Below are 56,184 nucleotides of genomic sequence, written 5' to 3' on the forward strand. Positions count from 1 at the left end.
GTCCAGCGGTGCCGCTGGCAGATCAATCACGCCTTTAGTAAGCGCGTCGGGTTAGCCCGGTTTTGTGCATGATGGTGGTGGCCAGCTCTTCAATCGACATGCGAGTGGTGTTTAGGTACGGCACGCCAACTTGCCGCATCAGCGCTTCGGCTTCAGCAACTTCAAACTGGCAGGTTTCCAGCTGGCAATAGCGGCTATCGGGTTTGCGCTCTTGGCGAATCTGGCGCAGCCGCTCCGGGTCGATTGTTAGGCCGAATAGTTTATTGCGATAAGGCAGCAGCAAGCGTGGCAAGGTGTGCTGGCCAAAGTCTTCGGGGGTGAGCGGATAATTGGCGGCTTTTATGCCAAATTGTAACGCCATATAGAGGCAGGTTGGTGTCTTGCCCGAGCGCGAAACCCCGACCAGAATCAGGTCGGCCTCGGCCAAGTCGCGCGGCATCACGCCATCATCGTGATTGAGCGAGAAATTGACCGCATTGATGCGGTTGTTGTACTCCTCAAAATTGCTGATTTCGTGCGAGCGGCCAATGGTGTGCGAAGACTGCACGCCCAGCTCTTCTTCCAGCGGACCAATAAACTGGGCAAAGAAATCAAAAGATTGTGCGTCAGGCACTTGAATCTTGGCGCGAATTTCCAGATTGGCAATGGTGCTAAATACCAGAGGCCTGCAACCATCGATCAGCGCCTGACGTCTGATTTGCAAGGCGACTTCTTCGGCTTTTTCGAGCGTATCGACAAAGGGCAGCACAATCCGGTTAAACGAGACATCTTCAAATTGTGACAGCAATGAATGGCCTAAAATTTCTACCGTAATACCTGTACGGCCAGAGACAAAAAACGCAGTACGACGCATGATTTTTTCCTTTTTTTGCAGCATAAACTGACAGTCAGGGGAAAACCAGTAGATACAATTACTTACTTTGCCGAAAAAAAATCTATGGTTAACTTAAGTTGCGTGCGTTGCAGTGCAGCAACTGCATTTTAAATCCAGATAGAAAGGGTCGGCCGATGACAGAAAATTATGTGATTGACTTCGCGCATCTGCGGATGAGCGACGTGGAAAAAGTGGGCGGCAAAAACGCCTCTTTGGGGGAAATGATTTCCCAGCTGACCGAAAAGGGCGTTCGCGTACCGGGCGGCTTTGCGACCACGGCTGAAGCGTATCGCGTATTTCTGGCGCATGAAGGTCTGGCCGAGCGTATTGATCGTGCGCTGGCGACACTGGACGTGGATGATGTCAAAGCGCTGGCCGAAACTGGCAAGCAAATCCGCGACTGGATTATGGCCACCCCGTTGCCACCGCAACTGGAAGCCGAAATGGCTGAGCACTATGCCCGGCTGGGTGACAATGTGACGGTTGCAGTGCGCTCTTCTGCCACAGCAGAAGATTTGCCGGACGCGTCCTTTGCTGGTCAGCAAGAAACCTTCCTCAATATTGTTGGCTACCAGAATGTGGTTGATGCGATGAAGCATGTTTTTGCGTCGCTATATAACGACCGCGCCATTGCCTACCGCGTTCACAAGGGTTTTGATCACAAAATCGTCGCATTGTCGGCTGGGATTCAGCGCATGGTGCGCTCGGATAAGGGCGCAGCGGGTGTCTTGTTTACAATTGATACCGAGTCAGGTTTCGATCAGGTGGTTTTTGTGACCGCTTCGTATGGTCTGGGTGAAACCGTGGTGCAGGGCGCGGTGAATCCGGATGAGTTTTTCGTGCACAAACCAACGCTACGTGCTGGTCGTCCCGCAATTGTGCGTCGCCACCTCGGTGGTAAAGCGTTGAAAATGGAGTTTGATACCCAGTCGGTTGCTGGTAAATCAGTGCGTACGATCGAGGTGCCGCTGGAAGATCGTCGCCAGTTTTCGATTTCCGACGATGAAGTGCAAGAATTGGCGCAATACGCGCTGATTATTGAAGAACATTATGGCCGCCCCATGGATGTGGAATGGGGTCGTGACGGGATTGATGGCAAGCTCTACATTCTGCAAGCCCGTCCGGAAACTGTGAAGTCACAGGAAACAGGCTCGGATAAACTGACCAAATTCCGCATGCTGGAAACCGGTGAGGTGCTGACAGAAGGCCGTGCTATTGGCCAGAAAATTGGCCAAGGCCGCGTGCGCATTATTCGCGATGTATTAGAAATGGATCGCGTGCAAGCCGGCGATGTGTTGGTATCTGACATGACCGACCCGGATTGGGAGCCAGTGATGAAGCGCGCCGCAGCGATTGTCACCAACCGCGGTGGCCGTACCTGTCACGCAGCGATTATTGCCCGTGAGCTGGGTATTCCGGCCGTGGTGGGCTGTGGCGACGCGACCAAAGCGCTGCGCGAAGGCGATGAAGTGACCGTATCATGCGCCGAAGGCGACACTGGCAATGTTTATGCTGGCTTGCTCAAATTCGAGCGAATGGATGTCTCTTTAGCGACTTTGCCTAAAGCACCCGTTAAATTAATGATGAATGTGGGTAACCCCGAGCTGGCGTTTGAATTTGCCCAATTGCCAAATGAAGGCGTGGGTCTGGCTAGGCTTGAATTTATTATCAACCGCATGATCGGCATTCACCCCAAGGCCTTGCTGGCGTATCCGAATGTGTCGGCCACTTTGAAAGTGCAGATTGACGAGCGGATTGCAGGCTATCGCTCTGCTGTTGATTTTTACGTCGATAAAATCGCTGAAGGTATCGCCACCTTGGGTGCGGCGTTCTACCCGAAAAAAGTGATTGTGCGTTTGTCCGATTTCAAGTCGAACGAATACGCCAACTTGCTCGGCGGCCCCGAGTACGAACCACACGAAGAAAACCCGATGATTGGTTTTCGTGGCGCAGCGCGTTATGTCGATAAATCATTCCGTGATTGCTTCGAGCTCGAATGCCGCGCGGTGAAAAAAGTGCGCGACGTGATGGGGCTAACCAATGTTGAAGTGATGATCCCGTTTGTGCGTACGGTCAAAGAAGCTGAATGTGTGATTGAATTGCTGGCGCGCAATGGCCTCAAGCGTGGCGAGAATGACCTGCGCATTATCATGATGTGTGAAATCCCGGCCAATGCTGTGCTGGCTGAGCAATTCCTGCAGTATTTTGATGGCTTCTCTATTGGCTCGAACGACATGACGCAGCTCACGCTGGGGATCGATCGCGACTCTGGTGGACCTGTTTCGGCGTCATTCGATGAGCGCAACGAAGCCGTGAAAGCCATGCTCAGCATGTCGATTAAAGCCTGCCGCAAGCTGGGCAAGTATGTTGGCATCTGCGGCCAGGGTCCATCGGATCACCCCGACTTTGCCCAGTGGCTGGTCGAAGAGGGAATTGAAACGATTTCACTCAATCCGGATACCGTGATCGAAACCTGGCTGTTTCTTGCCAATGGCGGTAAAAAATAGCCTTGCTACTTTTTAGTCGCAATACTCGTTAAAAAGCCCCTTTGCATCTGCAGAGGGGCTTTTGATTGAGCGAGAGTATGATGAGCTTGTTCAGGCATCAAGCCCCTGTGTGGCCAACTCTGCTGCGCGCAGTACCGCACGGGCTTTGTTCAGCGTTTCCTGCCATTCACTTTGCGGTACCGAGTCGGCAACGATGCCGGCACCCGCTTGCATATAGAGGGTTTGGTTTTTGATCACGGCGGTACGCAGCGCGATGGCGACGTCCATATCGCCGTTAAAGCCTAAGTAACCCACTGCGCCCGAATACACACCACGTTTCGTTGGTTCGAGCTCGTCGATGATCTCCATTGCGCGCACTTTCGGCGCGCCCGAAACGGTGCCGGCTGGGAAGGTCGCTTTGAGCACGTCGATAGCGGTTTGCTTAGGCTTGAGTTTGCCCTCTACGCTGGAAACGATGTGCATTACGTGCGAATAGCGCTCAACGACCATTTTATCGACCAATTTCACCGAGCCCGTTTGCGCGACGCGACCCGCATCGTTGCGGCCCAAGTCGATCAGCATCACGTGCTCGGCAATTTCTTTTTCATCCGCGAGTAGCTCGGTTTCCAGTGCCAAATCTTCGGCGCGATCTTTGCCGCGTGGGCGCGTGCCGGCAATGGGGCGTACGGTGACGGTATCATCTTCAAGGCGCACCAAAATTTCCGGTGAAGCGCCGACAATATGCATATCGCCAAAGTCGTAATAGAACATATATGGCGACGGGTTAATGCTGCGCAGCGAGCGATACAGCGACATCGGCGAGGCGGCAAATGGCGCGCTCATGCGTTGTGCGAGCACGACCTGCATCACGTCGCCGTCTTTGATGTATTCCTTGGCTTTCAGTACGGCGTCTTTAAATGGCTGCTCACCAAACTCGGACACCGGCGTGCCATGGGCCGCTACAGGTAGCGAGAACGGAATTTGCGCTGGTTCACGCAATTTCATCCGAAGTTCAAGTAAGCGTGCTTCAGCGATGTCAAACGCATTGTCATTGCTTGGGTCGGCATACACGACGAGATACAGCTTGCCCGATAGATTGTCGACGACAACGATTTCTTCAGAGAGCAAAAGCTGAATATCGGGTGCGCCAATCGGGTCTGGCTTATTGCATTCGGCCAGTTTGCGTTCGATATAACGTATCGTTTCATAGCCGAAATAGCCAACCAGTCCACCCATAAAGCGTGGCAGGCCTTTGGTGGGCGGCGCTTTAAAGCGGGCTTGATACGCTTCGATGTAATCAAGCGGGTTGCCGTCAAAAGTTTCGATCACTTGATCGTCGTGGATTAGCTCAGTGAGAGTGCCGCAAACTTTGATGCGGGTGCGGGCAGGCAAACCAATAAATGAGTAGCGACCAAAGCGCTCGCCTCCCACAACTGATTCAAGCAGGTAAGAGTAAGGGCGATTGGCGAGCTTCAGATATACCGACAGCGGCGTATCAAGGTCAGCAAACAGCTCGGAAATCAAAGGAATGCGGTTGTAGCCTTGTCGTGCAAGGTCTGCAAATTCGGTGCGGGAAATCATGGTGACAACTCCGGTGTTGGGTAATGGAAGGGCGGTTAAGCGCGATTTTTCAGCGACGCCATCGCCATTCAAGCCAGATTTCAGTGGAGAGCAATGCCATGATTGTGGGTCTACAGATTGGTTTGCAATAACAGCTGCGATTGTGCTGCAAGCGGCTGGGAGCGTCAAATAATCTCGGGTTTTCCTGTATTTTGCGTCGCAGGGCGCACTTTAGTTGCAGTGCGGCTTGACAGCTTTGGTAGAATCTCATTTTTAGTGCAAACAATGTGAACTCACGATGCTGACATTGCATAACTCTCTCGCCCGCGAAAAGCAGGAATTCAAACCAATCACTCCAGGTCATGTGAACATGTACGTCTGCGGCATGACCGTATACGACTACTGTCATATCGGCCACGCACGGATGGTGGTGGTGTTTGACGTGGTGGCACGCTGGTTGCGCGAGAGTGGCTATCGCGTCAATTACGTGCGCAATATCACTGATATCGACGACAAAATTATCAAACGTGCAGTGGAAAACGGCGAGTCGATTCAAAGCCTGACTTCGCGTTTTATTGACGCAATGAATGAAGATTTTGCCGCGTTGGGCATTATTCGCCCCGATCACGAGCCGCGTGCGACCGATCACGTTGGCGGTATGCAGGCGATTATCAGCAAGCTATTTGAGAAAGGCTTGGCCTATCACGCACCCAATGGTGATGTGTATTACTCGGTGAAGGACTTTGACGGCTACGGCAAATTGTCGCGCAAAGATTTTGACGAGCAACGCGCCGGTGAGCGCGTTGAAGTTGATCCGAATAAACGCGATCCACGTGACTTCGTATTGTGGAAAGCGGCCAAAGATGATGAACCGAGCGATGTGAAATGGGATTCGCCGTGGGGTAAAGGTCGCCCGGGTTGGCATATCGAATGCTCGGCGATGTCTTGCCATCATTTGGGCGAGCATTTTGATATTCACGGTGGTGGTGAAGATTTGCAATTCCCGCACCACGAAAATGAAATCGCCCAGTCCGAAGGCGCGCACGGCCAGCAGTATGTGAACTACTGGCTGCACAACGGCTTTATCAATGTCGACAACGAAAAAATGTCGAAAAGCCTGGGTAACTTCTTCATTATTCGTGAAGTGCTACAGAAATTTGACGCCGAAGTACTGCGTTTCTTTATTTTGCGCGCGCACTATCGCAGTCCGCTGAACTACAGCGATGTACATCTGAATGACGCTAAAAACGCGCTGACTCGTTTATATACCGCGCTGAAAACAGTTGCACCTGCAGAAGTGGCGATTGATTGGAATGATTCACTGGCTGCGCGTTTCAAGGTTGCGATGGATGATGACTTTGCCACGACTGAAGCGGTGGCCGTGTTGTTTGAATTGGCCGCCGAAGCCAATAAGCACGCCGGTACTGAGCTAGGGGCGCAAAAAGCCGGTTTGCTCAAAGCTTTGGGTGGTGTGCTGGGCTTGCTACAACGCGATCCGCAATCATTTCTGCAGGCCGATATTGGTGCAGACGGTCATGAAGGAGCGTGGACTGCCGATAAAATTGAAGCGGCGATTGTCTCGCGCCGTGAAGCGCGTGCAGCCAAAAACTGGGCCGAAGGCGATCGCATTCGCGACGAGTTGGCTGCGGCAGGTATCGTGCTGGAAGACAAGGCGGGTGAGACAACTTGGCGTCGCAGCTAAACAGACTTGCGGTTTTGTGTGCTGATGTGCGCACAAATTGATCTGTACACAGCAACAACAGCAGCCAACGTAAATGTTTTACTCGGCCACATCGCCATCAACATAAAACCAGCGCCCATCCTCGCGGACAAAGCGGCTGTGCTCTGCCAGACGGTAGGCACGGCCGCCCACTTTGTAGCGTGCCACAAAAGACACCACGCCACGGTCGCCGTCGCTTTCGGCGTGGTTCACGCTCAGGCCCAGCCATTTCGCTTTGGGCTCTTCATCCAGATCCAGCTGTTCAGGCCGGGTACTCGAATGCCAAGTGCCCAGCAAATACGCTTCCAGCCCCAATACATAGGCGCTATAGCGCGAGCGCATTAATTGCTCTGGGCTTGGAGGCAAGTCGCCCAGATGAAAAGGCTGGCAACATTGCTGGTATTGCGCGCCGCCGCAGGGGCAGAGGTCGGCGTGAAGGCGAGAAGGAGCGGGCATCGGGTCTCAAGTTTCGATTAACTACGGTTAAGTGCGAGCAAAAGCGTCCACGCATCGTTGCTTCGCCTTGCCGTACTTTCTGTACTGTCTACGGCTTTGCGCCTTGCGTGAAAACTTTTAATCAGTTACTTATTGTTTTCCAAAACCCAAGACTAAGCAAATGTCCCCGAGCAAACACCCTGCAATTGCCGCCGCCATTTTTGATATGGACGGCCTTTTACTCGATACCGAACGCATGGCGCTCACTTGCTGGCACGATGCGGCACGCCAGCTGGGCCATGAGATTGACGAAGCCATTCCGCTGGGCATGGTGGGTATGCATTCTTCCAAAACGCTGGCGTATCTGGATGAGCAACTCGGGGCTGATTTTCCAACGCAGGCGCTGCGCGAGCTGACGCATGAAATTTATCTGCAGCGCAGCCACGATGCCATCGCGCTGCGCCCTGGCGTGATCGAGCTATTTGACTGGCTTGAGCAGCAAGGCATTCGCAAAGCCGTGGCCACGTCCACCCGCCGCAGCATTGCCGAACATCATCTGCAGCTGGCCAACCTATGGCCGCGTATCAAGTTTGCCGTCTGCGGCGATGAAGTACAGCACCCCAAACCTGCACCCGAAATTTATCTGCAAGCCATCACCCGGCTGGGTGTGGCGGCGGCGCAGTGCGTGGTGTTCGAAGATTCCAATTTCGGCGTACAGGCCGGGCATGCCGCTGGCTGCCGCGTCATAATGGTGCCCGATTTGCGTCCGCCGTTGCCCACCGTACAGGACTTGGAAATCACGATTGTTAGCTCGCTGCACGAAGCGCGCCAGCTACTGGCTGAACAGCGCTAATGCAAGAATGAGTAATCAAGGGGTATATCGCCGCAGCTATTTATTATCAATATCTACAGCAACATACCCATTCATGAATAGCCATGAATTATTTGCTCAGAATGAGTTTCATCCTCAGGCGTGGGCGAGCGGCTGATTTCTGCTTTGCAGCGTGGCAAGGCCAATCCTCATCGCCCACCGCTGGAGCTTGCGCAGAGGCTGGCTACGCGTTACGAGAGCCGAAATTATTTCTTTTTGATGAAATTTTCTTTTCATTTTCTTGATTTAAAGCGACAAAGCGCAGTGAAACTGCCTCGGCTTTCTGCGATAATCCGCCCCATCTTCATTTCCTCACGAGCATTGTATGCTTGATCTGTTTACCGGCATGGCCACCTGGCCGGCCGTTATGTTGGCGCTCGCGCTGTTTTTTGTGCTGGCTTACGAATTTATCAATGGTTTTCACGACACGGCCAACGCGGTTGCCACGGTGATTTACACCAAGGCCATGCCTGCCCATCTGGCGGTGATCGGCTCGGGTATTTTCAATTTCCTCGGCGTTATTCTGGGTGGGTTGGGCGTGGCGTATGCCATCGTTCACCTATTGCCGGTTGATCTATTGCTCAACGTAGGCGTCGGTCATGGCCTGTATATGGTGTATGCCTTGCTGGCGGCGGCGATTATCTGGAATCTGGGCACCTGGTACTTCGGCATTCCGGCATCCAGCTCGCACACACTGATCGGCTCGATTATGGGCGTGGGTATTGTCAATGCGATGATGAATAATCAGTACTGGCTATCGGGCATCAACGTTAAAAAAGCGATTGATATTCTGCTCTCGCTGCTGATCTCGCCGACGATTGGTCTGGTACTGGCCGGCTTGTTTCTGCTGGCACTGAAAAAATGGCGTCCCGAGTCGCGCATGCACATGACGCCAGATGAGCGTAAAGCCATCGACGGCAAAAAACACCCGCCATTCTGGACTCGGACCACGCTGATTGCTTCGGCAATGGGCATGAGTTTCGCGCATGGCTCGAACGACGGCCAGAAAGGGATTGGTTTGCTGATGTTGGTGCTGATCGGTCTGGCGCCGACGCAATTTGCCGTCAATATGGACAGCACGGCATTGCAAATCCAGCAAACGCGCGATTCAGCCATGCATATACGCGATTTTTATCTGGGCAATCAAGCCCGTTTTGCGCAGATTGACTTGGGCAGCAACACGGGCAAGCCACTGCCAGCCTTGTTCAAATGTGAAGCAGCCACCACGCTGCCAGCGCTTGAATCAGTCATTGGCACGTTGAGCGGCGTGAAAAACTACGCGCAACTGAGCAGCGAAGACCGCCGCAAAGTCCGCCGCATTTTGCTGTGTCTGGACGATACCGCCAAGAAAATCAGCAAATTGCCAAGCCTGTCATCACAGGACAAAGCGGATCTGAACGAAATGCGTAAAGGTCTGAACACCACCACCGAATATGCCCCGCGCTGGGTGATTGTGGCCGTTGCCTTGGCGCTGGGTCTGGGCACCATGGTCGGCTGGAAGCGGATTGTGTATACCGTGGGCGAGAAAATCGGCAATAAAGGCATGACTTACGCACAAGGCAACGCCGCGCAAATCACTGCCGCCAGCGCCATCGGCATCGCCAGCTGGACCGGCATGCCCGTTTCGACGACGCACATCCTGTCATCTGCGGTTGCCGGCACCATGGTGGCGAACAAGAGCGGGTTGCAAGGCGGTACAGTCAAAAGCATCGCGATTGCCTGGGTACTGACTCTGCCGGTCACCATTTTGCTCTCGGGCGGTATTTTCTGGGCCGCCAGCGTGCTGTTTGCCTAAAAATTGCTGAGTATTTCTAAAGTTAAAAAACCCGCGCATGTCGCGGGTTTTTTTTGCTGCAAGCATGGTTATGTTTGATGAGTCTGACTATGGCAAGCACTTTAATCTCGTTTGCTTAAACGCTGGCTGAGTGCGTTGACAATAAAGTCAATAAAGACCCTGTATTTCCTTGGAATGCTCGATCTATATGGATATACGAGATATACCGGGGTAGGGTTTGCGTGCCATTCGCTTAAAACTGCTTGCAGTAATCCCAGCTTGCAATAAGTTTCTCCCACAAACTGTGGCAATAGCGCAATGCCATGTCCATTGATGGCGCTCACGGCCAGCGTTGGATTGGTGTCGCTGCATAAAACAGGTTGCAATGCGGCTCTGACTTCATCCTGATTATTAAAAAGATGCCATTGCCGTGAATGCTGGTAATCATCGTTGATCAGCGTGGCATGGTGGATAAGATCTGCCGGATGGTGTAACGGCGGTGCATCAGCCAGATAGCCAGGGGCTGCATAGAGCCGGTCTTGTGCAAATCCTAGCTCTTTTGCCACCAGACGTTCGTCGCCAACCCGCCCAACCCGAATGCAAAAATCGACACCATCAGCACCCGGTGAAATTAGTCGGTTGTTCGAATCGACACGGATGCGCAGCCCCGGATGCTGGCGAGCCAGCTCGGCCATCAGCGGGCCTACGGCGTATTGCGACAAAGAGGGTGTTGTGCTGATCCAGAGCTCGCCTTCAATGTGCTGCTGTGTGTCTTCAATATCAAGCCTGACCTGACCTAGCAATTCCCGCAAGGCAACAGCGTGTGGCAGTAGTTTTTGTCCGGCTTCGGTCAGCGACATGCTACGCGTGCTGCGCAAGACCAGTTGGGTGCCCAACTCTTTTTCCAGATTGCGGATCAGTTGACTAACGTGACTTTTGGCGCAGCCGCGCTCCTGTGCTGCCGCAGTAAAGCTACCGAGTCGCGACAGAGATTCGAAAGCTAAAAGTGAATCTGGATCTAGTATTGTTTTCATTTGAGAACGGTGTATTCCATTTATAGCCCTTATCAGCGTATGTTTACCCAATTATGATAATAGTGTCTACTGATTTGAGAACAAAGAGGAAGCATCATGAATCAATTGCTAACACGTTTTATGGGATGCTTACGCAGTTTGTGCGCCGGAATGAGCTACGATGCTTTTTCTCGCTCCCCCCGCTACTTGCACAGCCAATGGCCAAGCGCTCACCGTTGCACACCCATGTCGTGCGAAGAAGAAACACTGGAGCAGCTGCGTGATCGCTGGCGTGTTTGATTTAAGGAATGGGATATTGGTAGCGCTGAGTGCCGCGTATTCCATTTTTCCTCATTTTGCCTAGGCGGCTTGTATCAAATTCAATTCACTAACTTCAATTGCCAGGCAGCTGGGTGCCTTTTGGCCATAGTAGCCATAGCCTGCCTTCCTGCTTCATTTTTCCCGCCAGCTCGCCTGCCGCATCGCCCGTTCCCCAGAAGAAATCAGCGCGAACTGTGCCGCGGATTGCGCCGCCGGTATCTTGTGCGGCGACGAGGCGGTGGATGCCGCCATCGTTATCGGGGCGCGTTGTTGCGATAAAGGCAAGGCTGCCGAGCGGTACGGTATTGGGGTCAATCGCGATGCTGTAGCCAGCGGTCAGCGGTACGCCCAAAGAACCCAAGGGACCATCGGTCCCGTTCAAACCTGTCCGTCCGTCCTGACTTTCCGGCAAGGTGCGGAAAAATACATAGCTCGGGTTGCTGTTCAGTAGCTCGTCGATCCGATTTGGATTGGCTTTGGCCCAGGTTTTGATGCTCTGCATCGAGACTTCGCTGGCGGGCAGAATGCCTTGCTCGACCAGCCAACGGCCGACTGGTTTGTACGGGCGACCATTTTGGTCGGCATAGCCCAGACGCAGTTGCTTGCCATCAGGTAATTGCACGCGTCCCGAGCCTTGAATTTGCAAAAACTGTACGTCCATTGGGTCTTGCAACCAGGCCAGAATCGGCGCATCGACGCCTTTGGCGACAATGTCACCGCGATCTGGATAAGCCACCAGTTTATTGCCGACCACACGGCCGCGCAGGCGTTTGCCTTTGAGTTCGGGGTAAACGTCGTCGAGCGCGACGGTGATCATGTCTTTGGGCGGCGCGTAAACGGGTTGATTGGCTTTGGTCGTGCGCGTCAGGCTGCCGGGATAAATCGGCTCGTAATAGCCGGTAATCAGACCGGTTTCATTGCCATCGGGGTTGGTGAGCTGGTAGGGCGTCAGGTTTTTTTCCAGAAACTGGCGAATGCTGGCGGTGTCGATGGCGACGGATTTGGCGTCGCTGCACAGCTTAACCCACGTAGCACGTGGTTTGGCGCAGCCTTTGAGCCACGCTTGCCAGCCATTGACGAGCTGATCCTGATTCCAGTTGGGAACTTGCTGCCAGCTACGTTCGGTGTAACGAGGCGCAGCGGGTGAGGGTATTGGTGTAGAGGTTATGCCAGGTGTCGGCTTCGGGCTGATACCACTAGGGGTAGTTGAGCAAGCTGACAAAAAAACAGCCAGTAAACTGGCTGTTATGAATAATGGACTACGAAGTTTCATTTACGGGTTTTCCGAAGATTTGGGGTCCAGACTCTGCTTGAAAGCGGCAAGGCCGGCTTTTTGCATTTCCAGTGTTTTGACCGTCATTTGCAGCATGCCCACTTGCAGGCTGAGCCATTGCTCGACGGTGCGGCATTCGGCAATTTTGCGGTCGATTTCTTCTTCAGACAAGGGCGGCATAAAAGGGTTGCTGCCCGGCTTCATCATTTGATTAAAAAAAGCAAAGGGGTCGGCGGGATTAAAATCACTCATTTTGCTCTCCGGTGTGTTGCGTTGCAGCTTCAACCGCGGCCAGCGCAGCCATATTAATAATGCGGCGCACCGAGGCTGTTGGCGTCAGAATATGCGCCGGTTTGGCCAAGCCCATCAGGATAGGCCCGATGGTCACGCCATCAACAGACGTCGTTTTGAGCAGGTTAAACGAAATATTGGCCGCGTCCAGATTGGGCATCACCAGAATATTGGCTTCGCCTTTCAGGCGCGAATTCGGGAACACCTGCTGGCGTATGGTGTGTGATAACGCGGCATCGCCATGCATTTCACCATCGATTTCCAGCTCCGGCGCTCGCTCGGTCACCAGTTGCAGCGTTTGCTGCATTTTGCGTGCCGACGGGCTATCAAAGCTGCCAAAACTCGAATGGCTGAGCAGCGCAACTTTGGGAACGATACCAAATTTGCGCACTGCTTCAGACGCCATCAAGGTAATGTCGGCGAGCTGCTCGGCGCTAGGATCCTGATTGACGTAGGTATCGCAGATAAATACATTACCGGTTTGCAGCAGCAGAATATTCATCGCCGCACTCACCGTCGTTCCCGCTTTCTGACCCAACACATTCATCAGGTGGTGATGGTGGTTGTGATACAGGCCGTAGGTACCACAAATCATTGCGTCTGCTTCACCACGTTTGACCATCAGCGCGCCGATCAGCGTGGTTTTGCGCCGCACTTCAGCTTTGGCGAGGTTTTCAGATACGCCCTTGCGCTGCATGATCTGGTAATACAGCTGCCAGTATTCACGATAGCGCGGATCGTTTTCGGGGTTACACACTTCAAAATCAATGCCGGGGCGAATCCGCAGACCCAGTTTGTCGATACGAGCCTGCAGCACGCTAGGGCGGCCAACCAGTATTGGCTGGCAGAGCTTCATATCGATGATTTCCTGCACCGCATGCAACACGCGCTCGTCTTCGCCTTCACAGAAGACAACGCGTTTTTGCGCTTTTTTGGCGGCAGCAAACACCGGGCGCATAAACAGATTGGTTTTATAAACAAACTGCGTCAGCTCGTCGATATAGGCGTGGAAATCTTCAATCGGCCGCGTCGCAACGCCGCTGTCCATCGCTGCTTTGGCCACGGCAGGAGCGATTTTGATAATCAGGCGTGGATCGAATGGTTTGGGAATCAGATATTCGGGGCCAAACGAGAGCTCCTGACCGCCATACGCATCTGCGACGACGTCTGATTGCTCGGCGTGTGCCAGCTCGGCAATCGCATTCACCGCCGCGTGTTTCATCGCTTCATTGATTGACGTTGCGCCAACGTCGAGCGCACCACGGAAAATGAAGGGGAAGCACAGCACATTATTGACCTGATTCGGGTAGTCCGAACGGCCAGTGCAGATAATTGCGTCGCTACGCGCTGCTTGCGCTTCGGGTGGCGTAATTTCGGGGTTGGGGTTGGCCAGCGCCAGAATCAGCGGATTGGCCGCCATCGTTTTAAGCATCTCGCCAGTCACGAGGCCTTGACCTGACAGACCGAGGAAAATATCGGCACCGACGAGCGCTTCAGTGAGCGTGCGCAATGCGGTGTCGCGTGCGTAGCGCTGTTTGGTTTCGTCCAGCGGGCCACGCTCGGTATGGATGACGCCTTTGGAGTCGCAGACCATGATATTGCTGCGCTGAACGCCCAATGAAACAAGCAAATCCAGACAGGCAATCGCCGCTGCGCCTGCGCCGGAAGCCACGAGTTTGACCTGATCGAGCTGCTTGCCGATCAGGGACAAAGCATTTTTAACTGCAGCGCCAACAATAATCGCCGTACCGTGTTGATCGTCATGAAAAACGGGGATTTTCATCCGTTCACGCAATTTGCGCTCGACATAAAAACACTCGGGCGCTTTGATGTCTTCCAGGTTGATACCGCCAAAAGTGGGCTCTAGCGCGGCAATGATTTCGATCAGTTTGTCAGGGTCTTTTTGTTCGATTTCGATGTCAAAAACATCAATGCCAGCGAATTTTTTGAACAAGACGCCTTTGCCTTCCATCACCGGTTTACTGGCCAAGGGGCCGATGTCGCCCAGACCCAGCACAGCCGTGCCGTTGGTGACGACCGCAACCAGATTGCCACGAGAAGTCAGATTGCGCGCCTCAGAGGGGTCTTCAACAATCGCATCACACGCAGCAGCGACACCGGGTGAATAAGCCAGTGCCAGATCACGCTGGCTGGCTAGGCCCTTGGTAGGGACGACCTGTATTTTGCCCGGCTTGGGAAAACGGTGATATTCCAGTGCTTTTTTGCGTAACTCTTCGTCCATACTGCACCCGCAATCTGATTGAATGACGCTTTATTCTAGACCCTGAGCCTGCCTTGGGTATTGCCGAAAGGCTTTATATCGCAGTGCAGCAATTTTTTTGTTGTGAAATCGCCAATTTCTCCTATCTGAGCGTCAATCTATTACCTTGGTCATTGCTGCGGCTCACGAGCCAGATGCAGAAATCCAGTCAGAATATCGGGCGGGATTTTCGCTGGGCTCTCGTGAATCACCCGGCCGATTTGCCCACGGTGATAACTGCCATGGGTAATCAGATGCATCAGGATTTCTGCCACACTCATGCGCCCCGGTTTACCGTCGGTAAAGACAAAGTCGATAACATCATCAAAACGCTCCGCTGAGAAGCTGCCCGTCAGCGCAATGAGATGCTGATCTGTCTGTGCGGTGCGGGTTTGCAACTCCAGCAGCTCGGGTGTTTCGGGCGTATTGGTGGCGGTGTAGCCGTGACTTTGGCCGCTCAGATGGGCGATAAAAATCTGATCAACGATATTGAGGTGATTCATCAGCCGCGTGGCCAGCCGCCAGCTTTTGCTTTCCTCGTGATGCGCAATTAGCTGGGCAAGCAGTGCCTGATTCGCCCAGGCTTTGTGTTCAAAGAGTGTTTGAAAGAGTTTGGCTGACATGAACTTATCCTTATGGTGTAGATCAGCGTTCGCCGATCAGAATCTACAGTACGGGCAGTGGCTGGCTTTTGCCTGTCTGCTTAGAAGTAGTACATCCCCATCGCCGTTTTGACTTTATGCAGCGTTAGTACGGCAGTCTGGCGCGCTTTGGCCGAGCCGCAGAGCAGCATCGACAATACCGCATCGGGGTCTTGCGCAAATTGGGCGCGGCGCTCGCGGATTGGCGCGATCAAGGCTTGTAAGACATCATTCAAACGCGCTTTGATCACGCTATCACCCAAGCCGCCATGCTGGTATTGCGCTTTCAATTCGGCCACTTTCGCCACGTCGCTGTCAAAGGCATCCAGAAAACTGAATACCACATTGCCTTCAACCTGGCCGGGGCTGCCTACGGTGAGGTGATTGGCGTCGGTGTACATTTTGTGGACTGCTGCAGAAATTTCATCGCTGCTGGCCGAAAGCGAGAGGTGATTGCCTGCGGCGCGGCTCATTTTGCTTTTACCGTCGATGCCAGGCAGGCGCGTGGTGTTCGAGAGCAGCGCCTGACATTCGTGCAGGATATTGTCACCGACCATGCGGTTAAAGCGGCGAACGATTTCATTGGTTTGCTCGATCATCGGCAATTGATCGGCACCGACCGGAATCAAGGTGCCGCGCAGCGCCGTGATGTCGGCTGCCTGACTCACCGGGTAGGTCAGAAATCCTGCCGCAACTTCGCGCTCCTGTCCTTCGTAGCCTTTGCCGCGCAGTTCGGATTTGACCGTCGGGTTGCGCTCCAGCCGTGCAACCGAGACCAGATTCATCATGTAGAACGATAATTCGGCCAGCTCGGGCACCATAGACTGAATCAGAATCGTCGATTTTTTTGGGTCAATCCCGACGGCCAGGTAGTCGAGCGCGACGTCGATCACCGATTGGCGCACTTTGCTGTAATCGCCCTGATGATCGGCTAGCGCTTGCGTGTCGGCGAGCAGAATGAATTGTTCGTGCCGGTTTTGCAGCTGTAAACGCGTTTGCAGTGAACCGGCAAAATGGCCGAGATGAAGGGGGCCGGTGGTGCGATCACCCGTTACCACGATGGTTTGGGGTGCTGCGATGGTTTGGTTGTTTGGGTGGGACATGGTGCTGCTCCTGGATACTGAGAGAATCTTGGGAGCCGCCGGAAATGGGGGAGGGGAAATAAAAAAACCTGTCACCGTTTCCGGCGGCAGGTTTTGTTTCGAACGAACAAACCCAGTGCCGCCTAGAGGCGCCACCAGTAATAATACGCAACAGAATGGGTTTGGAGGTTCGGGTTCATGGCCACATAGTCGCAGCTGCGCGCGCGCCGCGTCAAGCAAAAACGAGCTAGGGATAACCCTAGGTCTGTTGAGATTGCTGGGCGTGAATTGTCTTGGTTAATGATTTGATATGGGGTATTGCCTTGTGGGTCAATATTTTATTGACTTATCGACATATACCTGTTCGGTTGCTGTGGATTATGAATCGGCCTGCATCCGCTGGTAGTGAACGAAGGCAAATTCGATACCGTTGGCCGAGCAGTGCGCTTCGCGGCTGATTTGCTGCCACGCTGTGCGGTCAAACTCGGGGAAAATGGCATCACCTGCCGGCTGCAGATTGACTTCGGTCAGATACAGGGTGTCGGCCAGTGGCAGAGCCTGACGATAGATTTCGCCGCCACCAATGACAAATGCGCTTTCTTCTGTGCTGCACGCGGCAATTGCTGCGGTGAGGCTGGGAAAGACTTCGGCCCCCGCTGCTTGCCAATCCGGGTTACGGCTGATGACCAGATGGCGTCGTCCTGGCAGCAGGCCGGGCAAGGATTCGAACGTTTTGCGACCCATCAGCATGGGGCGTCCCATTGTCAGGCGTTTGAAGTGTTGCAAATCTTCGGGCAGGCGCCACGGAAGGCGATTTTCAATGCCGATAACGCCGTTGGCCCCCACGGCACTGATGATGGCGAGTTGCATAGGTGGTTTTTCCTAGTTTGCTAGTCTTTGCGCTCTATTATCCGGCAGAGCATGGTAAAACACGATACTTTTGGTGTGAGCTAGCGGTTCTTTTATGGCAAAAGAGTGCCTGATCGCCGGTTTTGTGTGCATTTCACACGACAAGACCCAATCAGGTCTTGAGCTTGGGGGAAATTGGCCGATAGTGGTATATACCCTTGCACACTCTGTGGCTTATGTCTGAAGAACTTTCGCAAGCGCATGTCCTGGTGGCCGATGATGCCCCCACAGTGCGCCAATCCATCCGCATGACGCTGGCACAATCGGGCATTAACCGTGCCGACACGGCCAGCAGCATTGGCGAGACGCGTCGTCGTCTGCGCAATGGGCAGTTCGACGTGGTGCTGTGCGATTATCATTTTGGCGAAGGCATGAATGGGCAGGAGCTGCTGGAAGAGTTGCGCCATAGCGGCGAGCTGCCGCTCTATACCATCTGGATCATGATTACTGCCGAAGCGTCCTATGAAAAAGTGGTGGCCGTGGCAGAAATTGGCCCGGATGATTACCTGATCAAGCCATTTACCAGCAAACAGCTAACGCAGCGTCTGTCGCTAGCCTGGAGCCGCAAACGCTTTCTCAAGCCCATCTACGACAAAATCAATGAAGGCGATACGCTGGGCGCAATCGCTGAAGCCAAGGCGCTGGTGCCCAAGGCCGCAGGCTTTAGCAATGACCTGATGCGTCTTCTGTCTTCGCTCTTGCTCGAAGCGGGCAAGCTCGAAGAGGCCGCCAAGCTTTACGCCGATATTCTCAGCCAGCGCATCGTGCCCTGGGCCAAACTGGGGCTGGCCAAAACATTGAGCCGACAAGGGAAAAAAACCCAAGCGGAAAGTACGCTGCAGGCGGCGATTGTCGAACACGGGCAGTATGTGGATGCCTACGAAGAACTCGCCTCGATGTATATGGCCGAAGGCCGCCTGAATGAAGCGATGGCGGTGTTTGAAAAATGCCTGGCGCTCACGCCCAATAATGTCAGTCGACTGCAAAAAGCCGGCAATCTGGCCAATATGCTGGGTGATTCGGGCAAGGCCAAGCAGTTTCTGGAGCGTGCGGTCACCTGTGGCGGCAATTCATCTTTGCTCAGTGGCGACACCGTGTTGCAGCTGGCGCTGGCAGCACGGCGCGAGAATAATAGTTCGGATACCGATAAATACCTGCGCATGGTCAGGGAAATCGCCCGCCGCGAAGACTCTACGGTGAACCGCATTATCGACTTGCTGGCCACGGCTGTTTACGAGGGCAAGCCGCAGCTGCTGGAGCAGATCGAGAGTTATATGTCCAATCCGGAGTTTATTCTGGAGATTGCCGTCAGCTTTATTATGACGGCCGATCTGATCTGCCCGGCCACCGTCGAGGGCGAACAGGCCAGCGGCAGCACGGCACCGTATAAATGGCTGTTACATATTGCGCAGCGCTTTATTACCACGCGGCATATTTCCGGCATGCTGGAAAGTTCAGCCAATATGCGCCCGGCGTGGCAGAGCTTTATCCAGCAGGCGGGGGTAGAGATCAATGATCTGAATAATGAAGGCGTACAACTGATGCTCAAATCCCAGTTTGCCGATGCGATTGCCATCTTGCTGCCCGCCGCGCAAAGCACGTATAACCAGCGCCTGATGCTATCGAGCTCGCACGCCATTATTAAATACCTGAAAAGTGATGCCCAAGTTGAGCGTAAAGAGCGCGAAGCATTGCTCAAGCAGGCTTACCAGTTTATCGGCCGCCTGGAAGGCATGATTGATGTCGCCACCTTCCATAGCCTCAATACCGAATTGCAAGGGTTGCTGGGTGGCGAATAGGCGCTATGAATAGCTTAGGTATGTGGCTGTAGATTAGGTATGGATTGATCTAGGTGGCAATACCCTACTTAGTCTGTTGCAATATCCACCAGAATGGCATTCAGGCTACTTTTGACATCCGCCGGATTCATCCCGAGTAAAAACCCGCGTTTTCCTCCGTTCAGATAAATCTTTTCCAGCGCCAGAATGCTGCCTTGCATGTACACGGGCATGGCCTTTTTGGTGCCAAATGGCGACGTGCCGCCAACCATATACCCGCTATGCTTATTGGCGATTTCCGGTTTGCACGGCGTGATGGTTTTGCAGCCGATCAGGCGTGCCAGATTTTTGGTACTCACTTCCTTGTCGCCGTGCATGAGCACTAGCAAAGGCTGTTTTTTCTCGTCTTCCATCACCAGCGTTTTCACCACGCAATGCTCGTCCACGCCCAGCTCGCGCGCCGAGACGGCGGTGCCGCCTTTTTCTTCGTAGGTGTATAGATGCTCGGTATAGGCAAGCTGCTTTAGCCGCAAAAAGCGGATCGCCGTGGTAACAGGCGTTTTTTCACTCATACAGTTCTCACACATCAAAAAAGTGCGCCCGAAGTCTCGCATCAATTGAGCCGGTCAACAAGACTGGAATGCGCCTGTGGACTGATTTGCGCAGCAAAGTCAAAAGGCCTGGCGTACAGATTGAAGTCAGGTGGGTAGTCGTAATTTTAAAATGTCAACTATCTTACACTTCACAGTTTTGATACTTGCTATCTATTTATGCTGTAAGCATAATGGTTTTCCCTTACGTCAAACCCTGTGCTTGGCTTAAATCCAGATAGACCGGGCTTGGCAAAAATGGAGATCGCAGGTGTTCTGCTCTGGCTGCTGTGTAATAAATGCAGATTAAAGTCAGCAGCGCAGCGCCTGCTTTAAAACAACAACTGACCACTTTAACGAGAAAACCATGAGTAATTACGCATCATCGCCGAACTTTGCCAACGGTTTCCCCACCCCGGGCCCGCAAACTCCGAATCCGCAAGATGTCATGAACCATGTGTTCTTTTTGTCTGAAACCGAATGGAAGCAGGCGCGAGAAGAGCAGAAATTTGACTACATCATTATTGGTAGCGGTTTTTGCTCGCTGGCCTTTGCCGAGCGCATTCTGGCTAAAACGCCGCATGCCAATATCCTGATTGTCGAGCGTGGCCCGTTCTTTTTGCCTGAGCACTTCCAGAATCTGCCTTTGCCTTACCAGTCGACCCTGGGTGGCTTGTCAGAAACATTCCCGTGGACTTTGGCGGCCAAAACAGCGCATCAGCCTGCCGGACATATTAATGGTCAGCACGGGATGGTGCCGTTCTTTGGCGGCCGCAGCATTATGTGGAGTGCATGGTGCCCGCGTCCGACCACTGAAGAAATGGCGGGCTGGCCAGCAGAAACGATTGCTGCCGCGCAGGCGCATTTTGCATCGGCTGAAGCCTTGCTGAATGTCATTCCGGCTGATCAGATCGACGCGCATCTGAACGAGCAAATGCTGGCTCAGGTTTCTGCGAGTCGTCCGGTATACGGCGTAATGCAAAAATCGCTGCAAAATATGCTGGCTGACAATCTGCACAAAATTGACTCGGCAACGCGCAGCATGGCCGCGCCGTTGGCTGCTGGTGCTGGGCTGGGCGAAGGGCTTGATTTTGCCAAGTTCTCCACGCCGTCGGTATTGCTTGAGTTGTCACAAAAGCAAAAAGCCTTGAGCAATAGCGGGCAAGGCAGCCCTTTGCGTATCGTGACCGAATGTATTGTGAACCGCCTGATTCAGCAAGACGGCCAGGTAACGGCACTGGATACCTCGCGTGGTGTGGTGAGCGTGGGCGACGCCAAAGTTGTACTGGCAATGGGTACTTTGCCACCAACTACTCTGCTGCTCAATTCTTTCCCGGAAGTAAAACGTGCGGGTGAGCGCTTTACTGCGCACTTCATTACCTCGGTGGTGGCCCGTGTGCCACGTGCTGATTATCCATTTGCTGATCAGCTGAACGAGCTGGAATTGGCCGCGATTTATATGGCGGGGCAGAACAAGGAAAGCGGCATGCAATATCATGTTCAGCTCTCTGTGCTGTCGGATGAAAAACCCGAGCAATACGCTCAGCGTGCGGCGCGCTATATGCCCGACGTGGTGGCCACTGCGTCAATGGCTCAGCTGGAAAGCTCGAAAGATTATCTGGTGTTTGTGTGCGCCGTCTTGGGCGAAATCGATTATCGCAATCCAGAAAATCACTTGCGTCGTAATGGGGATGCCAATCCGACGACCAATGTGACGTTGCAGGTTTTGGCAAACGATGTCGATCGTGCCACATGGGATACGATGGACGAGGGTACTTTCCAGATGATGGAACGTGCACTCTCGCCCAAAGGTGCCGCCCAGGTCGAATACTGGCATGGCGATGCAAATGTGGGTACTTGGCAAAAGGCACCACCACCCATTGCCCAGCGCCGCGTGGGCAGCTTGGTACACGAAGGATCTACACTGTGGATTGGCAACGATGGGCAAAGTCCGGTTGGCCTCGATTACCGTCCAGACGGGGTAGAAAATGTCTATGTCACAGGCGGCGCTTTGTGGCCAACCAGCGGTTCATGGAATCCAACCATGACCATGGTGGCGCTGGCGCAAGATCTGGCCGATCAATTATTGGCTGCCAAGGGTGATCAATAATGCTGCCAACCCAACCCCCGATGAGTGTGGAAGATGTGCTGGATAAACAAGATGGCGTTTATCTGTGTATCAAAGACCACAACTCCGTTTTCCTGTGGGTGAACGACAATTTTGCCAATCTGGTCGGCATGAGCAAAGCGCAGCTGATCGGGCATCGTGACGACAGGGCGGAGCATGTGGCGCATGATCAGCAAGTGATGGTCAGTGGCAAGCCTTTGCTCAATTTCCATGAAACCATCGATATTCCCACTGGCGATGGCGCAATGCGCAGCGTGGAAATCGTGACGCAAAAAGGTCTGCTGCGCCAACCTGATACGGGCGAGATTATCGGCATTACCGTGTGCTTTGCGTTGCGTTACCCTGAGCTGGTCGACGATGGCACTCCGGTGCCGAAAATTGTTCCCAGCCAGCAGCGCACACCGGATGCCGAGTTCTGGATCAAGCAGTTGGGCATGACGAGCGCCGGCGTTGGTGGCTACTTTGCCGCTGGCGCAGTAGCGGACGAAACCATTGCCCGGGCCGCCTTGCCAGCGCGTTTTGAGTCCGACCATCGCCTGTATTCATCCAACTACTATCTGCTGCAATCGCCAGATCTCCTGCAGCTGCATACGCTGCGGCAGGATGAACTGTGGTTTCATCATGACGGGCTGGCGATCCGCCTGCATATTTTTGCCCCTAATGGTCAATACCAGACGGTGGATATTGGCCGCGATATTGAGCAGGGGCAGCATTTGCAAGCCGTCGCGCCTCATGGCAGCTGGTTTGGCGGTGAAGTACTCGGCACCGGTTTTGTGCTAGCCAGCTGCAGCCTCTCGCCGGGCTATGAAGCAGAAGATTCAAGCAAGCCAAATCCGGCTCAAATTGCCCAGCTTAAAGCGGTATTTCCTGAACAAGAGGCAATTATTGAACGTTTGACCCAGTAATTTCTGCGCGGGTTTTCCTGCCACACCCCGGATTATGTCCGGGGTGTGGCAGGTTTAAACGCCAGTAGCTGCAGAGTGTTGCTCGGAATAGCTATGGCCAATAAAAAAGCCACCTGGCAACAATTCGGGTGGCTTTTTATTTGAAAGTGGGGTGGGGGGAGTTAAATTGCAGCTTTCAAGCTACATCTTTGTTGTGGTCAACAATTCTCGGACAGTAAATTAAGTTGTCTTTCCTTAATGGCAGGGGCTAGCCCGCCATTGGCGGTGTGTGGCCGCTGCCAGTTGTAATACGCCATCAGGTAAACGCCAATATCCAGCCTGGCTTCTTCTGCAGATTCATACCCAGGCTTTGGTATCCATTCTGTTTTAAGACTGCGAAATAGCCGCTCCATCGGCGCATTATCCCAACAGCACCCGCGCCGACTCATGCTTTGCTGCATCTGGTAGCGCCATATCCGTTGCCTAAACAACCGACTGCCATATTGGCTACCCTGATCCGAGTGAAATATCACTCCCAGTGGCTGGCCACGCTGTTGCCAGGCATGATCTAACGCACGGCTGACTACCTCGGCATCCGGGTGCTCACTAAGCGCCCAGCCCACCACGCAACGGGCAAACAAATCCAGCACCACAGCCAGATAAATCCAGCGATTACCCGCCCAAATATAGGTGATATCGCCACACCAGACCTGATTCGGTTGCTCCGGATTAAACGCCCTCTGCAATAAGTGCGGAATGTCTGGACGTGCATCTTTGTGGACTTTGTAGCGATGCGCGCCTGGCTGTTTGCACTGCAAATCGGCTTCTCGCATGAGCTGGCGCACTTTATATCGGCCAGCCGCAATGCCTTCGTACCGCCAGCATCCAGACTAGACTGCGGCTACCTGCCGCATTTCGACTTTGCTTAAACAGATTGCGTACTTTGGCGCGCAACTCGATCCGTTCACGATCAATATGCTGGCGTCGATGCCGGTAATGGTAATAACTGGAACGGCAAATACCGAAGGTGCTGCAGACCATTTCTACGGGTTCATGCTCACTTAATTGGTCTACCAGCGCGTACGATTGAGTTCGTCCGCCATTAAGAGAGCTGTGGCTTTTTTTAACAGGGCTTTCTCCCGTTCCAGCCGATCAATGCGCGCTTCGAGCTCCTGAATGCGACGCTGGTCTGGCGTGAGTGCTCTGGCCTGCGGCGTGATGCCCTGTCTTTCCTGTTTCAGCTGCTTAATCCAGCGACGCAGTATGTTCTCGCCGACGTTCATCGCCTTACTGGCTTGTGACACCGTGTGGCCTTGATCGACGACCAGACTGGCGGCTTCGGCTTTAAATTCCGGGGTAAATGTCCTGCGAACTTTGCTCATGAAACACCTCGTTAATGGTGGCGAGATTACCACCTAAGTTGGTGTCCGAAATCATTGAACCACAACAGCTGAAGCGACTTATTGCGGAAGGCAGGCATCTTCTTCCGATTTTTTGGTACTTTTTTCAATTGGTTTAGCAAGCTGAGTGCGGTACTTCGGTCAATCTTGTTTAATGGTAAATCCCCGAGAATATCTAGGAATAACGCCATATCCGCGTTGAATTCACCTTCGCTTTTTTCTCGCCACGCACCCCTTTCAAGCTTTTCAGCTCGATACCCTACGAACAATTGACGCAATGTGTGTGTAGTAGTTGTCTGGATCGTCTGCTGAGCCTGCATTTCAGCTAATTGAGCCACTGCTGCGGTTAGCTGAGTCAACTGTGGTTGTTGGTGAGCCTCAGAGGTAGCCGCAGGAGTAGCTGGCTGACTGGCAAGGGCTTCCTGATAGCCTTCAAATTTAGCCTGTGCCTTCAGGTCACGAAGCTGTTGCGCACGTAACTCGGCTTCGATCATTGCCTCCGCCAGCGCGGATTCTTCAGGAGAGGGGGGATTTAGAGCTGCGAGCCAATCTTCGTCGCTAAGACCGTTGGAAGTGTCAGGTGCAGTATGCAACTGGCTCACGACCCATTGATTCCATTCATCGTCATGCTGAGCTTGTTTCAGATCGTCAGCAGCTTCTAGGTCGCGTTTAAAGTCGGCTAGTGTCTTGTTCTGATGTGCCATTGCCGCAAATTCGAGTTGTAGTTTTGCCACAATCTTAATGCACAACTGCTGTGCAAGGCGAGGACTAGAGGTCTTTAAACTCTTCCAGAGTATTTTTTTACCAACTTGAGCTTGAAGGTGCAGGGGGATGCGGATTCGCAGGTAATAGCTGCTGTCGCGCTTAATGAGGTAGGCCATGAGATTTCCTGTGTAGCACTTGAGGTAGCAAAACAGGATTTTTCGTGTAGCAAAACGCAAAAACGCAGCAATACCGAACGCTAATTCAAAGAAAAAGCCCCTAAAATCAGGGGCTTATTCAATGTGTGGTGGAGGTGGCGGGAGTTGAACCCGCGTCCAGAAGCACTCTACAGTGAGTTCTACATGTTTAGCCGTATCATTTGGGTTTTAACCCTCAATCACGCCGATGGGCAGGCTTGAAGAGAGCGAGTTACCTTAGTTTAACCCTAAGCCAAGTAACCCGACTTAAAGCGATCCCATCTAAATGACTCTGCTGTCGGTTTTACCCGACCCGCCCGATGGGCCTTGCGGTGCAGAGTCTAGCTTAAGCAGCTAGAGCGTAAGTTTCGTCGTTTGCGACTATTTGTTTTCAGTTGTTTTTACGGGCAGCTGAGACCCCGACATGCCCTCATCCGCTTTGCAACCCCTGTCGAAACCATGGCACCCCCGGTTTTTACAGCTGTCTTCATGCGAAGTGAAGAATGGCGATTATACCTTGCTTACCCCAAATGGCCTAGCAATTCGAGTGGATGATTAATACTCAAATCGGCGCCCCAGCTTTCGGGTTGGTCGGTGTCGCTGATATAGCCATAGTTAGCGAGCACAGTTTTCATGCCTACACGGCGGCCCGCCTCGATGTCGCGCTCGGCATCGCCAACGTAGAGACAATGAATCGGATCAATGCCCAGCTCGGCGGCGGCGTGCAGCATGGGTTTGGCATCAGGCTTGGGTATACCTACGGTATCACCAGAAACACAAGTCTGCGGGGCAATAGGCAGTGGGAGTAATTGCACCAACGGGTCGGTGAAGCGCATCGGCTTATTGGTAATAATGCCCCAGCGCATGCCGCGCGCGTCGATTTCTTCAATTAATTCGCTAATCCCGTCAAACAGCGTCGTGCCTTCGCAGATTTTTTCAGCGTAGAGGTCTAAAAACCGCTCGCGCAACTCAGCAAAGCGCGTGTGGCTTGGCCCAATACCAAAGCCAAGTTCCAGCAAGCCCCGCGCGCCGTGGCTGGTCACCGGACGAATATCGTCCAGCGAACGTGGCGCAATGCCTTCTTCGATCAGCAGGCGGTTGAGCGCCGCGCCCATATCGGGCGCGGTGTCGGCCAGTGTGCCGTCGAGGTCAAACAACACGGCTTTGATCATGTTCATTCGCCTTTGCGGGTAGCAACGAGGTAATTCACGTCGGTGTCGTCGGTCAGTTTGTACACTTGCGTTAACGGGTTGAACGTCATGCCGGTGACCGAGATGGTCTCAAGACCCACGGTACGGGTCATGCGCGCCAGCTCGGATGGTTTGATAAATTTGTCGTAATCATGCGTGCCGCGTGGCAGCATGTTGAGTACATACTCGGCACCCACCACCGCGAGCAAATACGATTTTGGATTGCGATTTAAGGTCGAGAAAAACACCCAGCCGCCCGGTTTTACGAGGCGCGAGCAGGCTTCCACAATGCTGGCGGGTGAGGGCACATGTTCGAGCATTTCCATGCAGGTAACCACGTCGTAGCTCTCTGGCTCGGCCGCTGCAAGCTCTTCAACCGGGATTTTGCGGTAATCCACGCTCAGTCCCGATTCAAATAAATGCAGCTTGGCGACTTTCAGTGATTTTTCGGCCAAGTCAATGCCAGTCACTTGCGCGCCGCGCTCGGCGAGGCCTTCGGATAAAATCCCGCCGCCGCAGCCAACATCCAGGATTTTCAGACCTTTAATGCCCGAATGCTGGTCGATAAAGCCAATGCGCAGCGGGTTGATTTCGTGTAGTGGTTTGAACTCGCTGGTTTTATCCCACCACTTGTGCGCGAGCGCAGAAAATTTGGCGATCTCGCCATCATCGACATTGATTGTATGGGTATCGGTCACAACGGTAATCCCTATTTGGTTTGCGGGGCAATACTGCCTTGAATTTTGTGTTGCCAATGCCGGGCGGTGCTGAGCACTTCGGCCAAATTCAGGCTCTGGTGTTCGTGGCGGCGGTACACCGCGCGGCCGGCAATCCAGACATCACTGACCTGCGTGCGATCGGTCGCGTAGACTAAGTGCGAAATCGGATCGTAGCACGGTTGCGTGCCCGCTTGCGCCAGATTGATGGCAATCACGTCGGCTTGCTTACCCACTTCCAGAGCGCCAATTTTATCCTGTAAGCCCAGCGCTGTCGCGCCATTGAGCGTGGCCATTTCCAGCGCCTGCCAGGCGGGTACGGCTTCCGGATTGCCACTTTGTCCTTTGGCCAGCAGTGCCGCCAGGCGCATTTCAGCAAATAGATCGAGTTTATTGTTGCTGGCAGCGCCGTCGGTGCCAATCCCAACATTAAGACCAGCGGCCAGCTGCTGGCTGATCGGGGCGATGCCGGAGGCGAGTTTCAAATTGCTGGCTGGATTGTGGGCAATATGAATGCCCTTTTTGGCGAGCAGCGCAATTTCGCTGTCGGTGGTATGCACCATATGTGCCGCAATCAGTGGGCTATCAAGCAAGCCCAGCGCTGCCAGTCGCTCCAGCGGGCGCACGCCGTATTCTTTCAGGCTACCGGCAATTTCATCGGCGCTTTCGTGAATATGGCAATGAATTCCCAGCGCCAACTCATCGGCTAGCGTGATAATGCGGCGGAAAGTCTGATCGCTGACGGTGTACGGTGCGTGTGGCGCGAGTGTAAATTGCACCAGCTCTTCACCCAGAAACTCGTCGCGGCAAGCCAAGGCTTTGCGGATGTAATCGTCGGCATTGCTGGCATAGGGGGTTGGAAACTCCAGAATCGAGCAACCTACAGTCATGCGAAACTCGGTGTCGATTGCTGCTCGTGCCACTGCGCCATGGTGAAAATACATATCATTGCAGCAGGTGGTGCCACCCGCAATCATCTCGGCAATTGCCAGCTGGGTGCCAGCATAAACAAAATCGTCGCTGACGTGTTGACCCTCGGCAGGCCAGATATGCTCGTTGAGCCAGCGCATCAGCGGCAAATCGTCGGCAAATCCGCGCAGCAATGTCATTGCCGAGTGGGCGTGCAGATTAATCATCCCAGGCATGAGGGCATGATCGGAAAGCGTGATGACTTCAGCATCCGGGTAAGCGGCGAGGGCGTCGGCCTTGGTCTGTAATGCAATGATTTTCTCGCCCTGAATGACGAGTGCGTGATCGGTGTAGACGGTGTGGCGCGGAATTACCGGGATAATCCAGCGTGGCAAAAGAATTTGAACAGTCATTGGCGGGCAGGTGGCAAATCAGGAGGCTTTATTCTAAAACAGAAATGCAAAAAGCCGACCTTTCGGTCGGCTTTTCAAGCATTCGGTAAAACCGAATTACTTAGCAGCAGCTTCAGAAGCAGCAGAAGCTACGTCAGAAGCAGCTTCAACAGGAGCAGAAGCAACTTCAGAAGCTACAGCTTCAACAGCAGAAGCAGCTTCAACTACAGCAGAAGCAGCTTCAGTAGCTGGTTTTTCGCCACAAGCAGACAAAGCAGCAGCCAACAAAGCAGCAACGATCAGAGATTGTTTCATTTTTAAATCCTTTAAGATTAAGTTTAGGTTTAATTGACTAACTAATTAATAACTGGCTTTAGGCCAATTACTTAAATTCACATTCGGCGTGATTTGTTTCACAACCAACGAAACGAATTCTAATCAGCTGCCCGATAAATTGCTAGTGCTGGCACGGGTTTTCCTCTATGTAATCTGCTACCTCATGTAACGCCGTGTACATCCTTATAAATCAAGGCGTTGCGAGGAGCTACAGGGTGTTGATTGCTCCCACAGTGTTGCAAACTGCTGTTTGAGCTGTGAGGCGTATTTGCTATTACAGCCGGACTCGCCGCGTTGCCAATCATAATGATGACGGATTAGATAATGTTCGTCGTCGCCAATTATCCAGCCCTGGCGGGCGTGCGAGAGATAGTCCGGGATTTGGCGAATTTCTATCAAATGGCCAAATCGATCACACAACTGGATAAAGCGCGGGTGGCGCTGTGCTAGCACGCCGGTGTTGGCCAGCAAGAGCTGCATGCGGCCAGGCGAGGCCTGTGAGAAAAATGCCCACAGTCCTTGCTGGTTGCGCAGGCTGCCCAGATCACTCTCGGCTAGATCGTTTTCACAGATCTTGAGGGTATGTTCAGCTAGGCCAATCAAAGTCATGATTGCAGCCTGATACCCGTTTCGGGTATCAAAAGGCGTGGCTGCAGTTCCTGTTTCTTCATTCTGCACGGGGGTGAAGGTAGCCATATTCGTGATAGGTATAAAGTAAATCGCACAATGGGTCGGAGTATTCGGCGGCGGGCAAGCTGCGCTCGTTGGCCAATTGCTGTAGCAGCGCCCAATCGGCCGGGCTGGCATCGTCAAACTCGACTTCTTCGCCATTGAGAAACAGCGTTTGATCCGAATAGAGCATCTGGCTTTTCAGATCCAGCTCGATGCCGCGCTCGGCGATGGCCTCGGCAAAATCGTCAAATTCCAGTGGTGTGCTGTGATCGAAAAAAACATGTGGCTTGGGTTCGGAAAAATAGCGGCCAATAAATTGCCGCACCGTCTGCTCGTCCCATTTGACTTGCTGCAGCATCTGCCCAATTTGCGCGACAAAGGCGTCATCAATTTTCGCCGGTGTGTCGGTTGCCTTGGCACTCGGGTCGCTGTACATGCCTTCAAGGCAGATTTCGTCCTGCAAAAACTCCAGAAACTTGGTCGCAACTTCCTGGGTTTTGGGTGCTCTAAAACCTACCGAATAAGTCATTCCCGGTGTTAGCGCCACGCCGTAATGTGCATATTTGGGGGGCAGATACAGCATATCGCCGTGCTCCAGTACCCATTCCTGCTCTGGATTAAAGTCTTTCAAAACTCGAATCGGCGCATCTTCAATAAAACCTGAGGCGTCATCGCTGGATACTTGCCATCTTTTTTGTCCGCCCACCTGCAGCAAAAAAACGTCGTACGAGTCATAATGCGGCCCCACCGTGCCACCGTGCGGCGCGTAAGAGATCATCACGTCGTCAAGCCGGGTATAAGGCAGAAAATTGAACTGATATAAGAAGTCGGCAATATGGGGAACCAGATGGTTCACATTCTGCACCAGAATCGTCCAGTCGGTTTCTGGTAATCGATTGAGCCGGTGCTGGCTGAACGGGCCGTTTTCCAGCTTCCAGCGCCCATGATTGAACTCGATCAATCTGGATTCCACATCATCACGCTGGGCAAATTCGGCCAGGCGGGCAAAATCGATCAGCTCCGGAAAATCGGTCCATGCCTGACGAATCAGCAGCGGTTTTTTTTGCCAGTATTCGGCCAGAAATTGCTCGGGTGTTAATTTTCCCAACAGGGCAGTATCGAAAGGTGTTTTAGGCATGGCTTGTGGCTATAAAGAAAAAAATGGGTTTGCTGGCCAACTTGCCCCACGCATTATTCTGGGCAAGTTATGGCGGTAAATCGCTGCGTTTGCACGGATGGCTGGTACTTGGCACATTCTGCAAGCCGATAATAATCGTATTATTGCACCGACTGGAGACCCCATGCTCAATGTAGGCGACGTAGCCCCTGATTTTTCTTTACCTGACGCGGCAATGGACATGGTTCGCCTGAGTGATTTTCATGGCCGGAAAAATGTCGTGTTGTACTTTTTTAACAAGGATCACACGCCAGGCGGCATTGTTGAGGCGGTCGAGTTTTCTGATCGCACTGACGCATTTTCGCAATGTGAGACCGTTATTCTGGGGGTGAGTCTGGATGACTGTCTGGCGCACGACAGTTTTATTGATGAGCAGGGCCTTTCGTTCGACCTGCTATCTGATACCGAGCTTGAAGTCAGCCGTCTTTACCACGCGGTACACGAATGGGAAGCGCAGGGCGTGGTAAGATGCGGAATAGAGCGCTCGACCTTTGTGATTGATAAGTCGGGCGTCATTCGACATGCTTTCTATCACGTCATACCCAAAGGCCATGCGGCCGAAATTTTGAACCTTGTAAAACAGCTAGGATAAACACTATGCAAATCGCCAAAAATTCCGTTGTTACACTGACTTATGAAATGTACGACGCTGAAGGCAATCAAATCGACAAAACCGAAGAACCGATTGCTTACCTGCACGGCGGTTATGACAATATCCTACCGCTGGTAGAAGAAGCCCTGCACGGCAAAACGGTAGGCGACAGCATCGAAGTGACGATGTCACCTGACGACGCGTTTGGCGAATTCGAGCCAGAATTGGTTCGTGATGAAGAAAAAGACGGTTTCCCGGCTGATGTCGCTGTTGGCATGATGTTTGAAGCTGATGATCCTGAAACCGGCGAAGTCATCCTGTTCCGCGTAACTGAAGTAGAAGGCAACCGCGTGACTGTTGATGGTAACCATCCTTTCGCTGGTATGACGATCCGTTTCGTGGCGACAGTAACTGCTGTGCGTGAAGCGAATGCGGAAGAACTGGCGCATGGCCACGTACACGGCGAGCACGGCCATCACCACTAAGACTTAAGTGCGCAGCTTCTTAAGCGTTTACGCTAAGGAGGCGGGCAAAAAAGAGCAGTTAGCTTCGCGCTACTGCTCTTTTTTTGTGCTGTTAAGTGCTATTCGTTTTTCAGGACGGGAGTGATACCAAGTGCTTTGAGTTTTTTGATCGCTGTATCAGCTTCAATCTTGTTTTTGAACGGGCCGATTTGTACGCGGGTTTCCAGGTAGGCGGGAATACCTGCCTGTTGGAGTTGGCCGAGCAATTTTTCTGCGTTGTTGGCGTGTAAAAACACCCCGGCCTGCACGCTATAGCCCCGTGTGCTATTGATCGGGCTTGGGAAATCAGCGGTTGCCGGCTTGGTGGCAGTGGTGTTGTTTGATGGCTGAGTCATAATTCTTGGCACTGCTGTTGGAATTGCCTTCGCGATAAGGGGTATTGCTGTGTAAACAGCTGCAGTTGTTGGCTCTGGCCTATTACTTGTGTGGGGTATTTGCTTTGGCAGATTCTCGATCTTTTGGATTGTTTGAATTGGACTGCTGTGGGTTTGTCTTGGTGTTGGACTTGCCACTGGCATCGCTGTCGCGCTGGGCTTGGGGCTAATGCTGGGGAGTGCCGTTGCTTCCGGTGTGGGGGCTGGCGTTGAAATTGCTGCCTCGCTTGCTGCGGAGGCTATCTCGGCGGGTTCGCTTGCATTGAGTTCGGGGGCAATTTGCGGAATCTGGACGTTTGGTTCGGCATTTTCCTGGCTTTTTTCGATCCAGGCGATACCAAAAAGGATCGCCGCAATTAATCCACTTGCAATACCAAGCCGCCAAAGTAGCTGAGTTTTGAGTTGTTGTTGCTCTTTCTGCTGCAGGATCGGGTCTAGGCCTTCACTCATTGTGTCTGCTAATCGCTTGTAAGTGTTATAATGATCGGCTATTTGCCTAAAGTTTGCATATTGGCTTGGCCTTTTAGGCCGATTTAGCCTATGCAGAGGCTAGCTGAAAACAGCCTTGGGCAACAATATTCTTTCGTGTTTGTTGATAAAACTAAACATTAAACCTCTGGAGCAATCAAGAATGACTATCGAACGTACTATTTCTATTATCAAGCCTGACGCAGTTGCCAAAAACGTCATCGGCAAAATCTATGACCGTTTTGAATCTGCTGGCCTGAAAGTGGTTGCGGCAAAAATGAAGCAATTGTCACGCGCTGAAGCGGAAGGTTTCTACGCTGTTCACAAAGAGCGCCCTTTCTTCAATGATTTGGTGAACTTTATGATCTCTGGTCCGGTCATGATCCAAGTGTTGCAAGGCGAAAACGCGGTTTTGAAAAACCGCGAATTGATGGGTGCTACTAACCCGAAAGAAGCGGCAGCGGGCACTATCCGTGCTGATTTCGCGGCTAGCATTGACGCGAATGCGGTGCATGGCTCGGATAGCCTGGAAAACGCAGCGATTGAAATTGCGTATTTCTTTGCATCTTCTGAAGTTTACGGCGCCTAAGTTGCTGGAAAAAGCGTTCCGGTCTTGCGGTAGTGCGAGATCGGTGCGCTTTGCATCATTTGTTTGAAATTAAGACGCTGCGGAGTACACGATCATGTCTTTAAATTTGCTGGATTACGATGCTGAAAAACTCGCGGCTTTGATGGTGCAAATGGGGGAGAAGCCTTTTCGCGCCAAGCAATTGCTCAAGTGGGTTCATCAGCGCGGGGCCGCTGATTTTGACATGATGAGCGATATTGCCAAGTCATTTCGGCAGAAACTGAGCGAGCAGGCCTGTGTGGCTCCACCATCGATGATGGCCGAGCAGATTGCGCAGGACGGCACTCGCAAATGGTTGCTCGATGTCGGCACTGGTAACGGTGTTGAAGCCGTATTTATTCCAGAAGATGATCGCGGTACTTTGTGTGTATCGAGCCAGGTAGGCTGTGCGCTCGACTGTACGTTTTGCTCGACTGCGCGCCAAGGCTTTAACCGCAATTTAAGTACTGCCGAGATTGTTGGCCAGCTCTGGTGGGCCAATCAGCGCCTGTCATTTGATGCCGCGCGTTTGGGTAGTGCAGTCAATGATGACACCCGGATTGTGTCCAATGTGGTCATGATGGGGATGGGCGAGCCGCTGGCCAATTACGATAATGTGGTTTCAGCCATGAAACTGATGCTGGATGACAACGCTTATGGCCTTTCGCGTCGTCGCGTGACCTTGTCAACATCTGGGATGGTGCCGCAGTTGCTGAAATTGCGTGAAGATTGTCCGGTTGCGCTGGCAGTGAGTCTGCATGCGCCGAACGATAAAATCCGCGATGAGATCGTGCCGATTAATAAAAAATACCCGTTAAAAGAATTACTTAATGCCTGTAATCAATATCTGGAAAAAGCGCCGCGTGATTTTGTGACGTTTGAATATGTGATGCTGGCCGGGATTAATGATCAGCCAGAACACGCACGTCAATTGGTCGATTTGGCGCGCTCGGTATCCTGCAAATTCAATCTGATTCCGTTTAATCCATTCCCGAACTCGGGCTATGCCCGATCCGGGCGTGAAGCAATCGCCCGATTCCGTGATATTCTCAGTAATGCAGGTTATATCGTTACGGTACGCAAAACACGCGGCGACGATATTGATGCCGCATGCGGCCAATTGGCCGGCCAGGTGCTAGATAAAACTCGTCGCACAGAAAAATTGGCTGAAACCCGCCCGATTTTGTTTCAACAAAAATAAGGCTTCAAAATGAAAAAATACGGCTTGCTGGTGTTGATGTTAGCGCTATCTCCCTGGACTTTGGCAAACGAAAGTCTTGGCTCGAATCAGCAACGAGCGGCCGTGCGCACCGATCTGGCGTCCGAGTATTATCGGCGTGGTGCTTATGCGGTTGCTGTCGAAGAAGCCAAACGGGCGCTTGAAGCGGTGTCCAATTACCCGCAGGCCTTAAATGTGCTGGCCGTTTCCTATGTAGCACTCAAGGACGATGCCAAAGGCCGGGTGTATTTCGAGCAGGCGCTCAATGCTGCGCCCAAAGATTCGGATATTAATCAGAATTTTGGCAGTTTTCTGTGTGAACGCGGCGAGCATAAAGCCGGTTTGGCGCGTTATGAAGTGGTGCTCAGCAATACGCTTTATCCCACGCCCGATTTAACTTTACTTGCCGCAGCAAATTGCAGCTTGAAAGCGGGTGATCGGGAGCTGGCAAAAAAATATTTTGAACGTGCTCGCAATACCGCTAGCAATAATGTTTCAGTCAAATTCCAGCTTTCCAATTTTCTGCTTGAAGAGGGTGATTTGCCTCAGGCCAAGCAGCTATTTATCGAAGTCTTGCGCGCAATTCCAAAAACACCACCCGAGTTGCTCTGGCTTGGTGTCCGGATTGAACGTAAAATCGGCAACAAAGACGCAGAGATGCGCTATGCGAACGAGCTTCGCCGCAACTTTCCTGACTCGCTAGAGGCAACAAAGCTTTTGACCGGACAATATGACTGAACAGCTAGACAATATTCCGAGTGCTCCCTTTTTACCTGCCGGTCGCCAGTTACGCGCGGCACGTGAGGCTTGTGGTCTTTCAATTGATGATGTGGCAGGGCAGTTGAAGCTGGCGCATCGCCAGATCGAAGCGCTGGAGAGCGAAGCCTTCGATGAATTACCCAGTAATTTGTTTGTCCGTGGCTTTGTGCGCAATTACGCCAGGCTAGTCAAGATCGATGCTGCCCCTTTGCTTGAATACTTGGCGGGTGTATTACCCTCAGAACAAGTGGCGGAGACGGTTCTGTCTACATACCCTCAGGTAGAACCCTCTAGCCCATCATTGGGTGGTGAGAAATCAAGCTTCCCGCTGATTGTAATCATGGCCTTGATCGGGATTTTTCTCGGGGTTACAGCGGTTTACTGGTATTTGCAACAACCGAGCAATCCGGATATTGCTTTGCCTGATATGCCAAATCCGGTGGCGCTTGAGGCCAGCGCTGCTAGCCAGCTGCTTGTTAATGATAACTCTAATGCCAGCGTTAGCGCTTCCGAAGTCGTTTCGTCAGGTGTTCAGGCCCTGCCTGCTTCCATGCCCGGTGTGGCCTTGGTTAGCCCTGCTGCTTCCAGCGCTTCCTCGATCATTGTGGCGTCGTCTGTGGCGCAAGGCGCGCTTGAAATCAGTGTATTGACCGAATCCGATAGCTGGGTGCAGATTCTGGATAGTCGGGGAAATAAAGTGCTGTCCGAAATTATCCGCCCAGGATACGAGCGCAAGGTGGCGGGTGTGCCGCCGTTTGCCGTCAAAATCGGCAATGCGCCAAAAACAAAACTGACCCTGCAGGGGCGTCCGGTTGATTTGAGCAGCTATCTCAAGCCCGGTTCGGATGTTGTTAATATGGAATTGAAATAATTCATGTCTAGCCTGATTGTCCGTCGTAAAACCCGTCAAGTACAAATTGGAAATGTCTGGGTAGGTAGTGATCATCCAGTGATGGTGCAGTCGATGACCAATACCGATACTGCTGATGCCGAGGCGACTGCGCGCCAGATTTTCGAGCTGTGGCGTGCTGGTTCGGAGGCCGTGCGTATTACTGTCAATAGCGCAGAGGCTGCGGCGCAAGTTGCCAACATCAAAACCAAGCTGGAAAACTGGGGCTGCAAAGTACCGCTCGTAGGCGACTTCCATTTTAATGGCGATCGTTTGCTGCGTGATTACCCGGATTGTGCCGAGGCTTTGGCCAAGTACCGTATTAATCCTGGCAATGTCGGCAAGGGCGCCAAGCGCGACGAAAAATTTGCCTACATGATCGAGAAGGCCATTGAGTACAAAAAGCCGGTGCGCATTGGCGTGAACTGGGGCTCACTTGATCAAGCCATTGCGGCGCGAATGATGGATGAAAATTCAAAACGCTCGCAGCCATTGACGGCCGAGGCCGTGATGCGCGAAGCGCTGATTGTGTCGGCGCTTGAATCGGCTGATCAAGCCATTAGCTGGGGTTTATCCCCCGATCAGATTTTATTGTCTTGCAAAGTCTCGCATGTGCAGGATTTGATCGCGGTTTACCGCGATCTGGGCGCCCGCTGCGATTACCCATTGCATCTGGGTTTGACCGAAGCGGGTATGGGGTCCAAGGGTATTGTGGCATCCAGTGCTGCGTTAGCGGTATTAATGCAGGAAGGGATTGGCGATACCATTCGTATTTCCCTGACGCCCGAGCCCAATGGTGACCGCACAAAAGAAGTGGTGGTGGCGCAAGAGTTATTGCAAACCATGGGTCTGCGCAGCTTTACTCCGCTAGTAACGGCTTGCCCTGGATGTGGCCGCACGACTTCAACCGTGTTTCAAGAGTTGGCGCAAGATATTCAAAGCTTCCTGCGTGAGCAAATGCCGGTATGGCGTGCCAAATACCCTGGTGTTGAAGAAATGAAAGTTGCCGTGATGGGCTGTGTCGTGAATGGTCCGGGTGAGTCCAAGCTCGCCGATATCGGTATCAGTTTGCCTGGTACGGGTGAAGTGCCGGTGTGTCCGGTGTATGTCGATGGTGAAAAAGACGTGACGCTCAAAGGCGATAACGTTGCACAAGAATTCCAGGCGATTGTTGAGAATTATGTCGTGACGCGCTATGGCGAAAACGGCTCAAAACGCCGCGTTGATGCACCAAAAATCATTCCGTTGGCTCAGATTTAATTTGTAATTTGTTTAGGGTAGAAAAATAAAAATGGCTCAAACCATTCAAGGGATTCGCGGCATGAACGATGTGCTGCCGCAAGAAATGTCGCAGTGGCAGTTTTTTGAGCGTGTTACGCGCGAATGGCTCGTGGCCTACGGCTACAACCAGATCCGGATGCCGATTGTTGAGTCAACTCATCTATTTGTACGCGGCGTGGGTGAGCATACCGATATCGTTGAAAAAGAAATGTATGCTTTCGAAGACAGTCTTAATGGTGAAAAGCTGACTCTGCGCCCGGAAGGTACTGCTGGCTGCGTACGTGCATGTATCGAACATGGCTTGTTGTATAACCAAACCCAGCGTCTCTGGTATATGGGCCCGATGTTCCGGCACGAGCGCCCACAAAAAGGGCGTTTGCGTCAGTTTAATCAACTCGGCGTTGAGGCTTTTGGTTTTGCTACGCCTGATCTTGATGCCGAAATGATTGTGATGCTGGCCGATCTGTGGCCGCGCTTGGGCCTGAGCGGTCTACAACTTGAGCTCAATTCCTTGGGTAATACCGAAGAGCGTGCAGCACATCGTGCCGAGCTGATTAAATACCTTGAGGGGTATGTCGATCAACTCGATGAAGATAGCCGTCGCCGTCTATATACCAACCCTTTGCGTGTGCTGGATACCAAAAATCCTGCGCTGCAAGCAATGGCTGAAAATGCGCCGCGCCTAGCTGACTTCTTGGGTGAAGAATCCAAAGCCCACTTCGACGGGGTAAAAGCCCTGCTCGACGATGCTGGGATTGCTTATGTGATTAATCCGCGCTTGGTGCGCGGTTTGGATTACTACAATCGCACCGTATTTGAGTGGACCACCACTGAGTTGGGCGCGCAAGGTACGGTTGCTGCCGGTGGCCGCTATGATGGTTTGGTTGAGCGGCTTGGTGGCAAGCCTTGCCCAGCCGTTGGGTTTGCGATGGGTATTGAGCGCTTGATGTTGCTACTTGAAGCGCAAAAGATCGTCGTGCCAACTGCGGAGCCGGATGTGTATGTGGTCAGTCAAGGTGATGCAGCGGCACGTTATGCCTTTACCGCTGCACGCCAGATGCGCGACCAAGGCCTCAATGTGATATATCATGCTGGCGGTGGCAGTTTTAAATCGCAATTTAAAAAGGCTGACCAGTCTGGTGCGCGCTTTGCCGTGATTGTGGGTGAAGGCGAGATGCAAGCGCAGACGGTGAATATTAAAGTGCTGACGGGTGAGAAGCAGGGTGAGCAACAAACCGTCGCGCAAGATCAATTAGCAAGTGTGATGAGTAGTCTTAAATAATCAAGGACAACGGGGTTAACATGGCAGCTTTTGACTTACAAGAACAAGAACAGATTGCCGAGCTGAAAGCTTGGTGGCAAAGCTGGGGCAAATCGCTGGCTATCGCCGTGATTACCGCGCTACTCGCATACGCGGGATGGACTGGCTGGCAAACCTGGCAAAAACATCAGTCTGCCAAGGCGGCTGATTTATATGCCCAGTTGCAAACTCAGGCGATGGACGAAGCTAAATTCAAGGCGACACTGACCACACTCAAAAGTGATTACCAGTCTACGGCCTATGCTGCACGTGCGGCTCTGGCTGCCGCAAAGCTTGCTTATCTGAATGGCAAACCTGAGGCTGCACGCGAAGAATTAAAATGGGTGATTGCTAATGCCAAGGAAGTCAATTTGCGCGATACGGCCAAATTGCGTTTGGCTTCGGTTTTGCTCGATGACAAAAAAATCGACGAGGCTTTGGCGCTGATCAAAACGCCTGAAGAAGAAAGCTACTCGCCCCTGTTTGCCGAAATGCGTGGCGATTTGTTGCTGGCTAAAAATGATGTTGCCGGTGCGGCTGATGCATATCGCCAGGCCATCGCCAAATTGCCGAAGGACGCCCCCAACTTGAAGCTGGTGGAAGTGAAGCTTGACGTGCTTGGAGTGAAGTAAGATGCGAGTTTTGCGTTCGGCTTTACTGCTTGGCGTGCTGGGTTTGAGTGCATGCTCTTCAACCAGCAATATTCCTGATCCTTCACCTTTGCCAGTGGTACAAACCACGGTAAAGGCCAAGACGCTTTGGTCGGCAGCCATTGGCAATGACACAACTTATCGCTTTCAGCCCGCCTTTTCAGCTCAATACGTTGCCGTTATTGGTGGCGGCAGCGAGCTCGCTTTGCTTAATCGCAGCAATGGTGCAGTGAAATGGAAGCAAGTGCTCACGCAAAATATCGCGGGTGGGGTTGGAATTGGTGCCGATATCGTGGCTGTCGGAAGTCTGAAAGGCGACGTCGTCGCTTTGGAGCAGAGTTCGGGCAAGATACTGTGGTCGGTTAAAACCTCCAGCGAAATTATTGCTTCACCTGTGATTGATTCAGGTCTGGTGATTGTGCGTTCAGCCGATGGCAAAGTGAGTGCGTTCTCAGCTAGCTCTGGCGAATTGAAATGGATCTATCAACGCCAGCAGCCTAGTCTGCAGTTGCGCAATTATGCGTCTCCAGTGGTCTCTGGTGGGGTTGTGTATGTTGGGCAGGCGGCAGGTCGTTTAAGTGCTCTGGCTTTGAATGACGGCCGTATTCTCTGGGAAGCCCCGATCGCGTTGCCGCGCGGTGCCAGTGAGCTCGAACGGGTAACCGATATTGTTGCCTCTCCGGTTGTTTATGCCGATATGGTATGTGCTGTGGCTTTTCAAGGGCGAATTGCCTGCATCAGCACGCAAAATGGCTCGCTAGTCTGGACCCGTGAGGCTTCCAGCTGGGCTGGCCTTGCCATTGATGAGCAGCGGGTTTATGTGACTGATGCAAAGGGTCATATTCAAGCGTTCGAGCGTAATACCGGGCGTTCGGTCTGGAAGCAGGAAGCGCTGGCTTACCGTTTTGTGAGTGCGCCAGCAGTATTGGGTAATCAGGTTGTGGTAGGTGATCTGGACGGTTATTTGCACTATCTTGACCCTGAAAGTGGGTCTTTGGTTGGCCAGCAAGCCACCGATGGCAGTCGTATTTATTTAGCACCCAAATCAGTCGGCTCAGAGGCAATGGTTCAAACGCGTAAAGGCAGTTTGTATTTGCTGGGTGCACAGTAAGAGAATTGAATGAAACCAACAATTGCCCTTGTCGGGCGCCCGAATGTGGGCAAATCAACGTTATTTAATCGCCTGACCAAGACCCGCGATGCGCTGGTGGCGGATCAGCCCGGCCTGACGCGCGACCGTCATTATGGTCACGGCAAGGTGGGAGAAAAGCCTTATCTGGTTATTGATACAGGCGGCTTTGAGCCGGTGATTGATGAAGGCATCATGTTTGAAATGGCCAAGCAAACGCTGCAGGCGGTTGATGAGGCAGATGCAATTGTCTTTATTGTCGATGGCCGTAATGGTCTGACGCCGCAGGACAAAATTATTGCCAATCGCTTGCGTCAAGGTGATCGCCCTGTCTGGGTGGCGGTGAACAAGATTGAAGGGATGAATCGTGCCGTGATGACGGCTGAATTCCACGAGCTGGGTCTGGGCGATCCGGTGGCGATTTCAGCTTCGCATGGTGAGGGCGTTCGTGATCTGATTAATGACATTCTGGAAGGATTTCCAGAGCCAGAAGCCGAAGAAGAAGTCACGCATCCGATTTTTGCCATTGTTGGCCGTCCGAATGTTGGAAAATCGACACTGGTCAATACCATCCTTGGTGAAGAACGCGTGATTGCTTTTGATGCGCCTGGCACGACTCGTGACTCGGTGTTCATTGATTTTGAGCGCAATGGTCAAAATTACACAGTGGTTGACACTGCTGGCGTACGCCGCCGTGGCAAAGTCACTGATATGATCGAGAAATTTTCGGTGATCAAGACCATGCAGGCCATTGAGGACTGCAATGTGGTGATTCTGGTGCTTGATGCAACGCAAGATGTCTCGGATCAGGATGCAAAAATCGCTGGCTTTGTATTAGAGTCTGGCCGTGCCCTGGTGGTGGCAATCAATAAGTGGGAAGCTGCTGATGAAGATCAGCGCAATACCATCAAGCGGGAAATTGCACGCAAACTGGGCTTTCTGGATTTTGCCAAATTCCATTACATCTCTGCCTTGCAAGGTAAAGGGGTGGGTGATTTGTTTGGTTCTATCCATCAGGCCTACGATGCAGCAATGATCAAGATTCCAACGCCAAAACTGACTCGTGCGCTGCAGTTGGCGATGGAACGTCAGCAACCGCCGATTGCCGGTAAAATTCGCCCTAAAATGCGTTATGCCCACCAAGGCGGCAGCAATCCACCTGTGGTCGTTATTCATGGCAATGCCTTGGAGGCTGTGCCGGCATCCTACTGGCGATACCTTGAACATTTCTTTATGAAAACGTTCAAATTGCAAGGAACGCCGCTGCGTGTGCAATTCAAAAAAGCAGGCAATCCATTCGAGGGCAAAGCGCCACCCAAATTGAATCGCCGCGGTAATAAGTAACATTGCTGATTGTAAGCTGTTGAAATTTGTACTATAAGCGTAAGATGTTTTGACTCAAGCCGTATAGACGGATACACAATAACAAACCGGAGAATAAAATGAGTGCTAAGGGGCAAATGTTGCAAGATCCTTTTTTGAACATCTTGCGCAAAGAGCATGTGCCAGTGTCAATTTACCTGGTCAATGGCATCAAGCTGCAAGGGCAGATCGAATCATTTGATCAGTATGTTGTTTTGCTGCGTAATACCGTCACGCAAATGGTTTACAAACACGCCATTTCAACCGTGGTGCCTTCACGTTCGGTGAATGTGCCGCATGACAATCCGGCTGCTGCAGCAACTGAGAACTGATCATTCTTTGATTGGGTAATTTCTGAACCCCGAAAGATCTGATCTTTCGGGGTTTTTTCTTCTTGGATTTGGCCATTTGATCCCCACCTAATGATCTGATTATTTCTAACCGAGGTCTGCATGTTTGAACGCCATCAAGGCGGTGATGAGGCAATACTGGTTTGCCTCGATTTTGGCGAGCCCGATTACCGCGATGGTGTCGATGAGTTCGTTGAGTTGGTAAAGTCTGCTGGGGTAAAGCCTTTGCAGATTATTGAAGGTAAACGCCAGCGCCCGGATGCTGCGTATTTTGCTGGTAGCGGTAAAGCCGACGAGATTGCCCAGGCTGTTGCCGAACACCAGGCGCAGCTGGTGATTTTCAATCACCAGTTATCACCAGCTCAAGAACGAAATCTGGAAAAAAAGGCGCAATGCCGGGTGCTGGATCGCACGACGTTGATTCTGGATATTTTCGCCCAGCGCGCGCGTACCGCAGAGGGTAAATTGCAGGTGGAGCTGGCTCAACTGGCGCATATCCAGACTCGATTGATTCGCGGCTGGACTCACCTGGAACGTCAGAAAGGCGGGGTGGGCTTGCGTGGCCCGGGCGAATCGCAGCTGGAGACTGACCGCCGCCTGATTGGTGTGCGGGTAAAGCGGCTAAAAGATCAGCTGACTGTTGTGCAAAAGCAAAGGGCAACCCAGCGCAAGGCGCGGGATAGGAATGGGCAATTTACCGTTTCGATTGTTGGTTATACCAATGCAGGCAAATCAACGCTGTTTAATGCATTAACCAAAGCCAAAATTTATGTGGCAGATCAATTGTTTGCCACGCTTGATACCACCAGCCGCAAATTGTATCTGGATGCCGAAAATTCGATTGTTTTATCCGATACGGTCGGATTTATCCGGCAATTGCCGCATACCCTAGTGGCGGCATTTCGCGCGACTTTGGAAGAAACGATCAATGCCGATTTATTGCTGCACGTTGTTGATATCAACCATCCAATGCGTGATTTGCAAATTGCCGAAGTAAACAAGGTGCTCGCTGAAATTGGTGCGGAACGTATTCCACAGCTGATGGTCTTTAACAAGATTGATCAAAAGGCATTGCCGCCCGAAGTGGTGCGTGATGAATATGGTAAAATCAGCACAGTTAAATTAAGCGCCATTGAAGGCAATGGACTTGATTTGCTACGCGCAGCGTTGATTGAAGCAATAAGCCAATCACAAAAGGAAGAATAAATGAGTCAGAATGACCCGCAATGGGGTGGTGGCCGTAAAGGTAATAATGGCGGCCCACCTGATTTAGAAGAAATTTTCCGTTCAATTACCGACAAAATAAATCGCTTGTTTGGTGGCAAACCAACATCTGGCTTGCCTACTGGCAACTCGAAAGGCGGCTCGACTGGTGCTTTGGTGATTGGCGCTGGTTTGCTGGTTTTGTGGGCAGGCTCGGGCGTTTATGTGGTGGATGAGCGTGAAAATGCGGTGATTACCCGTTTTGGCAAATATACCCAGACTGTTGAAAGCGCGGGCTTGAAATGGCATCTGCCATACCCGATTGAAGCGCGCGAAATTGTCAATATGACCGAGTTGCGCAGCCTCGAGGTTGGCGTACGCGGCGCGGCGGCAACGGGTGATGAAAGTACCATGCTCACTGGTGACCAGAACATCATCGAAGTGCAACTTGAAGTGCAATACAACCTCAATTCGGCCCGCGATTTCCTGTTCAATAATCGTTTGCTGGATAAAGACGGTCGTGATGTTGTCAAGCAAGCCGCAGAAACGGCGATTCGTGAAGTCGTTGGCAAGAATAAAGTGGATTACGTCCTGAACGAAGGCCGCGGCAAGATCGGTGAAGACACCAAGGAAATCATCCAGGACTTGCTGACCAAATATGGCACCGGTATTTCTGTTTCCCGGGTCAATATCTCCGATGTTCAACCGCCGGAACAAGTGCAGGCTGCATTTAGCGATGCGGTGAAGGCCCGTCAGGATCGCGCCCGTCTGATCAATGAAGGCACGGCTTACGCCAATGACGTCGTGCCTAAAGCCAGTGGTATGGCTGCCCGTTTGAACGAAGAAGCGCTGGGCTATCGCCAGCAAGTGGTCGCACGTGCCGAGGGTGATGCGTCACGTTTCCGTCAGATTGCAGCGGAATACAGCAAGGCGCCGCAAGTGACGCGTGACCGGATGTATCTGGATACCATGCAGACGGTGTATCAGAACACGACCAAGGTGCTGGTCGATCAGAAGTCCAATGGCAATTTGCTCTATCTGCCGCTCGATAAACTGATGCAGATGAATGCACAAGGCGAAAATAATGCGACCCCGCTGGCCCCGAAAGCAGCCGAGCTGCCTGTGGTACAGCCTAATGAACCAGCTACCCGCTCAAGTCGCGGTGAGCGTGACGGCCGCTAAGGAGCTTGAACATGAATAAAATTATGCCGGTGATTGGCGCTCTGTTTGTCGCTTTGTTCATTTTCTCGACAACATTTTTCACGCTGGATCAGCGCCAGTACGCCATTGTGTTTCAGTTCTCTGAAGCGGTTCGGGTGATTAAAGACCCTGGCTTCCATTTCAAAATACCGCTGCTGCAAGAAGTGCGTTACTTTGACAAGCGTATTCAAACGATTGATGAAGAAGCCCCTGCACGCATTCAGACCATTGAAAAAATGAATGTGAAGGCCGACAGCTTTATCAAATTCCAGATCGTGGACGTTGAAAAATACTACAAGGCCGTCGGCGTTGATCAGCGCAAAGGTGTCGATCGTTTGCGCAATACCGTCAACAATATGCTGCGCGACGAGTTTGGTAAGCGCACGGTACAGGACGTTATTTCCGGTCAGCGTGACGAAGTGATGAACCATGTTCGCAAGGTGGCTGATGCCGATGCCGCGCGGATTGGTGTGCAGGTCCTGGATGTGCGCATCAAGCGCGTTGAGCTTGAAGACAGCACGCTCAATTCGGTATACGAGCGCATGCAGTCAGAGCGTAAAGCCGTGGCCAGCCAGCTGCGTGCCGAAGGTAGTGCCGCTGCCGAAAAGATCAAAGCCGATGCTGACAAGCAACGCGAAGTGATTCTGGCCGATGCCTATAACCAAGCGCAGCAAATGAAGGGTGAGGGCGATGCCAAGGCGGCGGCGATCTATGCAGATGCTTATGGCAAAAATCCGGAGTTCTATGCTTTCTACAAGAGCCTGGATGCCTACAAACAGAGCTTTGCGAAGAAAAGCGACGTAATGGTCATTGACCCAAGTGCCGATTTCTTCAAATACATGAAAAATCCGCGTGCAGGCGCAGCTAAATGAGTTCGGCGCTCTGGCTGGGTTTGGGCCTGATGCTGGTGTTTGAAGGTATCATGCCCTTTACCCTGCCACACATCTGGCGTGCCACATTAAAGCGCATGTCGGAAATGAGTGATGGCCAGATTCGCCTGATCGGATTTGGCTCTTTGCTGGCCGGTTTATTAATTTCGTTGGCGGCGATTTAAACTCCCTAGAGGGTATTGCCATCAACACTATGATTAACGCCCACTCCAGGGTAATACCTGGGTGGGCATTTGGTTTGTAAAGACGATGCGTAACTGGATACTGCCTGAATATATTTCCGATGTACTGCCTGCCGAGGCACGACAAATTGAAAGCATGCGCCGGAGCATGCTCGATCTGTTTTCGCTGTATGGCTATGAGCAAGTTGAGCCACCGCTGGTTGAATACGTTGAATCCCTGCTGACCCAGCAGGACGCGGCGCTGGATTTGAAAACCTTCAAGCTGGTTGACGAATTGTCTGGCCGCCAGATGGGCTTGCGTGCCGATATTACCCCGCAAGTGGCGCGGATTGATTCGCATATCCTCAACCGCCAGGGCGTGACCCGTCTGTGCTATACCGGTTCGGTTTTGTGCACCCGTCCCGACGGCCTGCTGTCAACGCGCCAGCCTCGCCAAATCGGTGCCGAAATCTACGGCTGTGCCGATCTGGCTGCCGATGTGGAAATCATTGAGCTGATGTTTGCCAGTCTGGCGCAAGCCGGTGTGAGTGATATGACGTTGGAAGTGGGGCATATTGGCCTTTTCAATGCCATTGCCGATGCCGCTGACTGGCAGGGCGAGTTGCGCCAGAGTGCATTTAACGCGCTCAAGCAAAAAGACGTGCCAACACTGAAAACCCTTGCGGCTTCACTGGCGCCTGAGTTGCAACAAGGCCTGCTGGCGCTGGCCAGCAGCTACGGCGATCTGTCGGTGCTTGCGCAAGCCCGAGCGCAGTTGCCCGCGCTGCCTGAAATTGCCGCTGCACTCGATGGCTTGCAGCAATTGCATGCCGCGCTGACCGCACGCGGTATTACTGTTCGTTTTGATCTGGCCGAGCTGCCAGGCAGCTACTACCACACTGGTCTGGTGTTTAATGCTTACGCCAAAGGTTTTACCAATGCCGTGGCGCGTGGTGGTCGATACGACAGTGTGGGCGAGAAGTTTGGCCGCTCACGCCCGGCAACCGGCTTCAGTATCGACTTACGTGGCCTGACCTCAGTGCCGTTTCCCGGCAAAAAAGCAGCCGTTCTGGCGCCTAAAGGTGAAGATGCGGCCTTGCTTGACGCGATTCGCGCCTTGCGCGCCCAGGGTGAAATCGTGATTGTTGACCTTGGTGTGGTGCAATCCGAAGTTCACGCCGACCGCGCCCTGCAGCAAAAAGAGGGTGTTTGGCAAGTCATAAACCTTTAAAAATTCAGCAATTTGAGCAAAAAAATTGCTGGCTCAAACAGCGTTTTGACGTTAAAGTTCGGTCGCAATGCTACAGGTGTGGTGTTGCCCAATTATTTTGTGTTTTATGCATCGAGGTTTGGGAATGAGCAGAAATGTAGTCGTTATTGGTACCCAATGGGGTGACGAGGGTAAGGGCAAGATTGTTGACTGGTTGACTGATCACGCGCAAGGCGTGGTTCGCTTTCAAGGCGGTCACAATGCAGGTCACACACTGATCGTTGGCGGCAAAAAAACAGTTCTGCGTCTGATCCCATCGGGCATTTTGCACCCGGGTAAAGCCTGCTTTATCGGCAATGGCGTGGTGATTTCTCCTGAAGCCTTGCTCAAAGAAATCGACGAATTGACCGCGGCCGGCATCGACGTAATGAGCCGCTTGCGCATTTCTGAAGCATGTCCGCTGATTCTGCCGTACCACATTGCCATCGACCAGGCGCGTGAAGCGGCCAAAGGCGAGAAAAAAATCGGTACAACGGGTCGTGGTATTGGCCCGGCTTACGAAGATAAAATCGCGCGTCGCTCGATTCGTCTGCAAGATTTGTATCACCCAGAGCGTTTTGCCGCCAAATTGCTGGAAAACCTCGACTGGTACAACTTTGCACTGAAAAACTACTTCAATGCACCAACGCTGGATTTCCAGACCATATACGATGAAACGCTGGCTTACGCCGAGCGCATCAAGCCTATGCTGGGCGATGTATCGCGTACCCTGTACGAAATGAACAAAGCTGGCGAGCCTTTGCTGTTTGAAGGCGCGCAAGGCACGCTGCTCGACATCGACCACGGTACTTATCCATTCGTGACTTCGAGCAACTGTGTGGCTGGTGCGGCTGCGCCAGGTGCTGGCGTTGCGCCACAAATGCTGCAATACGTGCTCGGTATCGTGAAAGCGTATACGACACGTGTGGGTTCTGGCCCATTCCCGACTGAGTTATTCTGTGACGTTGGCGCTGGCTTGGCCAAGCGCGGCAATGAGTTCGGTTCAGTGACAGGTCGTCCACGTCGTTGCGGTTGGTTTGACGCGGCAGCGCTTAAGCGCTCGATCCAGATCAATGGTGTTTCCGGTCTGTGTGTGACCAAGCTGGACGTGATGGATGGCATTGAAACGATCAAGCTTTGTGTAGGTTACAAAGTCAATGGCGTTGAAACTGACATCCTGCCTGTTGGCGCAGATGATATCGCTTTGTGCGAGCCGATCTACGAAGAGTGGGCTGGCTGGACAGAGAGCACATTCGGCGTGAAAACGTGGGATGGTCTGCCAGAAAACGCGCGTAAATACCTGCAACGCATCGCTGAAATTTGCGAAGCGCCGATCGACATCGTGTCTACTGGCCCGGACCGCGAAGAAACCATCGTCTTGCGTCATCCATACCAAGGCTAAGCTCAGCGTTGCTGTGCATATAAAGCCCCGAATATTCGGGGCTTTTTTATTGCTGCCGATTTATTAAAGCGAAGGGTATCGCTCTGTAGGCCAATGCTAGCCTTTCGGTTGACGCTATACCTGCTGCTTGATTTGCCCTTGTTCTGGGTTCTCGGCTCGCCGGTGGTCAATGCACTTGATTTGGCGCGCCAAGGAGGGCGGTGTGCGTCTAGCTGGCTTCCCTGTCCCAGTACGGTTCGCTGCCAAAAAAGTCCTGCAGATAGCTGATAAAGGCGCGAACCTTGGGCGGCAACTGACGATTGGGCAGGTGAACTGCGTAGATAAAAAACTCGGTGGGTACATAGCCCGGCAACACCTCGATCAGCCGTCCGGCTTGCAAATCGCGCCCGACGATAAAAGTGGGTAGCAGTGCCAGCCCCAGCCCGCCCAGTACGGCCTGCGACAGCGCCTCATCGTCGTTAATGCGCAGGCTGCCCGAGACCGGAATCGCTACTTTGCCCGCAGACCCATTCAGATGCCACAGCCCTTGCGTGCTTAAGAAGGTGTAGTCCAGGCAGTTATGCCGGATCAGATCGGTACCGGTTGCTGCGGCGTCCCCGCGCGCTCCAGATAGGCCGGGCTGGCGCAGATTTTCCGGCGAATAGGGGCCAGCCGCCGCGCGACCAGATTCTGCCCTGGGTTGGCGGTAATACGCAGCGCAATGTCATAGCCTTCTTCGGCCAGATCGACAAACCGGTCGCTCAGCGTCAGATCGACTGTCAAATCCGGGTACTGCATCATAAAGCCGGGTAAGGCACTGGCGACGTGCATGGTGCTAAATGCAACGGGTGCGCTGATTTTCAGTTTGCCGCGTGGCTCTTGCTGCAGTCTCGATACGGTAATGTCGGCCTGTGTCAGCTCGTCCAGAATGCGCTCGCAATGGTCAAAATAAGCTTCGCCGACTTCGGTCAGGCTCAGGCTGCGCGTGCTGCGATGCAGTAGCCGCACGCCCAGCGCCCCTTCCAGCCGTGTTAGCGCCTTGCTCACTCTGGATTTGGACACGTCCAGTCGCCTTGCTGCTGCAGAAAAACTCTTTTCTTTGACGATGGCGGCAAAGTACAGCATGTCATTGATATCGTGCATGGCGATTATTCTGGCTTAGGTTGGGGTATATATCTGTATGACAATCTAGTCATGGCTCACGTGGCAATACCTATGGTTTTACCGTGCACTGAATCCGCTGCGCGTTTGCTAGGAAAAACTAGTCCGTCGGATTGGTTTGCCGCTGTATTTGCTGCATCGTATAACACTGTTTCCATAATGGAAACAGTGTTATTCATTTTACGTGGCTTATCAAAGCGCGGCGGTCCTTTTATGATTTGGGCCTGCAAAATGTGATCCGGCTTCATCCGGCCCAAAAAGCCTGCAATAGTCTGATTTTGTCGCTTTGCTGGTTTACTCTAGTGGCTTGCGCTGTAGCGATTTGCATCCTGCCTGTCTGCCCTCACTGGGCTGATTTTTTGCGTTAATCAATCTGCTGCTGCAGCTTGGCCGTGTCATTGTTTCCAAAAATAATTCAATAGCAAGTGGCAGTCGTGCTCTGTGTCGCGCGCTGGATACGCTTGTTCAGCGATGGAGCGTGCAGCGTACGCCTTCAGATGCATCGGCACGCCTGATCCAAACTGCCCATTACTCAGGGATATAAGGAGATACATAACCATGCGTTACACCTCATTTGACGATTTCATCCAGCACGTTGCGGCGCGAAACCCGGGGCAGAGTGAGCAGCTGCAAGCCGTGACCGAAGTGATCGAAAGTGTCTGGCCATTTATTGAGCAAAATCCGAAATACGCAACGCAAGGCTTGCTGGACCGGCTGGTTGAGCCTGAGCGCGTTTTGATGTTCCGCGTGGCCTGGGTGGACGATCACGGTGAGGTGCAAGTTAATCGCGGTTATCGCATCCAGCATTCATCGGCGATTGGCCCGTATAAAGGCGGCATTCGCTTTCATCCTTCGGTGAATTTGTCGATTTTGAAGTTTTTGGCTTTTGAGCAAACCTTTAAAAATGCGCTGACTACGCTACCGATGGGCGGCGGTAAGGGAGGCTCTGATTTTGACCCTAAAGGCCGCAGTGCAGGCGAAGTGATGCGTTTTTGCCAGGCATTTGTCAGCGAATTATTCCGCCATATTGGCGCGGATACCGACGTGCCGGCGGGCGATATCGGCGTTGGTGCGCGTGAAGTTGGTTTCATGGCCGGCATGATGAAAAAACTAAGCAATCGGGCCGATTGCGTCTTCACCGGCAAAGGCCTGAGCTTTGGTGGCTCGTTAATTCGCCCTGAGGCCACGGGCTACGGCACCGTGTACTTTGCTCAGGAAATGCTCAAGCAGCAAGGGCGTAGTTTTGAAGGGATGCGCGTCAGTGTTTCCGGTGCGGGTAATGTGGCGCAATACGCGATTGAAAAAGCCATGGCCCTGGGGGCAAAAGTGATCACCGTGTCCGACTCCAGTGGGACGGTGGTCGATGAAAGTGGCTTCACGCCAGACAAACTGGCCGAGTTGATGGAGGTGAAAAACCACCTGTACGGGCGCGTTAACGATTACGCCAGCCGGGTTGGTGCACAATTTTATGCCAATACGCGGCCATGGCATGTGCCGGTTGATATTGCGTTGCCGTGCGCAACGCAGAATGAGCTGGACGAAGTCGATGCACAGATTCTGGTGCAAAACGGCGTAATCTGTGTGGCCGAGGGCGCCAATATGCCATCGACTGCCGCCGCCGTGCGCGTGTTTGAAAGCAGCGGCGTGCTCTACGCGCCTGGCAAAGCCAGTAATGCAGGTGGCGTGGCGACCTCGGGGCTGGAAATGAGTCAGAACGCCATGCGCCTGTCGTGGCCTCGCGAAGAGCTGGACGCCCGTCTGCAGGAAATCATGCGCAAAATCCATGAATCCTGCCTGCAATATGGCCGCAAAGCCGATGGCACGCTGAGCTATGTGGATGGCGCGAATATCGCCGGTTTTGTGAAAGTGGCCGATGCGATGCTGGCGCAGGGTGTGATCTGATTGCCTGCAGAGCGTCTGGCCGGGAATGGCTGGGCTGGATAGGGTGATGATTAAGCCGAGGGGTATGTGGTTGTAGGCAATATTGAAGCTTGCCTTTAGCGATTAACCCCAGTCCGCTTTGATGAGCCGTGTGCTAGCCGCAAACCTGCGGTAATGTCTGTGGCTCTCTGCCCGCAGTACCGGATCTGGCTGGAGCGACGATATACTGAGGTTAGCAGCGCAAGGCCACAAAGGGGTTAGCTGCGCTGCTTTTTCTTCTTCGCTGCTTGCTTGGCTTTTCTGGTTGTGGTGCTGCTTTTCTTGCTGCTGACTTTGCTGCCGCGAGCTTCTTTGGCGCTGGCTTTTTTGCGGCTGCTGACGCTGGGTTTGCTGCTTTCATTCGCACCAACGCGCGCGCATTGAATCACTGTTTTCTTCTTTTTCCCTTTGCCGGTCACCACTTTTTTGCATTGCCGACTGCTACGGCTTTCCGTGGTGGCGCTGCGCGCGCTGCTATCGGCTTTGGGGCGGCTGCTGGCGGCGAGCAGGGAATTGACGTTCAGGCCTTGCGTTCCGCCATCGGCGATGCGGCGTGCGCCATTAAAGCGGCTTTGCCAGTAGTTGATATTCATATTGGCCACTTCAATATTGCGGCCTTTGCGTGGCGAATGAATAAAGCGGTTGTCGCCCAGGTAAATGCCCACGTGTGAGAATGTGCGCCCCAGCGTATTGAAGAACACCAGATCGCCTGGTTTTAATTCCGATTTGTCGATGGACTGCCCGGTATGCGCCATTTCAAAGGCGGTACGCGGCAGCGTGATATTCATCGAGTTTTGAAATACGTATTTGATAAAGCCCGAGCAATCGAGCCCGGACTCGGGGGTGTTGCCGCCCCAGGTGTATTTCACGCCGATCAGGCTCATGGCCGAGAGCAGCAAATCCTGTGCTGGCTGGTAATCGCTGCCCTTGGGCATGGTCTTGGGTTTGCTGCGTTGACGCGAGGGGGCGGGGGCTTCGGCGGCGGCCGGACTGTCGGGGACGTTCTCCAGCGTGATGCTGCTTTTGAGCTCGGGGTTGCTGTCACCCAGCGGCATATCCTGATCCGCGAGCACTGATTGCGTTGCACAGCTCAAGACTGTGGCGAGAATGATGATCCATTTCATGGGCAAGAACTTTACGGGTGTGGAAAACGGCTGTAAAGCCTAAAATTCAAATAATTGGCTGATTGCCCTCAATGGACAGACTGAATGCTTAAAGAAACGTTCACCGTGATGCGAGACCTCCCGCGAGTGCGCGAGATTATTGCAATTTTGATGCGTCATGGCTTGGGTAATTTGGTACAAAGATTAGGCTTGGCAAAAGGAATCGAGCGTGCTGGCGACTTGCTGCACTGGCCGGGCGATCATGAGGTTGAATTGCTTGATCCGCCAGTTCGCGTCAGGCGGGCGCTGGAGCAGTTGGGGCCGACTTTTATCAAGCTGGGGCAGGTGATGGCTACGCGCGTGGATATGTTTCCGCCTGAGTGGATTGCCGAATTTGAAAAGCTGCAAAACGACGTGCCGCCACTGGCTTTTGCCGAGATCGAGGCTGAATTGCGTACGGCGCTGGGGCAGGATCCGCACGAGGTTTTTAGCGAGCTGGACCCCAAGCCGATTGGCTCGGCCTCGATTGCCCAGGTGCACCGCGCCAAATTGCCCGATGGCACCGAGGTGGTGCTGAAAATCCGGCGGCCGAATATTATTCCCAAAATCGAAGCTGATCTGCGGATTTTGCGCCATATCGCCGGTCTGGCGATGTTCGAGTTTCCTGATTTACGCCGCTATCAGCCGATCCGCGTCGTGGATGAATTTGCCAAATCGCTGCATCGCGAGCTCAATCTGTCGATTGAAGCGCGCAATCTGGAGCGCTTTATCACCAATTTTGCCGGGCATGACGAGATTGTGATTCCCAAAATCTGGTGGCAATGGACTTCAGAGCGCCTGATTGTGCAGGAATATGTGGGCGGCGTGGCGGGCAATGATCTAGCCGCCGCCGATGCTGCCGGACTTGATCGCAAGCTGCTGGCAGCGCGGGGTGCTGATGCCGTGCTCAAGATGGTGTTGATTGATGGGTATTTTCACGCCGACCCGCATCCGGGCAATGTGAAATACCTGCCTGGCAGCCGCATTGCTTTTCTCGATTTTGGCATGGTGGGGCGTTTGCCGCATCCGCGGCGCGATCATATCGTTGATCTGCTGGCCGCGCTGGCGCAGCGTGACGAGCATGGCATTCTGAATGTCTTGCTCGAGTGGACTGGCGATACGGTGGTCGACGAAGAGCAACTGGAGGCCGATATTGCCGACTTTATGTTTAATTATGAAAATCTCTCGCTTAAGGATATCCAGTTTGGCCATTTGCTCAATGATGTGGCCATGATTATGCGCGAGCATGAAATTACGCTGCCATCGGATCTGACCCTGCTGTTCAAGGCGCTGATCACGCTGGAAGGGCTGGGGCGGCAGCTGGACCCGGATTTTCAAATGGTGCCGCACCTGACGCCTTTTGTGAAAGAAGTCATTCTGACGCGCTACAACCCCAAAACCCTGCTCAAGCGTGGCAAAGACAATCTGTTTGAGGCGTTTAATGTGTTGTCGGGCTTGCCACGGGATGTGGGCAAGCTGATCAAGCAGGCGCGCCGGGGCAATTTGCGCGTTGATCTGGATTTAAAACGCCTCGATCATTTTGGCGTGCAACTGGCTAAAAGCGCCAATCGGCTGACAATGGGCATTGTGACCGGCGCCTTGATTATCGGCTCGTCGATTGCCATGACCATCAAGGTTGGTCCGACGATTTTCGGCATGCCGGTGCTGGGTTTTCTGGGGTTTGTCGTCGCTTTGCTCAATGCCATCTGGCTGATGTTTGCCATCTGGATTTCCAGCAAGTCCGAGCGTTAATTCCTCAGCAACGCCATTTCAATCAATGGCTGCCAAGCGGCAAGCTTGGCTGGGAACGCAAGGGTATATGCCGGGCTGCTAGATGGTGCAACGGCTGCATGAATATACCCCGGCAATAGTTTCTGGCCGTGACGCGCGGCGGTCTGCCCGTTGAAAATAACGTGAGTCAAGTTGGGGTGCTGTAGTAGCAGCTCGCTCAGGGTATTGGTTTGAATGTCGGAGAGGGCTGAGTCCAGGCTGCCGGGGCGAGCTGCGCTGTGTACTACGTCCCAGAGGGCAATGCCGTGCTTGAGCAGAATCGGGTAGCGCTCGGCAAAAGGTAGTACCAGCAAAGGCTCATTCAGGATGGTCGCCAGCATTGGCCAGAATGCATTGCGCGGGTGGGCGTAGTAGTGCCCCTGCAAGAGCGAAGCATCCCCCGGCAAGCTACCTAGAATCAGCAAGCGGCTATGCTGATCGCACACCGGGGCAAAGCTGGATTTGATCTCTGCGGGCTCTCCCATCGATAACACTGGGTGTCTTTATGATTTGATCAGCGCTGCGCCATCAAAGCCCAGTCGTAAATTGCCCCAGTGCCGACCGCCAATAAAAATTGGCACGTCCAGCTCGGTCATGATTTCGCCGGTGTCGCGCACATAGTTTTGCAGCAGGAAACGCTCGGTATTTTGCGCGGCGCGCAGGCCTGCCGGATCATTGAAAATGCGCTCGTTGCGGCTATTGAGCAAATCAACTGCGTGCTCGCCCGTCATCGGATGCGAGTACCAACTATTGTGCGTCGGGCCATAGCCTTTATTGTCCACCGCCAGCGCAAATTTGCCGCCTTGCGCTGTTTTGGCCAGCTCGTCGTACAGCGGCTGGATTTCGCTGACAAAGAGCTGGTTGTAGCTGGTTTTGTACTTTTGCGGCTTGGTGTTTGGTATGGCCTGGTAGTTCTGATCGAATACATTGATGCCACGCGCCTGCATCGCTTCAATCTTGGCGGCGACTTGATCCCGGTATTGCGAGCACAGGGTGATCATGGCATCGAGCGGGCCTTGGCCGATGACAAAGCGACCCACCATGGCCTGCACGTCTTCGGTTGCCTTGGCGACGTCTTTGGACGACTCGGCTGAGCGGGCCATTTTTTCATTGACTGTGCGCGATAGCTGGTGGATTTCGGCCACATTCGCGTTCACGACATTATTGGCGGCGGTAAATTCTTCCAACGTCTGGGCAATCCCGCTGAGAGCCTGCGCAGTTTGCTCGAAGTCATGCATCATTTTGGCAAATTGCGACGAGGCTTTTTCGACGACATCGCGGGTCATGTTGGCGTCTTGGGTGATCAGCTGGGTTTCGGTGAGTGTTTCCGAAACCTGATTGAGCATATTGTCGATGTCGCTGGAAATCTCATCTGTTGCAACGCCGACTTTTTCGGCCAGCTTGCGTACTTCATCGGCCACCACTGCAAAGCCGCGGCCTTGTTCACCTGCACGGGCGGCTTCAATCGCGGCATTGAGCGCCAGCAGATTGGTCTGCCCGGCAATTTCCTTGATGAGATCAACAATCGTCTTGATGCTGGACGAACGCTTGTTCAAGCCATCTACCGTCTGGTTGAACGAGCTGATTTTGGTGTTGATCGCATTAATCCGGCTGACAACATCCTGCAATTCGGAGTACGAGGCGTGTGCCATATCCAGATTGGTGACGGTGGTGTGCGATATTTCGCCAGTCTGGCGCGAAACGGTGTTGATGCCTTCGCTGGTGTTGTGGCTGGCCTGCACAATACTTTTGGCCAGCGTGTCCTGTTGCTCGGTGGCCTGTGCCGAATCCCGGATGTGCTTTTGTGATTTGGCCGCTTCGAGCGCCATGCTGATCGTCATGGTCTGCACATTGGCAATAATATCGCGCTGTTTGCCCAAAAAACGGTTGCAGGTGATGGCCAGCTGGCTGATTTCGTCGCTATAAGGCGCGGGGATATTTTGTGACAAGTCACCTTCGTGATCGGCAGCATCGGTGAAAACCTGATTGATCAGCTGCACCGGCTTGGTAATCCATAAATGG

51 protein-coding genes, 1 other RNA gene and 1 pseudogene (1 of these 53 running past the window's edge) are annotated in these 56,184 nt (G+C 52.9%); 27 read left to right on the top strand and 26 right to left on the bottom strand.

Annotated features, from left to right (window positions below):
* Positions 1 to 34 precede the first annotated feature (34 nt).
* Positions 35 to 853 (bottom strand): posphoenolpyruvate synthetase regulatory kinase/phosphorylase PpsR, encoded by an 819-nt coding sequence (gene ppsR / locus ABHF33_RS15640; RefSeq protein WP_157669845.1) that lies wholly within the window; start codon positions 851 to 853, stop codon positions 35 to 37.
* Positions 854 to 1,008: 155 nt separating this feature from the next.
* Here ppsR and ppsA point away from each other — a divergent pair, with 155 nt between their 5' ends.
* Positions 1,009 to 3,381 carry a phosphoenolpyruvate synthase gene (gene ppsA, locus ABHF33_RS15645; protein ID WP_348944823.1) on the top strand — a complete coding sequence of 791 codons (2,373 nt, stop codon included), beginning with the start codon at positions 1,009 to 1,011 and terminating at the stop codon, positions 3,379 to 3,381.
* A gap of 90 nt (positions 3,382 to 3,471) precedes the next feature.
* On the opposite strand, the gene trpE is transcribed toward ppsA, so the two are convergent.
* Positions 3,472 to 4,941: an anthranilate synthase component I gene (gene trpE, locus ABHF33_RS15650; protein ID WP_348944824.1), complete on the bottom strand. Its 1,470-nt coding sequence runs from the start codon at positions 4,939 to 4,941 to the stop codon at positions 3,472 to 3,474.
* 277 nt (positions 4,942 to 5,218) lie between these two features.
* Between trpE and cysS the strand changes: the two genes are divergently transcribed.
* Complete coding sequence (gene cysS, locus ABHF33_RS15655; RefSeq protein WP_348944825.1) at positions 5,219 to 6,622, top strand: cysteine--tRNA ligase; 1,404 nt, start codon at positions 5,219 to 5,221, stop codon at positions 6,620 to 6,622.
* Between the two features lie 78 nt (positions 6,623 to 6,700).
* On the opposite strand, the gene ABHF33_RS15660 is transcribed toward cysS, so the two are convergent.
* Positions 6,701 to 7,096 (bottom strand): YchJ family protein, encoded by a 396-nt coding sequence (locus ABHF33_RS15660; RefSeq protein WP_348944826.1) that lies wholly within the window; start codon positions 7,094 to 7,096, stop codon positions 6,701 to 6,703.
* A gap of 160 nt (positions 7,097 to 7,256) precedes the next feature.
* On the opposite strand from ABHF33_RS15660, the gene ABHF33_RS15665 reads away from it, so the two are divergent.
* Together ABHF33_RS15665 and ABHF33_RS15670 are read left to right on the top strand one after the other, a co-directional pair.
* Positions 7,257 to 7,928, top strand: coding sequence for an HAD family hydrolase (locus tag ABHF33_RS15665; RefSeq protein WP_348944827.1), 672 nt, complete (start codon positions 7,257 to 7,259; stop codon positions 7,926 to 7,928).
* Between the two features lie 343 nt (positions 7,929 to 8,271).
* Complete coding sequence (locus ABHF33_RS15670; RefSeq protein WP_348944828.1) at positions 8,272 to 9,741, top strand: inorganic phosphate transporter; 1,470 nt, start codon at positions 8,272 to 8,274, stop codon at positions 9,739 to 9,741.
* Between the two features lie 101 nt (positions 9,742 to 9,842).
* Here the strand turns inward: ABHF33_RS15670 and ABHF33_RS15675 are convergent, their stop codons facing one another.
* The 7 genes from ABHF33_RS15675 to ABHF33_RS15705 form a co-directional block, all read right to left on the bottom strand.
* The gene (locus tag ABHF33_RS15675; protein ID WP_348944829.1) at positions 9,843 to 10,754 is read right to left on the bottom strand and encodes a LysR family transcriptional regulator; all 912 of its coding nucleotides are present in this window, start codon (positions 10,752 to 10,754) and stop codon (positions 9,843 to 9,845) included.
* 373 nt (positions 10,755 to 11,127) lie between these two features.
* A complete protein-coding gene (mltA, locus tag ABHF33_RS15680) occupies positions 11,128 to 12,327 on the bottom strand; it encodes a murein transglycosylase A (RefSeq protein WP_348944830.1) in 1,200 nt (399 codons plus the stop codon).
* Positions 12,328 to 12,579: a PhaM family polyhydroxyalkanoate granule multifunctional regulatory protein gene (locus ABHF33_RS15685; RefSeq protein ID WP_348944831.1), complete on the bottom strand. Its 252-nt coding sequence runs from the start codon at positions 12,577 to 12,579 to the stop codon at positions 12,328 to 12,330.
* Positions 12,572 to 14,860 carry an NADP-dependent malic enzyme gene (locus tag ABHF33_RS15690; protein ID WP_348944832.1) on the bottom strand — a complete coding sequence of 763 codons (2,289 nt, stop codon included), beginning with the start codon at positions 14,858 to 14,860 and terminating at the stop codon, positions 12,572 to 12,574. The genes ABHF33_RS15685 and ABHF33_RS15690 overlap by 8 nt, the downstream gene beginning before the upstream one ends.
* 149 nt (positions 14,861 to 15,009) lie before the next feature.
* Positions 15,010 to 15,501 carry a DinB family protein gene (locus ABHF33_RS15695; protein WP_348944833.1) on the bottom strand — a complete coding sequence of 164 codons (492 nt, stop codon included), beginning with the start codon at positions 15,499 to 15,501 and terminating at the stop codon, positions 15,010 to 15,012.
* Positions 15,502 to 15,581: 80 nt separating this feature from the next.
* The gene (gene trpS / locus ABHF33_RS15700; RefSeq protein WP_348944834.1) at positions 15,582 to 16,622 is read right to left on the bottom strand and encodes a tryptophan--tRNA ligase; all 1,041 of its coding nucleotides are present in this window, start codon (positions 16,620 to 16,622) and stop codon (positions 15,582 to 15,584) included.
* A 357-nt stretch (positions 16,623 to 16,979) separates the two neighbouring features.
* Entirely contained in the window at positions 16,980 to 17,471 is a 492-nt protein-coding gene (locus ABHF33_RS15705) for a dihydrofolate reductase (protein ID WP_348944835.1), read from the bottom strand.
* A 215-nt stretch (positions 17,472 to 17,686) separates the two neighbouring features.
* Here ABHF33_RS15705 and ABHF33_RS15710 point away from each other — a divergent pair, with 215 nt between their 5' ends.
* Positions 17,687 to 19,309, top strand: coding sequence for a response regulator (locus ABHF33_RS15710; protein WP_348944836.1), 1,623 nt, complete (start codon positions 17,687 to 17,689; stop codon positions 19,307 to 19,309).
* A 68-nt stretch (positions 19,310 to 19,377) separates the two neighbouring features.
* On the opposite strand, the gene ybaK is transcribed toward ABHF33_RS15710, so the two are convergent.
* Positions 19,378 to 19,860: a Cys-tRNA(Pro) deacylase gene (gene ybaK, locus ABHF33_RS15715; RefSeq protein ID WP_348944837.1), complete on the bottom strand. Its 483-nt coding sequence runs from the start codon at positions 19,858 to 19,860 to the stop codon at positions 19,378 to 19,380.
* Positions 19,861 to 20,245: 385 nt separating this feature from the next.
* Here ybaK and ABHF33_RS15720 point away from each other — a divergent pair, with 385 nt between their 5' ends.
* Together ABHF33_RS15720 and ABHF33_RS15725 are read left to right on the top strand one after the other, a co-directional pair.
* On the top strand, positions 20,246 to 21,988 hold the full coding sequence (locus ABHF33_RS15720) for a GMC oxidoreductase (protein WP_348944838.1): 1,743 nt from the start codon (positions 20,246 to 20,248) through the stop codon (positions 21,986 to 21,988).
* Entirely contained in the window at positions 21,988 to 22,911 is a 924-nt protein-coding gene (locus ABHF33_RS15725) for a cupin domain-containing protein (RefSeq protein WP_348944839.1), read from the top strand. Before ABHF33_RS15720 ends, ABHF33_RS15725 begins: the two co-directional genes overlap by 1 nt.
* A 197-nt stretch (positions 22,912 to 23,108) precedes the next feature.
* On the opposite strand, the pseudogene ABHF33_RS15730 reads toward ABHF33_RS15725, so the two are convergent.
* The 9 genes and pseudogenes from ABHF33_RS15730 to ABHF33_RS15770 form a co-directional block, all read right to left on the bottom strand.
* Positions 23,109 to 24,272 (bottom strand): annotated as a pseudogene (locus ABHF33_RS15730) (IS3 family transposase).
* Between the two features lie 26 nt (positions 24,273 to 24,298).
* Positions 24,299 to 25,171, bottom strand: coding sequence for a DUF6538 domain-containing protein (locus ABHF33_RS15735; RefSeq protein WP_348944840.1), 873 nt, complete (start codon positions 25,169 to 25,171; stop codon positions 24,299 to 24,301).
* A gap of 126 nt (positions 25,172 to 25,297) precedes the next feature.
* Positions 25,298 to 25,659, bottom strand: a transfer-messenger RNA (tmRNA) gene (gene ssrA, locus ABHF33_RS15740).
* Between the two features lie 51 nt (positions 25,660 to 25,710).
* Positions 25,711 to 26,361 carry an HAD family hydrolase gene (locus ABHF33_RS15745; protein ID WP_348946643.1) on the bottom strand — a complete coding sequence of 217 codons (651 nt, stop codon included), beginning with the start codon at positions 26,359 to 26,361 and terminating at the stop codon, positions 25,711 to 25,713.
* Between the two features lie 2 nt (positions 26,362 to 26,363).
* On the bottom strand, positions 26,364 to 27,077 hold the full coding sequence (gene ubiG, locus ABHF33_RS15750; protein ID WP_432803942.1) for a bifunctional 2-polyprenyl-6-hydroxyphenol methylase/3-demethylubiquinol 3-O-methyltransferase UbiG: 714 nt from the start codon (positions 27,075 to 27,077) through the stop codon (positions 26,364 to 26,366).
* Between the two features lie 11 nt (positions 27,078 to 27,088).
* Positions 27,089 to 28,417, bottom strand: a complete 1,329-nt coding sequence (locus ABHF33_RS15755; protein ID WP_348944841.1) for a TRZ/ATZ family hydrolase — start codon at positions 28,415 to 28,417, stop codon at positions 27,089 to 27,091.
* Positions 28,418 to 28,513: 96 nt separating this feature from the next.
* A complete protein-coding gene (locus ABHF33_RS15760; protein WP_348944842.1) occupies positions 28,514 to 28,711 on the bottom strand; it encodes a hypothetical protein in 198 nt (65 codons plus the stop codon).
* Positions 28,712 to 28,915: 204 nt separating this feature from the next.
* Entirely contained in the window at positions 28,916 to 29,341 is a 426-nt protein-coding gene (locus ABHF33_RS15765; protein WP_348944843.1) for a hypothetical protein, read from the bottom strand.
* Positions 29,342 to 29,399: 58 nt separating this feature from the next.
* A complete protein-coding gene (locus ABHF33_RS15770; protein ID WP_348944844.1) occupies positions 29,400 to 30,542 on the bottom strand; it encodes a cupin domain-containing protein in 1,143 nt (380 codons plus the stop codon).
* Between the two features lie 163 nt (positions 30,543 to 30,705).
* Between ABHF33_RS15770 and ABHF33_RS15775 the strand changes: the two genes are divergently transcribed.
* Both ABHF33_RS15775 and ABHF33_RS15780 read left to right on the top strand, forming a co-directional pair.
* On the top strand, positions 30,706 to 31,173 hold the full coding sequence (locus ABHF33_RS15775; protein ID WP_348944845.1) for a peroxiredoxin: 468 nt from the start codon (positions 30,706 to 30,708) through the stop codon (positions 31,171 to 31,173).
* Between the two features lie 5 nt (positions 31,174 to 31,178).
* Positions 31,179 to 31,658 carry an FKBP-type peptidyl-prolyl cis-trans isomerase gene (locus ABHF33_RS15780; protein ID WP_157314605.1) on the top strand — a complete coding sequence of 160 codons (480 nt, stop codon included), beginning with the start codon at positions 31,179 to 31,181 and terminating at the stop codon, positions 31,656 to 31,658.
* 98 nt (positions 31,659 to 31,756) lie between these two features.
* Here ABHF33_RS15780 and ABHF33_RS15785 read toward each other — a convergent pair whose 3' ends face one another.
* Positions 31,757 to 32,521 (bottom strand): SPOR domain-containing protein, encoded by a 765-nt coding sequence (locus ABHF33_RS15785; RefSeq protein ID WP_348944846.1) that lies wholly within the window; start codon positions 32,519 to 32,521, stop codon positions 31,757 to 31,759.
* A 181-nt stretch (positions 32,522 to 32,702) separates the two neighbouring features.
* Between ABHF33_RS15785 and ndk the strand changes: the two genes are divergently transcribed.
* The 16 genes from ndk to ABHF33_RS15865 all read left to right on the top strand — a co-directional run bounded on the left by ndk (position 32,703) and on the right by ABHF33_RS15865 (position 48,190).
* On the top strand, positions 32,703 to 33,128 hold the full coding sequence (ndk, locus tag ABHF33_RS15790; RefSeq protein WP_348946645.1) for a nucleoside-diphosphate kinase: 426 nt from the start codon (positions 32,703 to 32,705) through the stop codon (positions 33,126 to 33,128).
* Between the two features lie 94 nt (positions 33,129 to 33,222).
* Positions 33,223 to 34,347: a 23S rRNA (adenine(2503)-C(2))-methyltransferase RlmN gene (rlmN, locus tag ABHF33_RS15795; protein WP_348944847.1), complete on the top strand. Its 1,125-nt coding sequence runs from the start codon at positions 33,223 to 33,225 to the stop codon at positions 34,345 to 34,347.
* Between the two features lie 9 nt (positions 34,348 to 34,356).
* Complete coding sequence (pilW, locus tag ABHF33_RS15800) at positions 34,357 to 35,103, top strand: type IV pilus biogenesis/stability protein PilW (RefSeq protein WP_348944848.1); 747 nt, start codon at positions 34,357 to 34,359, stop codon at positions 35,101 to 35,103.
* Positions 35,096 to 35,995 (top strand): RodZ domain-containing protein, encoded by a 900-nt coding sequence (locus tag ABHF33_RS15805; protein WP_348944849.1) that lies wholly within the window; start codon positions 35,096 to 35,098, stop codon positions 35,993 to 35,995. Before pilW ends, ABHF33_RS15805 begins: the two co-directional genes overlap by 8 nt.
* Positions 35,996 to 35,998: 3 nt before the next feature.
* The gene (gene ispG, locus ABHF33_RS15810; protein ID WP_348944850.1) at positions 35,999 to 37,273 is read left to right on the top strand and encodes a flavodoxin-dependent (E)-4-hydroxy-3-methylbut-2-enyl-diphosphate synthase; all 1,275 of its coding nucleotides are present in this window, start codon (positions 35,999 to 36,001) and stop codon (positions 37,271 to 37,273) included.
* A 31-nt stretch (positions 37,274 to 37,304) separates the two neighbouring features.
* Entirely contained in the window at positions 37,305 to 38,576 is a 1,272-nt protein-coding gene (gene hisS, locus ABHF33_RS15815) for a histidine--tRNA ligase (protein WP_348944851.1), read from the top strand.
* Positions 38,577 to 38,596: 20 nt separating this feature from the next.
* The gene (locus ABHF33_RS15820; RefSeq protein WP_348944852.1) at positions 38,597 to 39,226 is read left to right on the top strand and encodes a YfgM family protein; all 630 of its coding nucleotides are present in this window, start codon (positions 38,597 to 38,599) and stop codon (positions 39,224 to 39,226) included.
* A 1-nt stretch (position 39,227) separates the two neighbouring features.
* On the top strand, positions 39,228 to 40,355 hold the full coding sequence (bamB, locus tag ABHF33_RS15825) for an outer membrane protein assembly factor BamB (protein WP_348944853.1): 1,128 nt from the start codon (positions 39,228 to 39,230) through the stop codon (positions 40,353 to 40,355).
* 9 nt (positions 40,356 to 40,364) lie between these two features.
* Complete coding sequence (der, locus tag ABHF33_RS15830; protein WP_348944854.1) at positions 40,365 to 41,717, top strand: ribosome biogenesis GTPase Der; 1,353 nt, start codon at positions 40,365 to 40,367, stop codon at positions 41,715 to 41,717.
* Between the two features lie 98 nt (positions 41,718 to 41,815).
* Positions 41,816 to 42,067: an RNA chaperone Hfq gene (hfq, locus tag ABHF33_RS15835; protein ID WP_157314616.1), complete on the top strand. Its 252-nt coding sequence runs from the start codon at positions 41,816 to 41,818 to the stop codon at positions 42,065 to 42,067.
* Positions 42,068 to 42,187: 120 nt separating this feature from the next.
* Entirely contained in the window at positions 42,188 to 43,291 is a 1,104-nt protein-coding gene (hflX, locus tag ABHF33_RS15840) for a GTPase HflX (protein ID WP_348944855.1), read from the top strand.
* The gene (hflK, locus tag ABHF33_RS15845) at positions 43,292 to 44,470 is read left to right on the top strand and encodes an FtsH protease activity modulator HflK (RefSeq protein WP_348944856.1); all 1,179 of its coding nucleotides are present in this window, start codon (positions 43,292 to 43,294) and stop codon (positions 44,468 to 44,470) included. It begins immediately after the preceding gene.
* Positions 44,471 to 44,481: 11 nt separating this feature from the next.
* Positions 44,482 to 45,360, top strand: a complete 879-nt coding sequence (gene hflC, locus ABHF33_RS15850) for a protease modulator HflC (RefSeq protein WP_348944857.1) — start codon at positions 44,482 to 44,484, stop codon at positions 45,358 to 45,360.
* Positions 45,357 to 45,542 (top strand): DUF2065 domain-containing protein, encoded by a 186-nt coding sequence (locus ABHF33_RS15855; protein ID WP_157314620.1) that lies wholly within the window; start codon positions 45,357 to 45,359, stop codon positions 45,540 to 45,542. Before hflC ends, ABHF33_RS15855 begins: the two co-directional genes overlap by 4 nt.
* An 85-nt stretch (positions 45,543 to 45,627) precedes the next feature.
* Positions 45,628 to 46,770, top strand: coding sequence for an ATP phosphoribosyltransferase regulatory subunit (locus tag ABHF33_RS15860; RefSeq protein ID WP_348944858.1), 1,143 nt, complete (start codon positions 45,628 to 45,630; stop codon positions 46,768 to 46,770).
* Positions 46,771 to 46,894: 124 nt separating this feature from the next.
* Positions 46,895 to 48,190: an adenylosuccinate synthase gene (locus tag ABHF33_RS15865; protein WP_157314622.1), complete on the top strand. Its 1,296-nt coding sequence runs from the start codon at positions 46,895 to 46,897 to the stop codon at positions 48,188 to 48,190.
* Between the two features lie 208 nt (positions 48,191 to 48,398).
* Here the strand turns inward: ABHF33_RS15865 and ABHF33_RS15870 are convergent, their stop codons facing one another.
* Both ABHF33_RS15870 and ABHF33_RS15875 read right to left on the bottom strand, forming a co-directional pair.
* Positions 48,399 to 48,818, bottom strand: coding sequence for a LysR substrate-binding domain-containing protein (locus ABHF33_RS15870; protein ID WP_348946647.1), 420 nt, complete (start codon positions 48,816 to 48,818; stop codon positions 48,399 to 48,401).
* A complete protein-coding gene (locus tag ABHF33_RS15875) occupies positions 48,758 to 49,312 on the bottom strand; it encodes a LysR family transcriptional regulator (protein ID WP_348944859.1) in 555 nt (184 codons plus the stop codon). Before ABHF33_RS15875 ends, ABHF33_RS15870 begins: the two co-directional genes overlap by 61 nt.
* Before the next feature lie 576 nt (positions 49,313 to 49,888).
* Here ABHF33_RS15875 and gdhA point away from each other — a divergent pair.
* A complete protein-coding gene (gene gdhA / locus ABHF33_RS15880; protein ID WP_348944860.1) occupies positions 49,889 to 51,232 on the top strand; it encodes an NADP-specific glutamate dehydrogenase in 1,344 nt (447 codons plus the stop codon).
* Positions 51,233 to 51,468: 236 nt separating this feature from the next.
* Here gdhA and ABHF33_RS15885 read toward each other — a convergent pair whose 3' ends face one another.
* The gene (locus ABHF33_RS15885) at positions 51,469 to 52,374 is read right to left on the bottom strand and encodes a C40 family peptidase (protein ID WP_348944861.1); all 906 of its coding nucleotides are present in this window, start codon (positions 52,372 to 52,374) and stop codon (positions 51,469 to 51,471) included.
* An 84-nt stretch (positions 52,375 to 52,458) separates the two neighbouring features.
* On the opposite strand from ABHF33_RS15885, the gene ABHF33_RS15890 reads away from it, so the two are divergent.
* On the top strand, positions 52,459 to 54,144 hold the full coding sequence (locus tag ABHF33_RS15890) for an ABC1 kinase family protein (RefSeq protein WP_348944862.1): 1,686 nt from the start codon (positions 52,459 to 52,461) through the stop codon (positions 54,142 to 54,144).
* Here ABHF33_RS15890 and ABHF33_RS15895 read toward each other — a convergent pair.
* Together ABHF33_RS15895 and ABHF33_RS15900 are read right to left on the bottom strand one after the other, a co-directional pair.
* The gene (locus ABHF33_RS15895) at positions 54,141 to 54,647 is read right to left on the bottom strand and encodes a DNA-deoxyinosine glycosylase (protein ID WP_348944863.1); all 507 of its coding nucleotides are present in this window, start codon (positions 54,645 to 54,647) and stop codon (positions 54,141 to 54,143) included. The two genes, ABHF33_RS15890 and ABHF33_RS15895, sit on opposite strands and share 4 nt — an antisense overlap.
* Positions 54,648 to 54,665: 18 nt before the next feature.
* Positions 54,666 to 56,184 carry the 3' portion of a methyl-accepting chemotaxis protein gene (locus ABHF33_RS15900; RefSeq protein ID WP_348944864.1) on the bottom strand. Its footprint extends 272 nt past the window's final position, so the window shows 1,519 of its 1,791 coding nt (coding positions 273-1,791); its start codon lies beyond the right edge, outside the window — the gene reads right to left on this strand; its stop codon occupies positions 54,666 to 54,668.

Source organism: Chitinibacter sp. FCG-7, assembly GCF_040047665.1.
Lineage (GTDB): Bacteria > Pseudomonadota > Gammaproteobacteria > Burkholderiales > Chitinibacteraceae > Chitinibacter > Chitinibacter mangrovi.

What these genes read in the sequence shown, in the direction of transcription:
- ppsR (WP_157669845.1), bottom strand. Translation starts at nt 853, where the DNA reads ATGCGTCGTACTGCGTTTTTTGTCTCTGGCCGTACAGGTATTACGGTA.
- ppsA (WP_348944823.1), top strand. Translation starts at nt 1,009, where the DNA reads ATGACAGAAAATTATGTGATTGACTTCGCGCATCTGCGGATGAGCGAC.
- trpE (WP_348944824.1), bottom strand. Translation starts at nt 4,941, where the DNA reads ATGATTTCCCGCACCGAATTTGCAGACCTTGCACGACAAGGCTACAAC.
- cysS (WP_348944825.1), top strand. Translation starts at nt 5,219, where the DNA reads ATGCTGACATTGCATAACTCTCTCGCCCGCGAAAAGCAGGAATTCAAA.
- ABHF33_RS15660 (WP_348944826.1), bottom strand. Translation starts at nt 7,096, where the DNA reads ATGCCCGCTCCTTCTCGCCTTCACGCCGACCTCTGCCCCTGCGGCGGC.
- ABHF33_RS15665 (WP_348944827.1), top strand. Translation starts at nt 7,257, where the DNA reads ATGTCCCCGAGCAAACACCCTGCAATTGCCGCCGCCATTTTTGATATG.
- ABHF33_RS15670 (WP_348944828.1), top strand. Translation starts at nt 8,272, where the DNA reads ATGCTTGATCTGTTTACCGGCATGGCCACCTGGCCGGCCGTTATGTTG.
- ABHF33_RS15675 (WP_348944829.1), bottom strand. Translation starts at nt 10,754, where the DNA reads ATGAAAACAATACTAGATCCAGATTCACTTTTAGCTTTCGAATCTCTG.
- mltA (WP_348944830.1), bottom strand. Translation starts at nt 12,327, where the DNA reads ATGAAACTTCGTAGTCCATTATTCATAACAGCCAGTTTACTGGCTGTT.
- ABHF33_RS15685 (WP_348944831.1), bottom strand. Translation starts at nt 12,579, where the DNA reads ATGAGTGATTTTAATCCCGCCGACCCCTTTGCTTTTTTTAATCAAATG.
- ABHF33_RS15690 (WP_348944832.1), bottom strand. Translation starts at nt 14,860, where the DNA reads ATGGACGAAGAGTTACGCAAAAAAGCACTGGAATATCACCGTTTTCCC.
- ABHF33_RS15695 (WP_348944833.1), bottom strand. Translation starts at nt 15,501, where the DNA reads ATGTCAGCCAAACTCTTTCAAACACTCTTTGAACACAAAGCCTGGGCG.
- trpS (WP_348944834.1), bottom strand. Translation starts at nt 16,622, where the DNA reads ATGTCCCACCCAAACAACCAAACCATCGCAGCACCCCAAACCATCGTG.
- ABHF33_RS15705 (WP_348944835.1), bottom strand. Translation starts at nt 17,471, where the DNA reads ATGCAACTCGCCATCATCAGTGCCGTGGGGGCCAACGGCGTTATCGGC.
- ABHF33_RS15710 (WP_348944836.1), top strand. Translation starts at nt 17,687, where the DNA reads ATGTCTGAAGAACTTTCGCAAGCGCATGTCCTGGTGGCCGATGATGCC.
- ybaK (WP_348944837.1), bottom strand. Translation starts at nt 19,860, where the DNA reads ATGAGTGAAAAAACGCCTGTTACCACGGCGATCCGCTTTTTGCGGCTA.
- ABHF33_RS15720 (WP_348944838.1), top strand. Translation starts at nt 20,246, where the DNA reads ATGAGTAATTACGCATCATCGCCGAACTTTGCCAACGGTTTCCCCACC.
- ABHF33_RS15725 (WP_348944839.1), top strand. Translation starts at nt 21,988, where the DNA reads ATGCTGCCAACCCAACCCCCGATGAGTGTGGAAGATGTGCTGGATAAA.
- ABHF33_RS15735 (WP_348944840.1), bottom strand. Translation starts at nt 25,171, where the DNA reads ATGGCCTACCTCATTAAGCGCGACAGCAGCTATTACCTGCGAATCCGC.
- ABHF33_RS15745 (WP_348946643.1), bottom strand. Translation starts at nt 26,361, where the DNA reads ATGATCAAAGCCGTGTTGTTTGACCTCGACGGCACACTGGCCGACACC.
- ABHF33_RS15755 (WP_348944841.1), bottom strand. Translation starts at nt 28,417, where the DNA reads ATGACTGTTCAAATTCTTTTGCCACGCTGGATTATCCCGGTAATTCCG.
- ABHF33_RS15760 (WP_348944842.1), bottom strand. Translation starts at nt 28,711, where the DNA reads ATGAAACAATCTCTGATCGTTGCTGCTTTGTTGGCTGCTGCTTTGTCT.
- ABHF33_RS15765 (WP_348944843.1), bottom strand. Translation starts at nt 29,341, where the DNA reads ATGACTTTGATTGGCCTAGCTGAACATACCCTCAAGATCTGTGAAAAC.
- ABHF33_RS15770 (WP_348944844.1), bottom strand. Translation starts at nt 30,542, where the DNA reads ATGCCTAAAACACCTTTCGATACTGCCCTGTTGGGAAAATTAACACCC.
- ABHF33_RS15775 (WP_348944845.1), top strand. Translation starts at nt 30,706, where the DNA reads ATGCTCAATGTAGGCGACGTAGCCCCTGATTTTTCTTTACCTGACGCG.
- ABHF33_RS15780 (WP_157314605.1), top strand. Translation starts at nt 31,179, where the DNA reads ATGCAAATCGCCAAAAATTCCGTTGTTACACTGACTTATGAAATGTAC.
- ABHF33_RS15785 (WP_348944846.1), bottom strand. Translation starts at nt 32,521, where the DNA reads ATGAGTGAAGGCCTAGACCCGATCCTGCAGCAGAAAGAGCAACAACAA.
- ndk (WP_348946645.1), top strand. Translation starts at nt 32,703, where the DNA reads ATGACTATCGAACGTACTATTTCTATTATCAAGCCTGACGCAGTTGCC.
- rlmN (WP_348944847.1), top strand. Translation starts at nt 33,223, where the DNA reads ATGTCTTTAAATTTGCTGGATTACGATGCTGAAAAACTCGCGGCTTTG.
- pilW (WP_348944848.1), top strand. Translation starts at nt 34,357, where the DNA reads ATGAAAAAATACGGCTTGCTGGTGTTGATGTTAGCGCTATCTCCCTGG.
- ABHF33_RS15805 (WP_348944849.1), top strand. Translation starts at nt 35,096, where the DNA reads ATGACTGAACAGCTAGACAATATTCCGAGTGCTCCCTTTTTACCTGCC.
- ispG (WP_348944850.1), top strand. Translation starts at nt 35,999, where the DNA reads ATGTCTAGCCTGATTGTCCGTCGTAAAACCCGTCAAGTACAAATTGGA.
- hisS (WP_348944851.1), top strand. Translation starts at nt 37,305, where the DNA reads ATGGCTCAAACCATTCAAGGGATTCGCGGCATGAACGATGTGCTGCCG.
- ABHF33_RS15820 (WP_348944852.1), top strand. Translation starts at nt 38,597, where the DNA reads ATGGCAGCTTTTGACTTACAAGAACAAGAACAGATTGCCGAGCTGAAA.
- bamB (WP_348944853.1), top strand. Translation starts at nt 39,228, where the DNA reads ATGCGAGTTTTGCGTTCGGCTTTACTGCTTGGCGTGCTGGGTTTGAGT.
- der (WP_348944854.1), top strand. Translation starts at nt 40,365, where the DNA reads ATGAAACCAACAATTGCCCTTGTCGGGCGCCCGAATGTGGGCAAATCA.
- hfq (WP_157314616.1), top strand. Translation starts at nt 41,816, where the DNA reads ATGAGTGCTAAGGGGCAAATGTTGCAAGATCCTTTTTTGAACATCTTG.
- hflX (WP_348944855.1), top strand. Translation starts at nt 42,188, where the DNA reads ATGTTTGAACGCCATCAAGGCGGTGATGAGGCAATACTGGTTTGCCTC.
- hflK (WP_348944856.1), top strand. Translation starts at nt 43,292, where the DNA reads ATGAGTCAGAATGACCCGCAATGGGGTGGTGGCCGTAAAGGTAATAAT.
- hflC (WP_348944857.1), top strand. Translation starts at nt 44,482, where the DNA reads ATGAATAAAATTATGCCGGTGATTGGCGCTCTGTTTGTCGCTTTGTTC.
- ABHF33_RS15855 (WP_157314620.1), top strand. Translation starts at nt 45,357, where the DNA reads ATGAGTTCGGCGCTCTGGCTGGGTTTGGGCCTGATGCTGGTGTTTGAA.
- ABHF33_RS15860 (WP_348944858.1), top strand. Translation starts at nt 45,628, where the DNA reads ATGCGTAACTGGATACTGCCTGAATATATTTCCGATGTACTGCCTGCC.
- ABHF33_RS15865 (WP_157314622.1), top strand. Translation starts at nt 46,895, where the DNA reads ATGAGCAGAAATGTAGTCGTTATTGGTACCCAATGGGGTGACGAGGGT.
- ABHF33_RS15875 (WP_348944859.1), bottom strand. Translation starts at nt 49,312, where the DNA reads ATGCACGATATCAATGACATGCTGTACTTTGCCGCCATCGTCAAAGAA.
- gdhA (WP_348944860.1), top strand. Translation starts at nt 49,889, where the DNA reads ATGCGTTACACCTCATTTGACGATTTCATCCAGCACGTTGCGGCGCGA.
- ABHF33_RS15885 (WP_348944861.1), bottom strand. Translation starts at nt 52,374, where the DNA reads ATGAAATGGATCATCATTCTCGCCACAGTCTTGAGCTGTGCAACGCAA.
- ABHF33_RS15890 (WP_348944862.1), top strand. Translation starts at nt 52,459, where the DNA reads ATGCTTAAAGAAACGTTCACCGTGATGCGAGACCTCCCGCGAGTGCGC.
- ABHF33_RS15895 (WP_348944863.1), bottom strand. Translation starts at nt 54,647, where the DNA reads ATGGGAGAGCCCGCAGAGATCAAATCCAGCTTTGCCCCGGTGTGCGAT.